The 57,335-nt window shown below is 63.2% G+C and carries 54 protein-coding genes, 1 pseudogene and 1 riboswitch (2 of these 56 cut by a window edge); of the genes and pseudogenes, 32 read left to right on the top strand and 23 right to left on the bottom strand.

Translation table 11 applies throughout. From position 1 onward, the window contains the following. Both NKH90_RS09810 and NKH90_RS09805 read right to left on the bottom strand, forming a co-directional pair. On the bottom strand, positions 1–444 hold the 5' portion of the coding sequence (locus tag NKH90_RS09810; protein WP_352542204.1) for a dimethylamine monooxygenase subunit DmmA family protein. 153 nt of this gene lie to the left of the window's left edge; 444 of the gene's 597 nt are visible here — the first part of the coding sequence; its start codon is at positions 442–444; its stop codon lies beyond the left edge, outside the window. Positions 445–458: 14 nt separating this feature from the next. Continuing rightward, a complete protein-coding gene (locus tag NKH90_RS09805; RefSeq protein ID WP_352819147.1) occupies positions 459–1,592 on the bottom strand; it encodes an aminomethyl transferase family protein in 1,134 nt (377 codons plus the stop codon). A gap of 287 nt (positions 1,593–1,879) precedes the next feature. Here NKH90_RS09805 and NKH90_RS09800 point away from each other — a divergent pair, with 287 nt between their 5' ends. The 16 genes from NKH90_RS09800 to NKH90_RS09725 all read left to right on the top strand — a co-directional run bounded on the left by NKH90_RS09800 (position 1,880) and on the right by NKH90_RS09725 (position 19,356). After that, on the top strand, positions 1,880–2,167 hold the full coding sequence (locus tag NKH90_RS09800) for a hypothetical protein (RefSeq protein ID WP_023673993.1): 288 nt from the start codon (positions 1,880–1,882) through the stop codon (positions 2,165–2,167). Positions 2,168–2,178: 11 nt separating this feature from the next. After that, positions 2,179–2,556: a hypothetical protein gene (locus NKH90_RS09795; protein WP_023673992.1), complete on the top strand. Its 378-nt coding sequence runs from the start codon at positions 2,179–2,181 to the stop codon at positions 2,554–2,556. A 15-nt stretch (positions 2,557–2,571) separates the two neighbouring features. Then, positions 2,572–2,733, top strand: a complete 162-nt coding sequence (locus tag NKH90_RS09790; protein ID WP_023673991.1) for a hypothetical protein — start codon at positions 2,572–2,574, stop codon at positions 2,731–2,733. Between the two features lie 15 nt (positions 2,734–2,748). After that, positions 2,749–4,149 (top strand): APC family permease, encoded by a 1,401-nt coding sequence (locus tag NKH90_RS09785; protein WP_352755444.1) that lies wholly within the window; start codon positions 2,749–2,751, stop codon positions 4,147–4,149. A gap of 46 nt (positions 4,150–4,195) precedes the next feature. Beyond that, on the top strand, positions 4,196–4,876 hold the full coding sequence (locus tag NKH90_RS09780; RefSeq protein ID WP_352502041.1) for a hypothetical protein: 681 nt from the start codon (positions 4,196–4,198) through the stop codon (positions 4,874–4,876). Beyond that, positions 4,873–5,205 (top strand): hypothetical protein, encoded by a 333-nt coding sequence (locus NKH90_RS09775; RefSeq protein ID WP_352502042.1) that lies wholly within the window; start codon positions 4,873–4,875, stop codon positions 5,203–5,205. The genes NKH90_RS09780 and NKH90_RS09775 overlap by 4 nt, the downstream gene beginning before the upstream one ends. 84 nt (positions 5,206–5,289) lie before the next feature. Then, positions 5,290–6,183, top strand: a complete 894-nt coding sequence (locus NKH90_RS09770) for a class II glutamine amidotransferase (protein ID WP_352612295.1) — start codon at positions 5,290–5,292, stop codon at positions 6,181–6,183. A gap of 4 nt (positions 6,184–6,187) precedes the next feature. Then, positions 6,188–6,922, top strand: a complete 735-nt coding sequence (locus tag NKH90_RS09765; protein ID WP_352453795.1) for a GltB/FmdC/FwdC-like GXGXG domain-containing protein — start codon at positions 6,188–6,190, stop codon at positions 6,920–6,922. Positions 6,923–6,928: 6 nt separating this feature from the next. Continuing rightward, positions 6,929–8,257, top strand: coding sequence for an FMN-binding glutamate synthase family protein (locus NKH90_RS09760; RefSeq protein ID WP_023673984.1), 1,329 nt, complete (start codon positions 6,929–6,931; stop codon positions 8,255–8,257). Positions 8,258–8,290: 33 nt separating this feature from the next. Next, a complete protein-coding gene (glnT, locus tag NKH90_RS09755) occupies positions 8,291–9,598 on the top strand; it encodes a type III glutamate--ammonia ligase (RefSeq protein WP_023673983.1) in 1,308 nt (435 codons plus the stop codon). A 36-nt stretch (positions 9,599–9,634) separates the two neighbouring features. Beyond that, positions 9,635–10,888 (top strand): sarcosine oxidase subunit beta family protein, encoded by a 1,254-nt coding sequence (locus NKH90_RS09750; protein ID WP_352542209.1) that lies wholly within the window; start codon positions 9,635–9,637, stop codon positions 10,886–10,888. A 17-nt stretch (positions 10,889–10,905) separates the two neighbouring features. Next, positions 10,906–11,181, top strand: coding sequence for a sarcosine oxidase subunit delta (locus NKH90_RS09745; RefSeq protein ID WP_352819145.1), 276 nt, complete (start codon positions 10,906–10,908; stop codon positions 11,179–11,181). Next, entirely contained in the window at positions 11,181–14,165 is a 2,985-nt protein-coding gene (locus tag NKH90_RS09740; protein WP_352773132.1) for a sarcosine oxidase subunit alpha, read from the top strand. Before NKH90_RS09745 ends, NKH90_RS09740 begins: the two co-directional genes overlap by 1 nt. Next, positions 14,158–14,787 (top strand): sarcosine oxidase subunit gamma, encoded by a 630-nt coding sequence (locus NKH90_RS09735; protein WP_352819143.1) that lies wholly within the window; start codon positions 14,158–14,160, stop codon positions 14,785–14,787. Before NKH90_RS09740 ends, NKH90_RS09735 begins: the two co-directional genes overlap by 8 nt. Positions 14,788–15,060: 273 nt before the next feature. Beyond that, positions 15,061–17,430 carry a trimethylamine N-oxide demethylase gene (locus tag NKH90_RS09730; protein ID WP_352819141.1) on the top strand — a complete coding sequence of 790 codons (2,370 nt, stop codon included), beginning with the start codon at positions 15,061–15,063 and terminating at the stop codon, positions 17,428–17,430. 216 nt (positions 17,431–17,646) lie between these two features. Then, complete coding sequence (locus NKH90_RS09725) at positions 17,647–19,356, top strand: trimethylamine N-oxide permease (protein WP_352542214.1); 1,710 nt, start codon at positions 17,647–17,649, stop codon at positions 19,354–19,356. A gap of 146 nt (positions 19,357–19,502) precedes the next feature. Here NKH90_RS09725 and msuE read toward each other — a convergent pair whose 3' ends face one another. The 6 genes from msuE to NKH90_RS09695 all read right to left on the bottom strand — a co-directional run bounded on the left by msuE (position 19,503) and on the right by NKH90_RS09695 (position 28,397). Beyond that, the gene (msuE, locus tag NKH90_RS09720) at positions 19,503–20,063 is read right to left on the bottom strand and encodes an FMN reductase (RefSeq protein ID WP_352455213.1); all 561 of its coding nucleotides are present in this window, start codon (positions 20,061–20,063) and stop codon (positions 19,503–19,505) included. A gap of 112 nt (positions 20,064–20,175) precedes the next feature. Continuing rightward, on the bottom strand, positions 20,176–21,531 hold the full coding sequence (locus tag NKH90_RS09715) for an LLM class flavin-dependent oxidoreductase (protein WP_352455214.1): 1,356 nt from the start codon (positions 21,529–21,531) through the stop codon (positions 20,176–20,178). A gap of 133 nt (positions 21,532–21,664) precedes the next feature. After that, entirely contained in the window at positions 21,665–23,158 is a 1,494-nt protein-coding gene (locus NKH90_RS09710; RefSeq protein ID WP_352819138.1) for an aldehyde dehydrogenase family protein, read from the bottom strand. Between the two features lie 70 nt (positions 23,159–23,228). Then, entirely contained in the window at positions 23,229–26,369 is a 3,141-nt protein-coding gene (locus tag NKH90_RS09705) for an efflux RND transporter permease subunit (RefSeq protein WP_352819136.1), read from the bottom strand. A 208-nt stretch (positions 26,370–26,577) separates the two neighbouring features. After that, positions 26,578–27,726, bottom strand: coding sequence for an efflux RND transporter periplasmic adaptor subunit (locus NKH90_RS09700; protein WP_352819134.1), 1,149 nt, complete (start codon positions 27,724–27,726; stop codon positions 26,578–26,580). A gap of 62 nt (positions 27,727–27,788) precedes the next feature. Then, positions 27,789–28,397: a TetR/AcrR family transcriptional regulator gene (locus NKH90_RS09695; RefSeq protein ID WP_352612708.1), complete on the bottom strand. Its 609-nt coding sequence runs from the start codon at positions 28,395–28,397 to the stop codon at positions 27,789–27,791. 404 nt (positions 28,398–28,801) lie between these two features. Between NKH90_RS09695 and NKH90_RS09690 the strand changes: the two genes are divergently transcribed. Then, on the top strand, positions 28,802–29,356 hold the full coding sequence (locus tag NKH90_RS09690; RefSeq protein WP_352819132.1) for a tetratricopeptide repeat protein: 555 nt from the start codon (positions 28,802–28,804) through the stop codon (positions 29,354–29,356). A 192-nt stretch (positions 29,357–29,548) separates the two neighbouring features. Here the strand turns inward: NKH90_RS09690 and NKH90_RS09685 are convergent, their stop codons facing one another. The 3 genes from NKH90_RS09685 to NKH90_RS09675 form a co-directional block, all read right to left on the bottom strand. After that, a complete protein-coding gene (locus tag NKH90_RS09685) occupies positions 29,549–31,189 on the bottom strand; it encodes an acyl-CoA synthetase (protein ID WP_352819130.1) in 1,641 nt (546 codons plus the stop codon). Positions 31,190–31,279: 90 nt separating this feature from the next. Continuing rightward, on the bottom strand, positions 31,280–31,594 hold the full coding sequence (locus tag NKH90_RS09680; RefSeq protein ID WP_352472289.1) for a type II toxin-antitoxin system RelE/ParE family toxin: 315 nt from the start codon (positions 31,592–31,594) through the stop codon (positions 31,280–31,282). Between the two features lie 17 nt (positions 31,595–31,611). Then, positions 31,612–31,857, bottom strand: a complete 246-nt coding sequence (locus tag NKH90_RS09675; RefSeq protein ID WP_352819128.1) for a type II toxin-antitoxin system ParD family antitoxin — start codon at positions 31,855–31,857, stop codon at positions 31,612–31,614. Between the two features lie 146 nt (positions 31,858–32,003). Here NKH90_RS09675 and NKH90_RS09670 point away from each other — a divergent pair, with 146 nt between their 5' ends. From NKH90_RS09670 to NKH90_RS09655, 4 genes are all read left to right on the top strand, one after another. Next, the gene (locus tag NKH90_RS09670; protein ID WP_352819126.1) at positions 32,004–32,969 is read left to right on the top strand and encodes a sugar-binding transcriptional regulator; all 966 of its coding nucleotides are present in this window, start codon (positions 32,004–32,006) and stop codon (positions 32,967–32,969) included. 81 nt (positions 32,970–33,050) lie between these two features. Next, positions 33,051–35,105, top strand: coding sequence for a bifunctional aldolase/short-chain dehydrogenase (locus NKH90_RS09665; protein WP_352819124.1), 2,055 nt, complete (start codon positions 33,051–33,053; stop codon positions 35,103–35,105). Between the two features lie 72 nt (positions 35,106–35,177). Continuing rightward, on the top strand, positions 35,178–35,435 hold the full coding sequence (locus NKH90_RS09660; protein ID WP_352472285.1) for a type II toxin-antitoxin system RelB/DinJ family antitoxin: 258 nt from the start codon (positions 35,178–35,180) through the stop codon (positions 35,433–35,435). Between the two features lies 1 nt (position 35,436). Next, positions 35,437–35,709 carry a type II toxin-antitoxin system YafQ family toxin gene (locus tag NKH90_RS09655; RefSeq protein WP_352502059.1) on the top strand — a complete coding sequence of 91 codons (273 nt, stop codon included), beginning with the start codon at positions 35,437–35,439 and terminating at the stop codon, positions 35,707–35,709. 18 nt (positions 35,710–35,727) lie between these two features. Here the strand turns inward: NKH90_RS09655 and NKH90_RS09650 are convergent, their stop codons facing one another. The 6 genes from NKH90_RS09650 to NKH90_RS09625 all read right to left on the bottom strand — a co-directional run bounded on the left by NKH90_RS09650 (position 35,728) and on the right by NKH90_RS09625 (position 40,539). Further along, positions 35,728–36,177 carry a GNAT family N-acetyltransferase gene (locus NKH90_RS09650; protein WP_352472283.1) on the bottom strand — a complete coding sequence of 150 codons (450 nt, stop codon included), beginning with the start codon at positions 36,175–36,177 and terminating at the stop codon, positions 35,728–35,730. Next, positions 36,174–36,449 (bottom strand): DUF4440 domain-containing protein, encoded by a 276-nt coding sequence (locus NKH90_RS09645; protein ID WP_352819122.1) that lies wholly within the window; start codon positions 36,447–36,449, stop codon positions 36,174–36,176. Before NKH90_RS09645 ends, NKH90_RS09650 begins: the two co-directional genes overlap by 4 nt. 10 nt (positions 36,450–36,459) lie before the next feature. Beyond that, entirely contained in the window at positions 36,460–36,606 is a 147-nt protein-coding gene (locus tag NKH90_RS09640) for a hypothetical protein (protein WP_352819120.1), read from the bottom strand. A 240-nt stretch (positions 36,607–36,846) separates the two neighbouring features. After that, on the bottom strand, positions 36,847–37,902 hold the full coding sequence (locus NKH90_RS09635) for a substrate-binding domain-containing protein (RefSeq protein WP_352472282.1): 1,056 nt from the start codon (positions 37,900–37,902) through the stop codon (positions 36,847–36,849). A gap of 46 nt (positions 37,903–37,948) precedes the next feature. Beyond that, positions 37,949–38,944 carry an ABC transporter permease gene (locus NKH90_RS09630; RefSeq protein ID WP_023676003.1) on the bottom strand — a complete coding sequence of 332 codons (996 nt, stop codon included), beginning with the start codon at positions 38,942–38,944 and terminating at the stop codon, positions 37,949–37,951. An 83-nt stretch (positions 38,945–39,027) separates the two neighbouring features. Continuing rightward, positions 39,028–40,539 carry a sugar ABC transporter ATP-binding protein gene (locus tag NKH90_RS09625; RefSeq protein WP_352819119.1) on the bottom strand — a complete coding sequence of 504 codons (1,512 nt, stop codon included), beginning with the start codon at positions 40,537–40,539 and terminating at the stop codon, positions 39,028–39,030. A 135-nt stretch (positions 40,540–40,674) separates the two neighbouring features. Here NKH90_RS09625 and mtnK point away from each other — a divergent pair, with 135 nt between their 5' ends. The 10 genes and pseudogenes from mtnK (at position 40,675) to dhaL (ending at position 51,357) form a co-directional block, all read left to right on the top strand. Next, positions 40,675–41,946, top strand: coding sequence for an S-methyl-5-thioribose kinase (mtnK, locus tag NKH90_RS09620; protein WP_352819118.1), 1,272 nt, complete (start codon positions 40,675–40,677; stop codon positions 41,944–41,946). Next, entirely contained in the window at positions 41,943–43,037 is a 1,095-nt protein-coding gene (mtnA, locus tag NKH90_RS09615) for an S-methyl-5-thioribose-1-phosphate isomerase (protein ID WP_352612266.1), read from the top strand. The genes mtnK and mtnA overlap by 4 nt, the downstream gene beginning before the upstream one ends. A gap of 181 nt (positions 43,038–43,218) precedes the next feature. Beyond that, a complete protein-coding gene (locus NKH90_RS09610; RefSeq protein WP_352819116.1) occupies positions 43,219–44,103 on the top strand; it encodes a helix-turn-helix domain-containing protein in 885 nt (294 codons plus the stop codon). A gap of 130 nt (positions 44,104–44,233) precedes the next feature. Next, on the top strand, positions 44,234–44,893 hold the full coding sequence (locus tag NKH90_RS09605; RefSeq protein ID WP_352819113.1) for a 2Fe-2S iron-sulfur cluster-binding protein: 660 nt from the start codon (positions 44,234–44,236) through the stop codon (positions 44,891–44,893). Positions 44,894–44,896: 3 nt separating this feature from the next. After that, a complete protein-coding gene (locus NKH90_RS09600) occupies positions 44,897–45,883 on the top strand; it encodes an FAD binding domain-containing protein (protein WP_352819111.1) in 987 nt (328 codons plus the stop codon). A gap of 71 nt (positions 45,884–45,954) precedes the next feature. Continuing rightward, positions 45,955–46,425 (top strand): nuclear transport factor 2 family protein, encoded by a 471-nt coding sequence (locus NKH90_RS09595; RefSeq protein ID WP_352819109.1) that lies wholly within the window; start codon positions 45,955–45,957, stop codon positions 46,423–46,425. Positions 46,426–46,522: 97 nt separating this feature from the next. After that, entirely contained in the window at positions 46,523–48,832 is a 2,310-nt protein-coding gene (locus NKH90_RS09590) for a xanthine dehydrogenase family protein molybdopterin-binding subunit (protein WP_352819107.1), read from the top strand. Positions 48,833–48,948: 116 nt separating this feature from the next. Further along, positions 48,949–49,080, top strand: a riboswitch (FMN riboswitch). A gap of 77 nt (positions 49,081–49,157) precedes the next feature. Continuing rightward, positions 49,158–49,632, top strand: a pseudogene (locus NKH90_RS09585) (6,7-dimethyl-8-ribityllumazine synthase). A gap of 69 nt (positions 49,633–49,701) precedes the next feature. Further along, positions 49,702–50,709, top strand: coding sequence for a dihydroxyacetone kinase subunit DhaK (locus NKH90_RS09580; protein WP_352768455.1), 1,008 nt, complete (start codon positions 49,702–49,704; stop codon positions 50,707–50,709). Between the two features lie 9 nt (positions 50,710–50,718). Then, complete coding sequence (gene dhaL / locus NKH90_RS09575; protein ID WP_352472272.1) at positions 50,719–51,357, top strand: dihydroxyacetone kinase subunit DhaL; 639 nt, start codon at positions 50,719–50,721, stop codon at positions 51,355–51,357. On the opposite strand, the gene derI is transcribed toward dhaL, so the two are convergent. The 3 genes from derI to NKH90_RS09560 are packed head-to-tail and all read right to left on the bottom strand — an operon-like array spanning position 51,354 to position 53,357. Beyond that, a complete protein-coding gene (gene derI, locus NKH90_RS09570; RefSeq protein ID WP_352819104.1) occupies positions 51,354–51,797 on the bottom strand; it encodes a D-erythrulose-4-phosphate isomerase in 444 nt (147 codons plus the stop codon). The genes dhaL and derI overlap by 4 nt on opposite strands. Positions 51,798–51,823: 26 nt before the next feature. Continuing rightward, positions 51,824–52,582, bottom strand: coding sequence for a triose-phosphate isomerase (locus tag NKH90_RS09565; RefSeq protein WP_352472271.1), 759 nt, complete (start codon positions 52,580–52,582; stop codon positions 51,824–51,826). A gap of 10 nt (positions 52,583–52,592) precedes the next feature. Next, positions 52,593–53,357, bottom strand: coding sequence for a DeoR/GlpR family DNA-binding transcription regulator (locus NKH90_RS09560; protein ID WP_023676017.1), 765 nt, complete (start codon positions 53,355–53,357; stop codon positions 52,593–52,595). 255 nt (positions 53,358–53,612) lie between these two features. Here NKH90_RS09560 and fba point away from each other — a divergent pair, with 255 nt between their 5' ends. Beyond that, positions 53,613–54,677: a class II fructose-bisphosphate aldolase gene (gene fba, locus NKH90_RS09555; protein WP_352472270.1), complete on the top strand. Its 1,065-nt coding sequence runs from the start codon at positions 53,613–53,615 to the stop codon at positions 54,675–54,677. Positions 54,678–54,727: 50 nt separating this feature from the next. Here the strand turns inward: fba and NKH90_RS09550 are convergent, their stop codons facing one another. The 3 genes in view from NKH90_RS09550 to NKH90_RS09540 are tightly spaced (at most 19 nt apart) and all read right to left on the bottom strand, a layout consistent with a single transcriptional unit that may run on beyond the window. Next, entirely contained in the window at positions 54,728–55,666 is a 939-nt protein-coding gene (locus NKH90_RS09550) for a sugar phosphate isomerase/epimerase family protein (RefSeq protein WP_352819167.1), read from the bottom strand. Beyond that, positions 55,666–57,183 carry a glycerol-3-phosphate dehydrogenase gene (locus NKH90_RS09545; protein ID WP_352542233.1) on the bottom strand — a complete coding sequence of 506 codons (1,518 nt, stop codon included), beginning with the start codon at positions 57,181–57,183 and terminating at the stop codon, positions 55,666–55,668. The genes NKH90_RS09550 and NKH90_RS09545 overlap by 1 nt, the downstream gene beginning before the upstream one ends. 19 nt (positions 57,184–57,202) lie before the next feature. Continuing rightward, positions 57,203–57,335: the end of a 2-hydroxyacid dehydrogenase gene (locus tag NKH90_RS09540; protein ID WP_352612246.1), read on the bottom strand. It continues 908 nt past the right edge of the window; the window shows 133 of its 1,041 coding nt (coding positions 909–1,041); the start codon falls outside the window, past its right edge; it ends in the stop codon at positions 57,203–57,205.

Genomic DNA, 57,335 nt, shown 5'->3' with positions numbered 1-57,335 from the left:
CTCGGTGATGCCCTTGCAATGGACGCACTGCATGCGGCGCGCCAGCGAGCCGCGATGCTCGGTCTGAACCGAGGTGTGGTCGATGCCGGCTTCGAGCGCCGCCTGCATGGCCTGGCCGATCAGCCCCTCGGTGCCGGCAAGGTAGAGCCTGAGGCCCATATGGGCGTTGGCCAGCGTCTGCTTCAGCCGCGGCAGGGCGCTGGCAAAGGAATGGCCGAGGTAGAACTGTGCCGGCTTCAGGGCTTCGAGCGCATCGGCATATTTACCATCGCGTCCGGGAATGAAGATGATGTGGGCGCCACCGAAGAAATCCGCCGGTGCCTTGGCGGCCAGATCGGCAATCGCCAGCGCTCCCTCTGCATCCGCTATGAAAAGATGATGCTTGCCAGGCTGCGGAGACAGGGTCCCATAGACCGGGCGGCTGATGATGCTTTTCGCTGCCATACCCGCAGTATGCCTCAGCCTTTCGCCGTGCGCTTGGTCTTCTTCGGATCATCGAAAGGAAGCGGCTCGGCGGTTGCGCTGATGGTGCCGCTCTTGTTGCGGATCTCGAGCCTGGTGCCCTGCACCGCGCAGTCGACGTCGAGTCGGGCAATGCCCATCGATTTTTTGACCAGCGGCGAATACATGGCGCAGGTCACCACGCCGACCTTTTTGCCGTCGCGATAGACCGGCGCGCCCTCGTCGGCCGGCTCCTTGCCTTCGAGCAGCACGCCGAAGATCTTGAAGCGCTCCTTGCCCTTGAGGCGGTAGTGCTCCTCGGCACCGCGAAAGCCCGTCTTGCCGGGGCTGACGGTGAAGTCGAGACCAAGCTCCCACAGTGTGTCGCCGGGGCCTTCGTTCTCGAACGGGTATTTCTGCGAATTGTCGTAGGGGTAAAACAGCAGGTAGCTCTCGACGCGCAGCATGTCGAGCGTGGTGAAGCGGCACGGGATGATGCCGGCACTCTTGCCGTCGTCGAGGATCCTGTCCCAGATCGTTCCGGCGTCCTGGCCACGGCAGAAGATCTCGTAGCCGCGCTCGCCGGTGTAGCCGGTGCGCGAGATCATCACCGGAAAGCCGAACAACTGGGTCTGCATGTGGTGGAAATAATTGAGGTCGCGAATGCCGGGCACATGCTTTGCCAGATAATCGACGGCGGTCGGGCCTTGCAGCGAAAGATCGTGCAGATTGTCGTCGAAGCGCAGCGACACGTCGCGACCGACGGAAGCGCGCTGCAACTCTTCATGCCCGGTGCCCGAGCCATGCACGACCATCCAGGAATTCGGGCCGGTGCGGTAGAGGATGCAGTCGTCGGTGAACTTGCCGGCCTCGTTGAGCATGCAGGCATAGGCCGACTTGCCGGGATAGATCTTTTCGACGTCGCGCGTCGTCGCCAGATCGATCAGGTGCGAGGCGTGCGGCCCGGTGATGTGGACCTTCTTCAAGCCGGACACGTCCATCAGGCCGGCCTTGGTGCGGATGGCGATATACTCTTCGTCGGCGTCCTTGTCGTAGGTCCAGGCGGTGCCCATGCCGCTCCAGTCCTCGAGCTTCGAGCCGAGCGCGCGATGGCGGTCCGCAAGCGTCGAAAATCTCCAGGATGCCGTCATCCGCTGGTCCTCCGTTAGAAAGAAACTTTTTTGCTTTCCCCTGCTCCCTGCACACAGGCGGGAGCGTTGGCTTGAATATTGATCGCAAACGCCGGGAGCCTGCAATACCCGTAAGCAAATAATTTCATTGTCAGGCAAATCCGGCGCGCCCAAACAAACGGTTAACGTCGCGTAAAATCGTCTTGACAATTCCAGAATTCGGCCGGATTTTATGAAAAAAATTTCACTCTCTTGAAAGAGGGCAATGACCGGCCGATCCGGACCGGCGTTGAAAAAGGGGAAAGCCGATGTCCGACCTGCAACAGCGCGTGGAAGCGCTGTACCGTTCCGACGTGCGTGGATCCATGCTCCTGATCGTCTGCCTGTGGGCGACGATCCTCTTTGTCCTGTTCATGACGTGGCCATACGTCCCCGACGCCGGCATCAAGCTCGTCGTCGCGGTCGCCGCCGCCGCCGTGCTGATCTTCAACACGGCCGCCATTCTGGCGATGGTCAACCACTACAAGGAAGACAAGGATTTCATCTACGGCCTCGACATCAAGAATGCCGACGCCTACCGCAACCGCAAGTCCTGAGGGGGAGACGCATGGCCCGCTATACACCGCCCGAACAGAGCAAGGCCGGACAGGTTTTCGATATCGCCGTCGTTGTGGTCGCGATTTTCGTCGCGCTGTGGCTGCCGCTGAAACTAGGGCTGGCAGGGGCGGCAAAATCCATCGACGCGCTCGACGCCAAGACGTGGGAAGCGCTCGGCCAGAACCCGACCATGGCCTCGATCTGGGAAAAGCTCGGCTACACGCCGGAAACCGCGCACGACATCATCCAGAACCGGTTCCACTACATCATCGACTGGCCGACGCTGATCATCATGGCGGCAGTGCTGATCGGCTATTTCATCTTTCTGTTCCGCGCATCGGACCGCGAATACCGCGACGTCATCGACGAAAAGTTCGGCGACAAATAGATAGGAAGCATCGTCATGTGGGTGGCACTCTCTTACGCATGCTGGGGCATCTCGATCGTGCTCGCGCTGTGGATGCTCTACGACTGGTTCAAGATCGACACGACCTATTCCGAAGAGATGCTGACCTCGTCCAGGGAAGGCGAACTTGAAGCCGTGTCCGAAAAACACCGGATCTGAGTGGGGGATTGAACGATGACGATCACGGCTGAACCAGCGGTGCAAGTGCAGGGCGACAGGGTTTCACTGCTCAGGGTGCTCGGCCCCGCCCATGTCTGGGCGCTCGGTGTCGGCATCGTTCTGGTCGGCGAATTCACCGGCTGGAATTTCGCGGCGGACAAGGGCGGCGCGCTGGCGGCGCTGATCGTCTGCTGGATCGTCGGGCTGCTCTACACCTCGGTCGCGATGATCGATTCCGAAGTGACCTCGACGGTTGCCGCCGCCGGCGGCCAATATGCGCAGGCCAAGCACATTGTCGGGCCGCTGATGGCCTTCAACGTCGCGCTGTTCCTGGTCTTTGCCTACACCATGCTCGAAGTGTCGGACGCGATCCTGCTCGGCGACACCATCGTCGCCAAAGCCGGCGTCGAGGGCCTCACCCATAATTCCTTCATCGCCGCGACAATCGTCGTGCTGGCATGGCTGAACTATCGCGGCGTGCTGATGACGCTTAACGTCAACTTCGTCATCACTGCCATCGCCTATGTCTCGATCGTCATCCTGTTCTTCTCGGTCAGCCCGTGGACGCAAGGCGCCGTGCTCAAGCTCAACGAGTTGGTGACCCCGGGCAACGCCCTGCCCTATGGCTGGATCGGCGTCATCGCCGCCTTCCAGTTCGGCATCTGGTACTATCTCGGCATCGAGGGCACCACGCAGGCCGCCGAGGAAGTGCGCTCGCCGGCGCGCTCGCTGCCCTATGGCACGATGGCCGGCATGATCACGCTTTTGATCGCCGCCGCCATGACCTGGTATGTCTGCGCCTCGCTGATGCCCTGGGAATATCTCGGCATCACCTATTATCCGCTGTGGGACGCGGGCAAACTGACCGGTAGTGCGCTGCTGGAAAACCTGTTGTTCATCGCGACGCTGCTTGCCGCGCTCGCCTCCGCCAATGGCTGCATCAACGACGCCGCGCGCGCCTGGTTTTCGCTCGGCCGCGACCGCTATCTGCCGACCTGGTTCTCGGCGGTGCATCCGAAATACCGCACGCCCTATCGCTCGATCCTGTTTCTGCTGCCGATCGCGCTCGCCTTCGCCTTCATCGCCGACCTCAACCAGGCGATCACCTTCTCGATCCTGTCGGGCGTGCTGCAATACACCTTCATGAGCATCAACATCATTATGTTCAGGAAAAAGTGGCCGCTCGGCTCGATCCGCCGCGGCTACACCCATCCGTTCCACCCGCTGCCGGCGATCGTCTTGTTCTGCCTTTGCGTGGTCACCTTCTTTGCGATCTTCCTCGGCTTCGGCTCGCAGCTGATCGCCATGGTCGCCTTCTACTTCCTGATCTCGCTGTGGTTCCACTTCTACCGCTACAAATTCGTGCGCCGTGGCGCCCAGTTCACCATGCCGTGGCCGAAGCCGCAGGGCTACTGACGGCGCGCCCGGTCTGGGCGGGCATTTGTGTGACGAGGTGCGTTAGGTGATCTCAGCATTGCTCGCCGGGGCGGTTGCCCTGGCTCTCTTCCTCCATATAGCCTGGCTCGCGCGGGCCAGCCGCGCCAAGGCCTCGACCGGGCTTGCCGCCGACGAAGCCGGCGTCCGCGCCGTCATCCCCGACGCGGCCAACGTCTCGGACGGCACCGCCGGCGTCGTCACCTTCGCCGGCTCGTGGAACGGTCGGCGGGTGCAGGTACGGACCATCGTCGACACGCTGGCGATCAGGAAGCTGCCGGCGCGCTGGCTGAGTGTTTCGATCACCGAAAAGGTCGCGATACCAGGCACTTTCGATATGATGATGCGGCCCGGATCGCCGACGACTTTTTCCAATTTCGATCATCTCGTCCATCCGCTGCCGAAGGCGGCGGGGTTTCCGGCCGAGGCGGTGCTGCGGAGCGACCGCAAGGGCGTGCGCTTCCCCGAAGCCATCATCGCCGGCCACCTCGATGTCTTTGCCGAGGAGCGCGCCAAGGAATTGCTGATCACGCCGAACGGCGTGCGCATCGTCTGGCTGCTGGCCGAGGCCGAGCGGGCGCGCTACGGCGTATTCCGGCAGGCCGAATTCGGCGCGGTCAGGCTCGATCCGGTGCTGATCGAGAGGCTGCTGTCGTCGGCTTCGGCGCTGCGCGATGCCATCAATCAAAGCGAACGGCAAGCGGCATGATCAGCCAGATCACCACCTCCCCCGCACCACCGAGCCCCTATCTGGTTCTGGGCGCTGCGATCGTTTTGCCGGCGAGCGGGCATGTCGTGCTCGGCGTGCCGGTGCGCGGCCTGCAATTCCTGTTCTTCATGGTGATCCTTGCCTGGATCACCGCCAAGATCGCGCCGCCCGACGCCAGCTTCGTCGGACGCCATGCCGGCGGCTTCCTGATCTATGCCCTGTCGATCCTGGATGCCTACAAGATCGCCCGCATCCGCTATGCCAAATGGGTTCACAATGGCGGCCAGCGCAGCGATAGTGCGGCCGGCGGCGCCTCAGCCGATATATAACGACAGGAAAATTTTTTTCATACCAATTGAATTCCCGGGACTCATTCGATACATCTCGGAGGGAACAAACTCGCGGAGGCTGACATGTGCGGAATCGTCGGACTGTTTTTGAAGGACAAGTCGCTCGAGCCCCAGCTTGGCGCGATGCTGTCGGAGATGCTGATCTCACTCAGCGATCGCGGTCCCGACAGCGCCGGCATCGCCATCTATGGCGCGTCCTCCAATGAAGCCAAGATCACCATCCAGTCGGCCAAGCCGGAGCGCGATTTCCGCGGCCTCGACGCCGAACTTGCCAAGGCAATCGGCGCGCCGGTGAGCATTGCTGCGAAGTCGACGCATGCCGTGGTCCGGACGATGCCTGCCAAGATCGACGAAGCGCGCGAGGCGATCCAGACGCTGCGCCCCGACATCCGCATCATGGGCGCCGGCGACGTCGTCGAAATCTACAAGGAAGTCGGGCTGCCGGAAGCGGTCGTCGACCGTTTCGGCGTCCGCGAGATGACCGGCACCCACGGCATCGGCCATACCCGCATGGCGACCGAATCGGCGGTGACGACGATGGGCGCGCATCCGTTCTCGACCGGCGCCGACCAGTGCCTGGTGCATAATGGCTCGCTGTCCAACCACAACAATGTCCGCCGCGAGCTGATCCGCGAAGGCATGACATTCGAGACCGAGAACGACACGGAGGTCGCTGCCGCCTATCTCTCCTCGCAGATGGCGCATGGCAAGAATCTGGGCGAGGCGCTGGAAGGCACGCTGAGCGATCTCGACGGCTTTTTCACCTTCGTCGTCGGCACCAAGAACGGCTTCGGCGTGGTGCGCGATCCGATCGCCTGCAAGCCCGCCGTAATGGCCGAAACCGACCAGTATGTCGCCTTCGGCTCGGAATATCGTGCGCTCACCAAACTGCCCGGCATAGACAATGCGAAGGTCTGGGAACCCGAGCCCGCAACCGTCTATTTCTGGGAGCATTGAACCAATGCCGGCAATTAACCTCTCCAAGGCGGCTCGCGAGCCGGGCCATGCGTCACGGGTCTTCGACCTGGCCGAAATGTCGCTGCGCGAGCTCAATCAGGCGCTGCACGATCTGGCGCCCGGTTCGAACGAGACCGCCTGGGAGGTGCTCCACCCGCGAGGCAGCCATTCGGTCGCCGTCGGCGTCGACCAGCCGGTCGCCATCGATGTGCGCGGCAGCGTCGGCTATTATTGCGGCGGCATGAACGACGGCGGCACCATCACCGTGCATGGCTCGGCCGGGCCCGGCGTCGGCGAGAACATGATGTCCGGCCAGATCGTCGTCAAAGGCGATGCCAGCCAGTATGCCGGCGCCACCGGCCGGGGCGGGTTGCTCGTCATCGAAGGCAACGCGTCGTCGCGCTGCGGCATCTCGATGAAAGGCATCGACATCGTCGTCCACGGCAATATCGGCCACATGTCGGCTTTCATGGCGCAGTCCGGCAACCTCGTGGTGCTGGGCGACGCCGGCGATGCGCTCGGCGATTCCATCTACGAGGCGCGGCTTTTCGTGCGCGGCAAGGTCGAAAGCCTCGGCGCCGACTGCATCGCCAAGGAGATGCGGCCCGAGCATCTCGAATTGCTGCAAGGCTTGCTCGACCGCGCCGGTGTGACCGGCGTCAAGGCGGCGGAGTTCAAGCGTTATGGCTCGGCTCGTACCCTCTACAATTTCAATATCGACAACGCCGACGCGTATTGAGGCTCAATGACCTATCGCAACCCGCCGACGACGCCGCGCAAATCCGCGACCTTCGACGACTACACGCTTTCCGAGATCCGCCGCGCCGCGGCGACCGGCATCTATGACATCCGCGGCGCCGGCGCTAAGCGCAAGCTGCCGCATTTCGACGACCTTCTGTTCCTCGGTGCCTCGATCTCGCGCTACCCGCTCGAAGGCTATCGCGAGCGCTGCGACACCAGCGTCGTGCTCGGCTCGCGCTATGCGAAAAAACCGATCGAACTGAAAATCCCGATCACTATTGCCGGCATGAGCTTCGGCTCGCTGTCCGGCCCGGCGAAGGAAGCGCTTGGCCGCGGCGCGACGCTGTCCGGCACCTCGACGACGACCGGCGACGGCGGCATGACCGAGGAAGAGCGCGGCCATTCGAAGACGCTGGTCTACCAGTATCTGCCGTCACGCTACGGCATGAACCCGCGCGACCTGCGCCGCGCCGACGCGATCGAAGTGGTCGTCGGCCAGGGCGCCAAGCCAGGCGGCGGCGGCATGCTGCTCGGCCAGAAGATCTCCGACCGCGTCGCCGAAATGCGCACGCTGCCGAAAGGCATCGACCAGCGCTCGGCCTCGCGCCACCCCGACTGGACCGGGCCGGACGACCTCGAGATCAAGATCCTCGAACTGCGCGAGATCACCGACTGGGAAAAGCCGATCTACGTCAAGGTCGGCGGCGCGCGGCCCTATTACGACACCGCGCTTGCGGTGAAATCGGGCGCCGATGTCGTCGTCGTCGACGGCATGCAGGGCGGCACTGCGGCGACCCAGGAAGTGTTCATTGAAAATGTCGGCCAGCCTACGCTTGCCTGCATCAGGCCGGCCGTGCAGGCGCTGCAGGATCTCGGCATGCACCGCAAGGTGCAGCTGATCGTCTCCGGCGGTATCCGCAACGGCGCCGACGTCGCCAAGGCGCTGGCGCTCGGCGTCGATGCGGTGTCGATCGGCACGGCAGCGCTTGTCGCGCTCGGCGACAACGACCCGCGCTGGGAGGCGGAATACAACGAGCTCGGCACCACCGCCGGCGCCTATGACGACTGGCATGAGGGTCGCGACCCGGCCGGCATCACCACGCAGGATCCCGAGCTAATGAAACGGGTCGATCCGATTGCGGCCGGCCGACGGCTGGCGAATTATCTTAAGGTGATGACACTTGAGGCTCAGACAATCGCCCGCGCCTGCGGCAAGAACAGCCTGCACAATCTCGAGCCCGAGGATCTTGTGGCCTTGACGATCGAAGCCGCCGCCATGGCCGGCGTGCCGCTGGCCGGCACCAACTGGATACCGGGCAAGAACGGCTTCTAAGACAAACCAAATGCCAGTAAGCGAGGAACTATAATGGGGAACGATCTCGCCGCCTTCGCCAAGGAAAAGGGCGTCAAATATTTCATGATATCCTACACCGACCTGTTCGGTGGACAACGCGCCAAGCTGGTGCCGGCGCAGGCGATCGCCGACATGCAGCGGGACGGTGCCGGCTTTGCCGGCTTTGCCACCTGGCTCGATCTGACGCCGGCGCATCCCGACATGCTGGCGGTGCCGGATCCGGCCTCGGTGATCCAGTTGCCTTGGAAGCCGGAGGTCGCCTGGGTCGCCGCCAACTGCATCATGGACGACAAATCGGTCGAGCAGGCGCCGCGCAACACGCTGAAGCGGTTGATCGCGGAGGCTGCTGGCGACGGCATGCACATCAAGACCGGCGTCGAGGCCGAATTCTTCCTGATCTCGCCGGATGGCAAGACGATTTCCGACGAATATGACACGGCATCGAAGCCCTGCTACGACCAGCAGGCGGTGATGCGCCGCTACGACGTGATCGCCGAGATCTGCGACCACATGCTGGCGCTCGGCTGGGGCGCCTACCAGAACGACCACGAGGACGCCAACGGCCAGTTCGAGATGAACTGGGCCTTCGACGATGCGCTGGCGACCGCCGACAAGCATTCCTTCTTCAAATTCATGGTGAAATCGGTCGCCGAAAAGCACGGCCTGCGCGCAACCTTCATGCCTAAACCCTTCCAGGGCCTGACCGGCAATGGCTGCCATGCGCATATCTCGGTGTGGGACAAAGACGGCAAGACCAATGTCTTTGCCGATAATGCGATGGAGCTCGGCCTGTCGGCCAAGGGCAGGAATTTCCTCGGCGGCATCATGAAACATGCGTCCGCGCTTGCCGCCATCACCAACCCGACGGTCAATTCCTACAAGCGCATCAACGCACCGCGCACCATCTCCGGCGCCACCTGGGCGCCGAACACGGTGACCTGGACCGGCAACAACCGCACCCACATGGTGCGCGTGCCCGGCCCCGGCCGCTTCGAGCTGCGCCTGCCGGACGGCGCGGCAAACCCCTATCTGCTGCAGGCGGTGATCATCGCCGCCGGGCTTGACGGCGTCCGCTCGAAGGCCGACCCCGGCCGGCGCTACGATATCGACATGTACCAGTTCGGCCATACGGTCGAGGGCGCGCCGAAGCTGCCGCTCAACCTGCTCGACGCGTTGCGCGAGTTTGACAACGACAAATCGCTCAAGGCGGCGCTGGGTGAGGAATTCTCGTCGGCCTATCTAAAGCTGAAGCAGCAGGAATGGAATTCCTATGCTTCCCACTTCACCCAGTGGGAGCGCGACCACACGCTCGACATCTGATCCGGAATTGTTGCACGCCCGGCGCGAAACAGGTTCATGAAATACTCGATCTTCTCCCTCGCCCGGGCGGCATTTTCCGGCCACAAGAACTGGCAGCGCACCTGGCGCGACGCCAGCCCGAAGAGCCACTACGACGTGGTGATCATCGGCGGCGGCGGCCATGGCCTGGCGACGGCATGGTTCCTCGCCAGCGAATACGGCATCAGGAATGTCGCGGTGCTGGAAAAGGGCTGGATCGGCTCCGGCAATGCCGGCCGCAACACCACCATCATCCGCTCCAATTACGGGCTGCCCGGCAATACCGGCTTCTACGAGCTGTCGATGAAGCTGTGGGAGCGGATGGAGCAGGACCTCAACTACAACACCATGGTCAGCCAGCGCGGTGTCATCAACCTCTACCATTCCGACGCGCAGCGCGATGCCTATGCGCGGCGCGGCAACACCATGCGCATCAACGGCATCGATGCCGAACTGCTCGATCTGACGGCGGTCAGGAAGATGATGCCGTTCCTGAACTTCGACAACGCACGTTTCCCGGTGCAGGGCGGGCTTTTGCAGCGGCGCGGCGGCACGGCGCGGCACGACGCCGTGGTCTGGGGCTATGCGCATGCGGCGAGCGCGCTCGGCGTCGACATCATCCAGAACTGCGAGGTGACCGGTTTTGTCCGCGATGGCAGCGGCAAGGTGACCGGCGTCGAGACGAGCCGCGGCAGGATCGGCGCGGCCAAGGTCGGCATGGCGGTCGCCGGCTCCTCGTCGCGCGTCGCGGCGATGGCCGGCATGCGGCTGCCGATCGAAAGCCATGTGCTGCAGGCCTTCGTCTCCGAGGCGATCAAGCCGCTGATCCCCAACGTCATGACGTTCGGCGCCGGGCATTTCTACGTCAGCCAGTCCGACAAGGGCGGCCTGGTCTTCGGCGGCGACATAGACGGCTACAATTCCTATGCCCAGCGCGGCAATCTGCCTGTCATGGAAGACGTGTGCGAGGGCGGAATGGCGCTGATGCCGATGATCGGCCGGATACGGCTGCTGCGTCAGTGGGGCGGCATCATGGACATGTCGATGGACGGCTCGCCGATCATCGACAAAACACCGGTCAACGGGCTCTATCTCAACGCCGGCTGGTGCTATGGCGGCTTCAAGGCGACGCCCGGCTCCGGCCTGGTCTTTGCCCATCTGCTGGCGCGCGACGAGCCGCACAAGGAGGCTGCCCGCTTTCGTCTCGACCGCTTCCGGCGAGGTGCGATGATCGACGAAAAGGGCCAAGGCGCCCAACCGAACCTGCATTAAAGGCTGGCTGAAGAAGCATGCGCATTGTCTGTCCCTTCTGCGGCGAACGCGAACTCGGGGAGTTCACCTATCTGGGCGACGCCAACCCGGTGCGTCCGGCGGCCGGCGCCACCGAAGACGAGGTCTTCGACTACGTCTATCTGCGCGACAATGTCGCCGGGCCGATGAGCGAATACTGGTACCATGGCGGCGGCTGCCGGGCCTGGCTGAAGGTCGCCCGCAACACGCTGACGCACGAGATTTCGGCGGTCGAACCGGCTGCAGGCGTTGGTGCTGCCGAGGTTGGCGCCTGATGGTTGGCCCCGCGCAGATACACCGGCTGGAGAGCGGCGGTCTCATCGATCGCGCCGCGCCGCTGGCCTTCCGCTTCGACGGCAAGAGCTTTGCCGGCTTCCAAGGCGACACGCTGGCCTCGGCGCTGATCGCCAATGGCGTCAAGCTGGTCGGCCGCTCGTTCAAATACCATCGGCCGCGCGGCATCCTGACCGCTGGTTCGGAGGAGCCCAACGCGCTGGTCGAACTGCGCAGCGGAGCGCGGCGCGAGCCGAACACCAAGGCGACCACGGCCGAACTCTATGACGGGCTCGAAGCCGCCAGCCAGAACCGCTGGCCGTCGCTGCGCCACGACCTGATGGCGGTCAATCAGCTGTTCGCGCCGATCTTCGTCGCCGGCTTTTACTACAAGACCTTCATGTGGCCGGCGAAATTCTGGGAAACGATCTACGAGCCAACGATTCGCCGCGCCGCCGGCCTCGGCCGCGCTGCAGGCGTCGCCGATCCCGACCATTACGACAAGGCGTGGGCGCATTGCGACGTGCTGATTGCCGGGTCCGGCCCGGCCGGGCTGGCTGCGGCACTGGCGGCCGGGCGCGGCGGCGCCCGCGTCATCCTGTGCGAGGAAGATTTTGCGCTTGGCGGCCGTCTGCTCGCCGACGGCGGCATGATCGACGGCGCGCCGGCGGCCGAATGGATTACGCGCACGCTGGCCGAACTCGCCGCACTGCACGATGTCCGCATCATGACCCGCACGACATTGTTCGGCGTCTATGATGGCGGCACCTATGGCGCCATCGAGCGGGTCAACGACCACCTGCCCTCGCCGCCCGAGCACCAGGTGCGCCAGCGGTTGTGGCGGATCGTGGCCAAGCGCTGCGTCGTCGCCGCCGGCGCCATCGAGCGACCGATCGTCTTTGCCGGTAACGACACGCCGGGCGTGATGATGGCTTCGGCTATGCGGACCTATGTCGCGCGCTACGCGGTTACCCCTGCCAGGAGGATCGCGCTGTTCACCAACAATGAGGATGGCTGGCGCACGGTCGAGACCGCGCTTGGCGCCGGTTTGCAGATCGCGGCGGTCGTCGATGCGCGCCCGGACGTCTCCGCCGCGCATCGAGCGCTTGCCGCCAAGGGCGGCTTTGCCGTGCTCAACGGCTCGGTCAGCGGGGTCGAAGGCGGCAAGGACGGGGTCCGGAAAATCGTGGTGGCGCTGACCGGCGGCGCACGGGCGGAAGTCGAAGCCGACGGGCTTGCCGTGTCCGGCGGCTGGAATCCGGCGGTCGGGCTGACCTCCTATCATCGCGGCCGGCCGAAATGGCAGGACGATATCGCAGCCTTCGTGCCGGATGGTGCGCCGCCCGGCATGATGGCCGTCGGCGCCGCCAACGGCGCCTTCGGGCTGGGCGACTGCCTGCGCCAGGGCTTTGCCGCGGGTGCTGCGGCAGCGCAGAGTGCTGGACGCGGCGGCAATGCCGGCACATCGCCGGTCGCCGACAGCGAGGCGTTTTCGCTGACGCCGCTTTGGTATGTGGCCGGCAAAGGGAAAGCCTTAGTCGATTACCAGCATGACGTGACCGCGTCCGACATCGAGCTGGCGCAGCGCGAAGGTTTCGAATCGGTCGAGCATCTCAAGCGCTATACGACGCTCGGCATGGCCACCGACCAGGGCAAGACCTCGAACGTCGCCGGTCTCGCCATCATGGCGGCAATCAGCGGCAAATCGATCCCCGAAACCGGCACGACGATCTACCGCCCACCTTATGTGCCGGTCGCCATCGGCGCCTTCGCCGGCCATCATCGCGACGAAGACTTCCATGCGACGAGGCTGACGCCGTCGCATCACTGGGCAGCCGAACAGGGCGCGGTGTTCGTCGACACCGGCCTGTGGAAGCGCGCGCAATGGTATCCGCGCGCCGGCGAAAAGGACTGGCTGGAATCGGTCACCCGCGAGGTCAAGGCGGTGCGCTCCGGCGTCGGCTTCTGCGATGTCTCGACGCTCGGCAAGATCGACGTGCACGGCCCGGATGCCGGCGCCTTTCTCGACCGCGTCTACATCAACACCTTCTCCAGTCTCGCCGTCGGCAAAGCCCGCTACGGGCTGATGCTGCGCGAGGACGGCATCGTCTATGACGACGGCACGACGTCGCGGCTGGCCGAGGACCACTATTTCCTGACCACCACCACCGCCAAGGCCGGGCTGGTGATGCAGCATCTCGAATTCTGCCGGCAGGTGCTGTTCCCCGAATTCGACGTGCAGCTGACATCCGTCTCCGATCAATGGGCGCAGTTCTCGATCGCCGGGCCGAAGACCCGGGACCTGCTTCGGGAAATCGTCGATCCGGCGGAGGATTTGTCGAACGAGGGCTTTCCCTTCATGGGGGCGCGGGAAGTCGCGCTTCGCGGTGGCATCAAGGCGCGGCTGTTCCGCATCTCGTTTTCGGGCGAAATGGCGTTCGAGATTTCGGTTCCCGCCCGCTATGGCGAGGCGCTGGTGCGCAATTTGATGCTGGCCGGCAAGCCGTTCGGCGTTACGCCCTACGGTACCGAGGCGCTCGGCGTCATGCGCATCGAAAAGGGCCATGTCGCCGGCCCGGAGCTGAACGGCACGACGACCGCCGCCGACCTCGGCCTCGGCAAGATGATGTCGACCAAAAAAGATTTCATCGGCCGCGTCATGGCCGGGCGCGAGGCGCTGATTGCCCCAGACCGGCAGGTCGTCGTCGGCATCAAGCCGGTCGACAAGACGCGCCGCCTGCGCTCCGGCGCGCATATCATTCCGAAAGGCGAGACGCCCGGTCCCGGCAACGACCAGGGCTATGTCACTTCGGTCTGCTTCTCGCCCATGCTCGACCAGTGGATCGGGCTGGCGCTTGTTGAGCGTGGCCGCGAGCGCATCGGCGAGATCGTCCATGCGCATGACCCGCTGCGCGGCGAAGACTACGACGTCGAGCTGTGCAGCCCGGCCTTCTACGATCCGGATGGAGGGCGCCAGCGTGGCTGAGTTTTCCTGGATTGCCCGCAGTCCGCTGGAGAAAGCGCTCGTTGTCGGCGCCTATGGCGCGCGCGGCACGGCGGCCGGCGTATCGCTCACCGAGATCCGCAATTTCGACCTGATCCAGGTGATGGCGCGGCGCGGCAAAGCGGCAGAACTGGCGAAGGCCGCCGAAACCCGCTTCGGCGCTGCCGCCCCGGAAACGCCCAAGGCGACCCGAACTCCCGACGCTACGCTGATCTGGTCGGGACCGGATCAGTTCCTGGTCCTGTCCAATGGCGGCAAGCACGCGAGTGAACCGCTGAGCCAGACGTTTGCGCAATCCGCCTCGTTGTCCGACCAGTCGCATGCTCGCGCGCTGATCAGCGTTTCCGGAGAAAAGGCGCGCGCGATGCTGGCCAAACTGTCGTCACTAGACCTGCACCCCGCGGCGTTCCCGGCCGGCACCGCTGCGGCGACCTCGGTCGATCACACCAGCATCAATCTCTGGCGCGGCAATGACCGGCCGGACGGACAGGCGGTGTTCAATCTTCTGGTGTTCGCCACCTTCGCGGAAAGCCTGTCGCATACGATGCTGGACGCTGCCGCCGAGTATGGCGTCGAGATCGGGCATTCCGAGGAATTGGGGTAGGATTGTGCGCCACCTTCCCTTCTCCCCTTGTGGGAGAAGGTGGCCGAGCGAAGCTCGGTCGGATGAGGGGTGCTCCAGCTTGGCTATGACGGCACTCCGTCCAACACCCCTCAACCGTCTCGGCGCTGCGCGCCGATCCACCTTCTCCCACAAGGGGAGAAGGAAGAGGCGCGCGCCTCGCCTTCACTTGCCAACTCCGGCTCTTCTATCCTATTCTTCCCGCTAAAATAATTTCACACACAGGCAAACTTGTTTCTCGAAACCAAGGTTGAGATGAGCCAGTCGCCCTACCCCGCCGTCGTCGCCGGACCGCCCCGGCCGAGCCTGATCCTGCGGCCAGGCCAGATTACGCTGCCGGCCGGGATGGAGCGCTACTCGGTTCAGGGCAATGGCGCGGTGCTGATCGAGGTCGAGGCCGGCGACATTGTCACCGTGCGCGATGTCGAGGGCGGGCAGGCCTGCGAGCTGCTGGCATGGGACAGCAGCGACGCGACCGATCCCGGCATTCTCGGCGAGAAATCGAACAGCAATGCCGCCGGCATCAAGGCGCTGCTGGCCGAAGGCGACGACAGCCTCGCATCCTTGCGCCGGGGGCTCGAGCGGCGCCAGGTGCAGCTCGACCAGGCGAAGGCGGTTCGCGTTTTCGGCGGCGCCACCCCTGCCGGTACCGAACAGGCTTTTACCGTCGCCCGCGATGGGTCGATGCTGATTGCCGCGCCCGGCGGGCCGATGCTGGTCGACGGCCACGATACGGCGACGCCGCTTAGCGTCATCGTCCGCCGCGCCACCATCCGCCCGGCAGCGAAATCCAGGCTTGCCGACCCGCTGGCCGATCCCGTGCTCGACCTGCGCGTCCATTCGGCGACGGCGGAGGCCTACTTCGTCAAGGCGGGCGACTATCTGCAGATCATCGATGTCGACGGGCGCCAATGCACCGACTTCCAGTGCTTTTCGGCGCGCAAGCTGGACAAGGGCCGCGATCATCCGCTCGACGTGACGACGACGCGCACGCTGATGGGTTCGAGCTATCCGATGCCCGGTCTGCACTCAAAATACTACGACCAGGACATGGAGCCGCTGGTCGAGGTTGTGCAGGACACTTGCGGCCGCCACGATGCATTCGCGCTCGCCTGCGCGGCCAAATATTACGACGACATCGGTTATCCCGGCCATCCCAACTGCTCGGAGAATTTCAACCGCGCGCTGGCCGACAAGGGTGTCACGCCTCGCGCCGGCTGGATGGCGATCAACTTCTTCTTCAACACGGCCATCGACGCGCATGGCGTCGTGGTATCGGACGAGCCGTGGTCGCGGCCGGGCGACTATGTGCTACTCAGGGCGCTCACGGACATCGTCTGCGTCTCGTCCGCCTGCCCCGACGATACGACGCCGGCCAATGGCTGGAACCTGACCGACATCCATGTGCGAACCTATTCCGGCCAGCACAAATTCTCGCGAGCGATCGCCAGACGCATGACGCCCGATTCGGAACCGAAAATGACCCGCGAGACCGCCTTTCATTCGAGCTTTGCCAAGCACACCCGCAACTTCGTCGAGTACAAGGGCTATTGGCTGGCCAATTCCTTCGCCAGGCAAGGCCCGATCGATGAATACTGGGCCTGCCGGCAGGACGCCGTGATCATGGACCTGTCGCCGCTGCGCAAGTTCGAGGTCACCGGGCCGGACTCCGAGGCGCTGCTGCAATACACGCTGACCCGCGACATCAAGAAGCTCGGCGTCGGCCAGGTCGTCTATTCCGCCATGTGCTACGAGCATGGCGGCATGATCGACGACGGCACGCTGCTCAGGCTCGGCAAGGATAATTTCCGCTGGGTCGGCGGCGACGATCTATCCGGCCAATGGCTGCGGGAAACGGCGCAAAAACTCGGCCTCACCGTGCTGGTGCGCTCCTCGACCGACCAGATGCACAATGTTGCCGTGCAGGGACCGAAAAGCCGCGACGTCCTGCGGCAGATCATCTGGACTTCGCCGCTGCAGCCGTCGATCGACGAACTCGAATGGTTCCGTTTCGCCGTCGCCCGCATCGGCGGCGGCAACGGCATTCCGGTCGTTGTCTCGCGCACCGGCTACACCGGCGAGCTCGGCTATGAGATCTGGTGCCATCCGCGCGACGCCGAAAAGGTGTTCGACGCGATCTGGCAGGCCGGCCAGCCGCACGGCCTGAAGCCGATGGGGCTGCAGGCGCTCGATATGGTGCGCATCGAGGCCGGGCTGATCTTTGCTGCTCACGAGTTTTCCGACCAGACCGACCCGTTCGAGGCCGGCATCGGCTTCACCGTACCCCTGAAGACCAAGAGCGACGATTTCATCGGCCGCGAGGCGCTGATCCGGCGCAAGGAAAACCCGCAGAAGAAGCTGGTCGGCCTCGACATCGACGCCAACGTCGCCGTCGGCCACGGCGATTGCGTGCATATCGGCCGCGCCCAGATCGGCGTCGTCACCTCGGGCATGCGCTCGCCGGTGCTGAACAAGACCATCGCGCTGGCCAGGCTCGACGTCGCGCATTCGGCGATCGGCACCGAGGTCGAAATCGGCAAGCTCGACGGCCACAGCAAGCGGCTACCGGCGCGCGTCGTCGCCTTCGCCCATTACGACCCGCAAAAGACCAGGCCGCGCTCCTGATCGACGCTGCCTGGTTCTTCCCTTGTCCCACAAGCGCAATGTGCACAGCGTCACAAAGCACTTGACGTGAAAGCCCGTTGGGTCAATCTTCACTGCTAAGAAAAAAATACTACTGAGCGGAAAACGCCTGGGGCCGTTCAACGTGAGCGTCGATGACGCCTCGCGAGATTGCGGCTGTTGCCGATGGGGAACATCAAAAATGGGGAATCCACGTAAATGAGCACGATAGTCACCACCTTGGTGCCGCCTGCCGAAGGGCAGCTGCACCGGAACATCGACTGGCGCGGCGCCTTCTGGGTGGCAAGCGGCGTTCCGGCCCTTGTCCTGTTTTCGATCGGCGGCATCGCCGGCACCACCGGAACACTGGCCTTCCTGATCTGGGCCGTATCCATGGTCATGGGCTTCCTGCAGTCCTTCACCTATGCGGAGATCGCCGGGCTGTTCCCGAACAAATCCGGCGGCGCCTCGGTCTACGGCGCCACCGCGTGGCTGCGCTATTCGAAATTCATCGCGCCGCTTTCGGTGTGGTGCAACTGGTTCGCCTGGTCGCCGGTGCTGTCGCTCGGCTGCTCGATCGCCGCCGCCTATATCCTCAACGCACTGGCGCCGGTGCCGCTGTTCACCGACACTTCGCCGGAAGTCGCCGCCTATATTGCGGCCCATGCCGGAACCAGCGCCGCCGACGCCATCACCGCGGTCACCGCGGCGGCGACGCCGGCGATCCGTAACTGGACGCTCTACGGTCACACGCTTGGCCCGGTTTCCTTCACCTTCAACGCCACCTTCTTCATCGGCGCGGTGCTGATGCTGATCATCTTCTCGATCCAGCATCGCGGCATCCTGGGCACGGCCAACGTGCAGAAATATATCGGCCTGCTGGTCATCATCCCGATGCTGATCGTCGGCGTGGTGCCGATCGTCACCGGCCAGATCAACTGGGCAAACTTCTCGCCGCTGGTGCCGCTCGCGGCAGCCTATGCGCCGGAGCCCGGCGCGTGGAACATCGCCGGCTGGACGCTGGTGCTCGGCGGCATGTTCATCGCGGCGTGGTCGACCTACGGCTTCGAGACCGCGGTCTGCTACACCTCCGAGTTCAAAAACCCGGGCACCGATACCTTCAAGGCGATCTTCTATTCCGGCCTGTTGTGCATGCTGCTGTTCATCCTGGTGCCGTTCACCTTCCAGGGCGTGCTCGGCTTGAACGGCATGCTGGCGACGCCGATCGTCGACGGCTCCGGCGTTGCCGATGCGCTGGCCGGTATGGTCGGCGGCGGACAGCTGATCCACAGCCTGCTGGTGATGCTGATGATCCTGGCGCTGGTGCTCTGCATCATGACGGCGATGGCCGGCTCCTCGCGCACGCTCTATCAAGGCTCGGTCGACGGCTGGCTGCCGCGCTATCTCAGCCATGTCAACGAGCACGGCGCCCCGACGCGGGCGATGTGGACCGACCTGATCTTCAACCTGATCGTGCTGGCCATCGCCTCGGCCGACGCAACAAGCTTCTTCTTCATCCTCGCCGTGTCGAATTGCGGCTACATCATCTTCAACTTCCTTAACCTCAATGCCGGCTGGATCCACCGCATCGACAATGGCCACATCGCGCGGCCATGGAGGGCGCCGAGCTGGCTGCTCGGCCTCGGCGCCATCTTTGCCTACGTCAACGCGGTCTTCATGGGCGCCGGCGCCAAGGTCTGGAACCCGATGGCATTGTGGGCCGGGCTGATCACGGCAGCCTTGATCATCCCGGTGTTCTGCTTCCGGCACTACATCCAGGACAAGGGCAAATTCCCCGACCACATGCTGGCCGATCTCGGCATGAGCTCGTCCGACCTTGCGGTGAAAAAGGCGGGGATGCTGCCCTATCTGACGCTGGTCGCCGGCGTCGTGGTGATGCTGCTCGCCAACTGGCTGTTCGTCATCTGACGGCTGCGTTGAGGGATCGGGCACGCAAGGCGCGCTCGATTCCTGCATTTTGTTCTTGCTTTGTGCCGGCAGCTATGCTACTAATTTTGGTATGGTGCTGATTCGCCCCGAGACCCGCCGCTGAGGCGGGTTTTTCTTTTTAGGGGCTATTCGGCAGCGGTGCCGGCGCGGGAGCGACCGCCAAGCGCTGCACCGATATCCTCGAGGACCTGTCCGACGCGCGCCTGGATCGTCTCGGACGCAAGCACGCCGTCGATGAAATCCCTGTCCGAAGCGTAGATCGCGGTCGGCAGCGTAAAGGCCTCGAAGAAGCCGAACAGCGGTCTCAGCTGGTGCTCGATGATCAGCGCATGCCGGTCGCCGCCGCCGGTCGCCAGCAGCACCACCGGCTTGCCCCTGAGCGCCGTTGGGTCGACAAGATCGAAGAAGTGTTTGAACAGGCCGGTATAGCTGCCCTTGTAGGTGGGCGAGCCGACGACGAGCACGTCCGCCGCGACGACGCGCTTGAGGATATCGCCCGCTTGCGCATCCAGTTCACGCGCCCATTTGGCGCCACCGAGGCTGGGGCCGAGGTCGACGACGTCATGCGTGCTGGCGGCCAGGCCATATCTGCCGGCTACCTCGTTCACGATACGATCGACGAAGCCGCGCGTCTTGGACGGCCGGGTGAAATTGCCTGAGAAACCGACAACGGCCGGATTGGTCATGATGCAAAGCCCTCGCGATGATTTCGGGCTGCCAGCCCGCTGCTGACCCTATGGACATTCGGGCCGAACGAAAAGAACGGATGCTTGCCACGGTCTAAAATCATTACCGGTTCTAGCCAGCTTTGCGGATCGCTGCCGTCTCAGGTTGGAAGAACCGGTTTGGCGGCCGCTTCAGGCCAAGATTTTCGCGCAGGGTCGATCCTTCGTATTCGCTCCTGAAAATGCCGCGCCGCTGCAATTCGGGCACGATTTTCTCGACGAAATCATCCAATCCGGCGGGAAGATAGGGGAACATGACGTTGAACCCGTCCGAGCCTTCGGTGACCAGCCATTCCTCCATCTCGTCGGCGATGGTTTTCGAAGTGCCGACGAAGGCAAGACCGGAATAGCCGCCCAGCCGCTGCGCAAGCTGCCTGACGGTCAGGTTTTCCTTGCGCGCCAGTTCGATGACGCGCTCGCGGCCGCTCTTGCTGGCGTTGCTTTCCGGGATTTCGGGCAAGACTGAATCCGGATCGAACCGCGACGCGTCGTGGCCGAGCGCGATCGACAGCGAGGCGACGCCGCTCTCGTAGTAGACGAGGCTGTCGAGCTTGGCCCGCTTCGTCTGCGCCTCCTCGACGGTCTCGCCGACAATGACGAAGGCGCCGGGCAGGATCTTGATGTCGTCGCGCGACCGGCCAAGTTTTTGCGCACGTTTCTTGACGTCGGCAAAGAAGCGCTGCCCCGAGGCGAGATCGGCATGGGCGGCGAAGATCACCTCGGCCGTTTCCGCCGCGAGCTGCCGTCCGGCCTCCGACGCGCCGGCCTGCACGATGACCGGCCAGCCCTGCACCGGCCGCGCGATATTGAGCGGTCCCCGCACCGAAAGATATTCGCCCTTATGGTCGAGCACATGCAGCTTCGCCGGATCGAAATAGAGCCCGCTTTCGGCGTCGCGGATGAAGGCATCGTCGGCAAAACTGTCCCACAGGCCGGTGACGACATCGTAAAACTCCCGCGCCCGGCGATAGCGCTCGTCGTGCTCGACATGCTCGTCGAGGCCGAAATTCAGCGCGGCGTCGGGATTGGATGTGGTGACGATATTCCAGCCGGCGCGCCCGCCGCTGATATGGTCGAGAGAGGCGAAACGACGGGCGATGTGGTACGGCGCGTCGAACGTCGTCGAGGCGGTTGCGATCAGCCCGATACGATCGGTGACGGCGGCAAGCGCCGACAACAGCGTGAACGGCTCGAAGGACGTGACCGTGTGGCTGCGCCGCAGCGCCTCGATCGGCATGTTGAGCACGGCCAGGTGGTCGGCCATGAAGAAGGCGTCGAACTTTGCCGCTTCCAGCCTTTGCGCGAAGTGCTTGAGATGCGCGAAATTGAAGTTGGCGTCGGGATAGGCGCCCGGGTAGCGCCAGGCGCCGGTATGAAGGCTGACGGGCCGCATGAAAGCGCCAAGCCGCAATTGTCGATTTTCTGCCATGGAAAAACGCACCGATGACGACGAGCGTAACGCTCCAATTGCTCGAGCATGGGATGGCTTTGCGGCCATGGGAAGGAATTCTGTTTTGCAAAACCGGCGTCGGGGAGCATTTTTTGTGCGGGCGGCGGACCGATCAATCGATCTTGATGAACACGCCCTTGGTGTTAAGATATTCGGCGAGGTGCTCGGCGCCGCCCTCGCGGCCGTAGCCGCTCATCTTGTAGCCGCCGAAGGGCACGGCCGGATCGATGGCGTGATAGGTATTGACCCAGACCGAGCCGGCGCGGATCTTGCGCGACAGCTGGTGGGCGGTGGCGAGATTTTGGGTGAAGACCCCTGCAGCCAGGCCGTAAGGCGTGTTGTTGGCCCGCTCGACTGCCTCGTCCAGCGTATCGAACGGCAAGGCTGAAATCACCGGCCCGAATATCTCCTCACGGGCGATCTTCATGTCGTCCGAGACGCCGGCAAAGACGGTCGGCGCGACGAAATTGCCGGCGGCAAGCGCGCCTTCCACAAGCCGGGTGCCTCCGGTGACGAGTTTCGCCCCTTCCGCGGTGCCGGCCTCGAGGTAACCGGTGACCCGTTGCAGCTGCTTTTCGGAGACGAGCGGACCGATCTCGGTCGCCGGGTCGATGCCGTCGCCTACCCTGAGACCCTTGGCGTATGCCGCGAGCCGCTCGACGAACTCGTCATGGACGGGCCGTTCGACGAAAAGGCGCGAGCCGGCGATGCAGATCTGGCCGGAATTGGCGAACACCGACATCGCCGCCAGCGGCACCGCCTTGTCGAGATCGGCATCGGCGCAGACGATGACCGGCGACTTGCCGCCGAGCTCCAGCGAGACGCGCTTGAGGTTGCCGGCCGAGGCCCGCACGATCGACTGGCCGGTCGCCGTCGACCCGGTGAAGACGATCTTGTCGACGCCCATATGCTCGGCGAGTGCGGCACCTGCCTCGGTGCCGGTGCCGGTGACAATGTTGACGACGCCTTCCGGAACGCCGGCCTCATTCATGATGTCGGCGATCAAAAGCGGCGTCAGCGGCGCCTCTTCCGATGGTTTCAACACGATGGTGCAGCCGGTCGCCAGCGCCGGGCCGATCTTCCAGATCGACGCCGCCGTTGGCGCGTTCCAGGGAATGATGGCGCCGACGACGCCGACCGGCTCCTTGCGGGTGAAAGAGACGATTTCGCCGGGCAGCGAGTTGTCGATCGTCTCCCCGTGCAGCGCCGTCGCCATGCCGGCATAGTAGCGCAGCATGCCGATGACGCGGTTGCGATTGGCGCGGGTGCGTATGATCGGCATGCCCATGTCGGTGGTGTCGGAGCGGCTGATCTCTTCCCAGTGCTTTTCGAAGAGGTCGGCGATCCTCAGCAGCAGCACCTGGCGCTCATAAGGCTTGAACCGGCTCCACGGGCCCTCGAACGCCTTGCGCGCAGCAGTCACCGCCAAGTCGATGTCCTGGCGGTCGGCGCGCGGCACCGTGGCGATGACCGCGCCGGTGGCGGGATTGCGGCTCTCCGTGGTCCGACCGGAGCGGGCATCGACCCAGCCGCCGCCGATGAACATCCGGCGATGGCGCCCGTCGATCGGCAGCCGCAGCGGTGCCTTTGTCTGAGCCATGGTCATGACTGTCCTCCTCCGGCGCCTACGCCTGGTGGGCGGATTAAACCGCCGGAGGTCACATTTGCCAACAGCTCTATTCGGCCGCCAGGGCCAGTTGCGGCCTTTCGCTTTCTTCTGCCACCTTGGCCGCCTCTTCCGTTGCCACCACCTTCTTGGGCTCCCTGCCGAAGAACAGCGCATAGGCTGCCGGCAGGACAAGGATGGTCAGCACCGTGGCGACGAGAATGCCGCCCATCATGGCGTAGGCGAGCGGCCCCCAGAAGACGCCGCGCGAGATCGGGATCAGCGCCAGCACCGCCGTCAGCGCCGTCAGCACGATCGGCCGGAACCGGCGCACCGCCGAGCCGATGATGGCCTCGGAACGCTCCACGCCGGCGGCGATGTCCTGGTCGATCTGATCGACCAGGATGATCGAGTTGCGCATGATGATGCCGAGCAGGGCGATGACACCGAGGATGGCGACGAAGCCGAACGGCGCGCCGCTGATCAACAGTGCCGCCGCCGCGCCGATGATGCCGAGCGGACCGGTCGCCAGCACCAGCATGGCCTTGCCGAAATGCTGCAGCTGGATCATCAGCAGCACGACGATGACGGCCAGCATGATCGGCGCTTTCGCCGCAATCGAGGCCTGGCTTTCGGCCGCATCCTCGGCGCCGCCCTGTATCTCGATCTTGTAGCCGGGTGCGAGGCTGGCGCGCAGGCCCTGCATCTCGCTGTACATTTTCATGGCGACATCGTTCGGCTGCACGCCGTCCGGCAGCGTGGCGCGTACGCTGATGGTCGGCAAGCGGTCGCGCCGCCATTCGACGCCTTGCTCCAGCACCGGGACCACCTTGGCGACCTGCGACAGCGGCACGGAGCCGCCGAAATCGGTCGGGATGTAGACGGAGTCGACCGCCGACAGCAGGTGACGGCTTGCCTCCGGCTCACGGGCGACGATCGAAACCGTCTCCTCGCCGTCGCGGAAATCATCGAGCGGCGCTCCCGACATGGCCGCCTGCAGCGTCTGGCGGATGCGCTGCGAGGTGACGCCGAGCGCACGGGCGCGATCCTGGTCGATCACCAGCTTCATCATCGGCACCGGCTCCAGCCAGTCGTCGTGGATGGCGCCGAGCAGCGGATTTGCCTGGAACTTCGCCTTCACCTCGTCGGCGATGCGGCGCACCTCCTGGCGATCCGGACCCATGACGCGCATCTGCACCGGCCAGCCGGTCGGCGGACCAAGGAACAGGCGGTCGACCTTGGCGCGGATCGATGGGAAATCATTGGCCAGGATGGTGCGCAGCTTGACAATCAGCCGCTCGCGGGCCGGTTCGTCATTGGCCATCACCAGAAGCTGGGCGAAATTCGGGTTGCGAAGCTGCTGGTCGAGCGGCAGGAAGAAGCGCGGCGCGCCTTCGCCGACATAGGTGGCGATGAAGCGCTTGTCCTTGTCGTCCATCATCCTGGCTTCGAGCGCCTTGGCCTGGGTCTCGACTTCCTTGATGCTGGTGCCTTCCGGCAGCCAGAGGTCGACAAGGATTTCCGGGCGCGACGATTGCGGGAAGAAATTCTGCGGGATGAACTGGAACGCCCACAGGCTGGTGGCAAACGTCATCAGCGTCATCACCAGGACGATGATGCGGTGGCGCACCGCCCATGCAACGGTCGAGCGAAGACGGCGGTAGAAGCGCGTGTCGAAGACATCGTGATGGTTGCCGGCGTGCTTGCGCTGCTTCAGGATCATGTGGCCGAGCCACGGCGTGAAATAGACCGCCGCGAACCAGGACACGACCAGCGCGATGCCGACGACGTAAAACAGGGTGCGCACATATTCGCCGGCCGTCGAGGCCGCGAAACCGACGGGGATGAAGCCGGCCGTGGTGATCAGCGTGCCGGTCAGCATCGGGAAGGCGGTCGAGGAATAGGCGAAGCTCGCCGCCTCGACCTTGACCAAGCCTTCCTCGAGCTTTCGCTCCATCATTTCGACGACGATCATCGCGTCGTCGACCAGGAGGCCAAGAGCGATGATCAGCGCGCCGAGCGAAATGCGCTGCAGGTCGATGCCGAGCTCGTACATGATGGCGAAGGTGGCGGCCAGGACCAGCGGAATGACGATCGCGATCACCAGGCCCGAGCGCCACCCGATCGACAGGAACGATACGAAAAGCACGATCAGCAGCGCTTCGCCGAGCGCTTCCATGAACTCGCTCACAGCCTCCTTCACGACATGCGGCTGGTCGGAAATCTGATCGACCGAAACGCCATAGGGCAGCGCCTCTTCGAAGCGCTTATAGGTCGCTTCGACGTCCTTGCCGACGTCGGTGACGTTGAAGCCCTTGGCCATTACGACGCCGAGCTGGACGCTGTCGTGACCGTTGAAACGGTATTTGCGCTGGTACGGATCCTCGAGGCCGGAGGTCACGGTGGCGATGTCGCCGAGGCGCGTCACCTGGTTGCCGGCGCGCAGGCGAAGCTCGCGGATGTCGGCCGCCCTGGTGACATCGCCCTCGACCGAAATGCGCACCGAACGCTGGCCGGTGTCGACCGAACCTGCCGGGTCGACATTGTTCTGGCCTTGGATCGCATTCTGCAGGTCGGTCAACGTCAGGCCGCGTTCGGCAAGCACCTTGGATGAAACGTCGATGTAGAGCTTTTCCGGCTGGTCGCCGATGATCACGGCCTTCTCGACACCGGGCGTTGTCAGCAGCATGTCACGCGCCTGGATGGCGAATTTCTTCAGCTCGGGATAGCTGTAGCCGTCGCCGCTGATCGAATGCAGGGTGATGAACGTGTCGCCGAATTCGTCATTGAAGTAAGGCCCGAGCAGCCCCTGCGGCAGCTCATTGGCGATATCGCCGACCTTCTTGCGCACCTGATAGAAAGCATCGGCGACCTGCGCTGGATTGGTGTCGCCCTTGACCTGCAAGGTGATGATGGCGCTGCCGGCGCGGGTGTAGGAGCGGACGAAATCGAGGTGCGGCGTTTCCTGCAGCTTGCGCTCGATCTTGTTGACCACCTGGTCCTCCATCTCCTTGATCGAGGAGCCTGGCCAGATCGCCTGGACGACCATGACGCGGAAGGTGAAATCGGGGTCTTCCTTCTGGCCCATGCGCATCAGGCCGAGTGCACCGGCGACGATGATCAGCCCGAACAGGAAGCGGGCAATGCTCGGATGGCCGATTGCCCAGCGCGAAAGATTGAAAGACCGCTTTTCATTGGTGTCGATGGTCATCGGCGTCAGTCCGTTTCAATTTGATCAACAGAGCACGCGCTTTCGCATGCCCAAGGAACTTCCGATGTGGGCTTCCGGGCGGCGTGGCTTTCCGAGTTGAGAGATCTACATCGCGGTGGGACGCGAGGATCGACGTGGGGGTTACATCGACCTGAGATCTCGAAAATCGGGGGCGCCTGCCGCCCGGAAACCGTGAATTGCCTGGCCGTCAGCGCAAGCGCCTTGCAGCGTCATCGGCCGACGCCGACTGTTGCGCTGCATCACCGGTCAGCTTGACTTTCAGATTCTCGGTCATGAACTGCGTGCCGGCGGCGACGACGACGTCGCCCGGCTTCAGCCCATCGGCGACGCTGACGCCGTCGGGGGTGAAGGCGGCGACCTTGACCGGATGCGCATGGACGGTCCCGCCGTTGCGGTCGACTGTCCAGACGATCGATTGGCTGTCCTTCTGCGCCAACGCGGCCAGCGGGATCGACACCAGCTGCTGCCGGTTGTCCACCGCGGCTTCGATGGAGGCGGTCATGCCTAGCAGCACGCGAGGATCGTTGGGCAGGCTGACGCGAACGGCAAAGGTGCGCGACTGCGGATCGGCGCTGCCGGCGACTTCGCGGACCTTGCCGTCGAGCGTCAGCGCCTCATCGGACCAGAAGCCAGCCTTGACGGTCTTGCCCGGCTTGAATTCGGCAATATCGGTTTCCGGAACAGCGATCAGGACTTCCTTCTCGCCGTCGATGGCAACGGTCACCACCGGCGTGCCGGAGCCGACAACCTGGCCGACATCGGCGGCAACTGATGTGACGATGCCGTTCTTGTCCGCCTTGAGATCGGTATAGCGGACCTGGTTCTGTGCCTGGGCAAGCTGCGAGCGGGCGGAGTCTCGCGTGGCGACCGCCTGATTATAGGCGAGCGTCGCCTGCTCGAGCTGCGACTTCGGGGCGAAATTCTTGGCGTAGAGCTGTTCGGCCCGCTTGCGCGTAAGCTCGACTGTCTCGACCTGACGGTCGGCAGCATCGAGGCTGGCCTGAGAGCTTCTCACCGAGAGCTCGTAGTCGGTGGGATCGATGCGGGCGAGAACGTCACCCGGCTTGACGCGGTCACCGATGTCGACAAGGCGCTCGGTGATCTTGCCGTTGATGCGAAAGCCGAGATTCATCTCGGTGCGGGCACGCACCGATCCGGAATAGGAAAGCTGACGGGTATCGCTCGCCTTGGCGATCTCGACCACCTTGACCGGGCGGATGATCTCGGTGACCTCGGCTTTCTCCTGCGAGCAGCCGGCGAGGCCGAGAGCGGCAACGACAATCAGTGCCAGGCCGGCGGCCGGTCGCCTGTAGGTGATGGACTTGGACAAAGACACTTTTCGCACTCCCGAATTGTGGAGATGAATTGCCGACATCACCGCCCGACGGGCGGCAATGGTCATTTCTTCAAGGCTCTGATGGCAAACTCGGTAAGCTCGTCCGGCGTCGCCCGGTTCTTCTTGGCGAGGCACTGGGCCATCATCTGTGGATGAGAGAGGCTGATAATGGCAGCACCGAAACACCGGGAAGCGACTACCGGATCCTGATCGACGAACTCGCCGGTGGCGATGCCCTCGCGGATCACGTCAGCGACCAGGTCGTGGATGCGGTCGATGTGCTTTTCGATGACATGCCAGTCGCGCTCGATGGCGACGATGACCATCTCGTGCACCTTCTCCTGGTCGATCATGGTATCCAGCGTCCACTGATAGTGCGTATGCACGTAGCGGCGGAGCTTTTCGCTGGCGGTGCCGGAACCATGGCAGGCTTCGTAGCTCAACCGGTAGCAGGTCTCGAGCATACGGCCGCAAACCGCCTGATGGATTTCCACCTTGGAGGCGAAGAAGCGGTAGATGTTGGCAGTCGACATGCCGAGTTCGCGCGCAATGTCGGCGACGTTGGTCTTGCCGTAGCCGTAGTGGCGGAACAATCGCTCCGCGCAATCCAGGATGCGCGTGACATTTTCCTGGCGGGCGGAATCGGCGGTGGTGTCTAGGGTTTCAAGCATCTCGTTGGCCAAATTTACGACTGACGAATTTAGAATTTCGTCACTCGTAAATTGAAAACCATCACCTGTCAAGCCGCGATTTTGGCTATTAGTGACAGATGGTGACATCGTCCGAGGGGAGTCCGCTTGTGAAGGCGTGGCCTGAGAGTGGTTCTCGAGCCATCTGCTAAGCCCCCCGGAGCGCCTACAGCCTCGCATGTTCTTTGGGCCCGCAAAGACGCTGTGGTACTTTGATTTCCGTATGGTGTTTTCCGAAATCGGTTCTGATTTCGACTTAATGGGCGCATACTGAATTCAAGCGCAACGTCGGTTCAGAAGCCCCCACTGGTAGATGTACCGGCCCAATTGATATTGATGAAGTCACGATACCCGGATCGCAGACGACCAAAGTGAGAGAGAACCGTATGTCTGACGAGGATATTCATTTGTTGCAGGCTAAGCAGGCACTCGGGAGAGGTGATATGGGGACAGCGATATCGATACTCTTAGATGCCATGAAGTATGACGTTAAGAAAGCAGCCGCCGCGTATTCACTGGGCATAGTTTATGATATGCGCGGCACCTGTCAGAACATAGACTTAGCTATGAAGTATTATTCGATATCAGAATACCTTGGCAGCGATCTCGCGACATACAGAATTGGTGGCATCCAACATAGAACCGGAAAAGCAGCTGAAGCATTGGAAACTTTTAAGAAAATTTCGGACAGGAGCCCGTCGGCGGCGTACTGGTGTTATAGACTGACAAAAGAGATGAACCCATCCAATCCGGAGGTGGACGTATTTCTATACAAAGCTGCGTCATTGGGGCATGTTCTTGCGAAAAGGGACATTTTATTGGAGGGATTGAAGGGAAAAAATGGGCTAAAACGCATTTTTGCGTCTGCCTTTAGCATCGTAGGATTGTTTCTTGAAGTTAAATCTGCAGTCGCAAAGAAAGATGAGATGTTGTACCAATAAGCTTTAGACATTTCCTATCAGTTCTCGTTGCGAATAACTTCATTTCGAGCGGCTGTACTTCTCTGGAGCAAGTTTACCGATTAATATTTGAGCAGCCCTTACAACTCTCCAAAGAGTCAATCCGCGCTCAAGGCGGCACATGATCGCGCGAACCGAACGGCAGCAGGGTTCGCAGGCGATGGTCTGAACTACCTAAGGCTGCTTTGCCATCTCCCGCAGCCGGAACTTCTGGATCTTGCCCGTCGAAGTCTTCGGGATTTCCGCGAAGATCACCGCTTTCGGCACCTTGAAGCGGGCGAGTAGCGCGCGGCAGTGCTCGATTACCTCCGCCTCGGTCGCCGCCTTGCCCGGCTTCAGCTCGACATAGGCGACCGGCACCTCGCCCCATTTGTCGTCGGATCGGGCGACAACGCCGCAGGAGCCGACTGCGGGATGCTTGTACAGCGCCTCCTCGACCTCGATCGAGGAGATGTTTTCGCCGCCGGAGATGATGATGTCCTTGGAACGGTCCTTGAGCTGGATGTACCCGTCCGGGTGCATGACGCCGAGGTCGCCCGAATGGAACCAGCCGCCGGCAAAGGCCTCGTCGCTCGCCTTGCGGTTCTTGAGATAGCCTTTCATGACGATGTTGCCGCGGAACATCACCTCGCCGATCGTCTCGCCGTTGGCCGGCGTCTCTTGCATCGTCTGCGGGTCCATCACCGTCAGGCCTTCGAGCGCGGCATAGCGTACGCCTTGCCTGGCCTTCTTCGCCGCCCTCGCCCCTTTCTCCAGCCGGTCCCACTCGCCGTGCCATTCGTTGACGACGGCCGGGCCATAGGTTTCGGTCAGGCCGTAGAGATGGGTGACGGCAAAGCCCGCATCGGCCATGCCCGACAGCACCGCCTCAGGCGGCGGCGCCGCGGCGGTGTTGAAGGTGACGGTCTGCGGGAACTGCCGCTTGTCCTCGTCCCTGGCGTTGATCAGCACCGACATGACGATGGGTGCACCGCAGAGATGGGTGACGCCGTGATCAGCGATGGCGTCGTAGATCGGCTTCGGCCGCACCCAGCGCAGGCAGACATGGGTGCCAGCCTGCACGGCAAGCGTCCAGGGAAAGCACCAGCCGTTGCAGTGGAACATCGGCAACGTCCACAGATAGACCGGGTGCTTGCCCATGCCGGCATGGATGGTGTTGGCATAGGCCATCAGTGCCGCGCCGCGATGGTGGCAGACGACGCCCTTCGGATTGCCTGTGGTGCCGGAGGTGTAGTTGAGCGATATGGCGTCCCATTCGTCGTCCGGCATCGACCAGGCGAAATCCTCGTCACCGTCGGCGACAAACGCCCCGTAGTCGAGCGTGCCGATCCGCTCGCCCTTGGCATAGGGCGCATCGGCGGCATAGTCGGGATCGTCGTAATCGATCAGCAGCGGCCTGACCTTGGCCAGCGTCAGCGCTTGCCGAACCACGCCGGCGAATTCGCGGTCGACGATCAGCACCTTGCTTTCGGCATGATCGAGTTGGAAGGCAATGACGGCGGCGTCGAGGCGGGTGTTGAGCGAATGGAGCACCGCCCTGGTCATCGGCACGCCGAAATGCGCCTCTAGCATCGGCGGTGTGTTGGACAGCATGACGGTGACGGTGTCGCCCTTGCCGATACCGCGCTTCGCCAGCGCCGAGGCAAGCCTCAGCGAGCGCTTCCAGAAAGCGCGATAGGTCGTGCGCTGGCGGCCATGGATGATGGCGGTCTGGTCGGGAAAGGTTTTTGCCGCCCGCTCAAAATAGGTGAGCGGCGTCAGCGGCTGGTGGTTGGCCGGATTCCTGTCGAGATCCTGTTCGTAGGGATTGCCCATCCCGTCCTCCGCAATGTCTGGTCGAGCCTTCTTACCACCAGATCCTGAGCGCGTACTGGATTCGTGCACCGCCATCAGACCCTTCGCCCATTACTTGGGACGCCCCTCCCCGCCCTCACCCTCCGGCCACAAAGCGTCGATGTCCCGATGCCCTTCCACGATATTCGCCACTTCGAAAAAGTCGCCATTATAGCGGAAGAAAATCACGTATCCCCTGAAAGCGAAACTTCGGACGTCCGGCCGGAGTTCGGGACGAGCACGACCAATCGTCGCCGGCAAGCTCGCCAGATCACGGCATTTCTGGCGCAGAGCATCCACAAAACGCCCGCCAATAAACAGGCTGCCGCTTTCACGAGTGAGGTATTCAAGGATATTGACCAAATCTGCTTGTGCCGACGGCAGCATGCGCAGCCGTGGCACTCCTAAAAGCCTTCCCTTGCGAGTTGCTTGGCCTTGGCTTCCAAGGCGGCGTCAATATCCTGCTCGGTGGCTTCGCCGCCTTCAGCAAACGACTTGTCCACCATGGCACAGAGCGCCTTCAGCTTTTCCTCGCGCTCTTCGACAAGGCGCAGGCCCTCGCGCACGACTTCGCTGGCAGAACCGTAGCGGCCGCGCTTGACGATGTTGGAAACAAAGGTTTCCCAACGCTCTCCCAGTGATACGTTCATTGTCGGACCTCCTGATCGGTTTATTGTACCGAGATAACAATAAATGCGCAATTACTGACATCCGGAATGCCAGGTGTCGGATCAGGTGCGCAGCCTAAGGTTTGACTTTTGTCGAGAGCCGTGAATAATGTCAGCGAGGAGATGGCATGGCGATCCGACCGGCAGAACAGCTTATCCACAAGGCCGCCTGGCTTTACTATGCACACGGCCTGCGCCAGGACCAGGTGGCCAGCCAGCTCAAGATTTCCCGTGCCTCGGTGGCGATGTATCTGCGCAAGGCGCGCGAGACCGGCATCGTCAACATCTCGACCTCGACCCAGCTTTTCACCGACGACGTGCTGGCGCGCAAGCTCGAAGACGCACTGCAACTCGACGCCGTCTGGATAGCACCGGAAAACGGCTATGTCGCCGACCCCTCGACCGACATCGCGGTGCTGGCGGCGAGCGTCTTTCTCGAGCTGGTCAGGAAGGGCGACCGCATCGGCGTCGCCTGGGGGCGGACCATCTACACCATCGCCGACATCATGTCCTATGCCGATCTGCAGGACGTCACCGTGGTGCAGCTCTGCGGCAATCTGGGCGCCCCCTATTCGTACCGGCCGGACCAATGCACGATGGAAATCGCGCGCCGGCTCAACGCCAAGGGGCTGAATTTCTACGCGCCGCTGGTTCTGACGACGGAAGAACTGGCACGCGGCCTGCGCGCCGAGCCGGTGATCCGCGAGCAATTGTCGGGCATCGGTGAGTGCGACCTGGCGCTGTATTCGGTCGGCTCGGTGGACACCGACAGCCATCTGGTCAAATGCGGCGCGCTGACCGAGAGCGAAATGGCTGCATTGCGCAAGGCGGGTGCGGCCGGCGTCATTGCCGGGCAGATCATCGACGCCCGAGGCCAGGCGCTCGACTGCAGCTACAACCGCCGGCTGATTTCGGCAGAGCTGTCATCGCTGCACAGCATCGAAAAGCGCCTTGTGGTGGTGCAGGAGGACAGCAAGTTCGAACCGCTCGTCGCGGCGATCGCCGGCGGGCTCTGCACCCATCTGGTCGTAGGCGCGCGCATGGCGCGACGGCTGCTCGACCATGCCGGAGCAGCAGCAAAAGAGGTCGCCTGATACCTAGAGCCGCCGACGCATTGTCATCAAGGCGTCGCGGTATTCCTGTTCACAACAAAAGAGAAATCGGACGAAGCTGACATGAAGAACCTGTGGAATGACGGCGAGGCGGAGAAGCTGGTCGCCGACTATGCAAAGAAGGGTGTGGCCCGCGACCTGGCGCTGCGCGTCTATACGACCAGGCTGCTGGGCGGCGAGCCGCGGCTCGTCCTCCATGGCGGCGGCAATACATCGTGCAAGACCAAGGCCACCGACCTTGTCGGCGACGAATGGGACGTGCTCTGCGTCAAGGGCAGCGGCTGGGACATGGGCGTCATCGAGCCGCAGGGCCTGCCGGCGGTCAAGCTCGGCGCGCTGTTGAAGGCGCGGTCGCTCAAGAAGCTCTCCGACGAGGACATGGTCGCGCTGCAGCGGGCGAACCTCATCGACCCGTCCTCGCCCAACCCTTCGGTCGAGACGCTGCTGCACGCCTTCCTGCCGCACAAATTCGTCGACCACACGCATTCGACGGCGATCCTGGCCATCGTCGACCAGGAGGACAGCGAGGCGCTGAGCCGGAAGGTGTTCGGCGAGAAAATGGGATTCGTGCCTTACATCATGCCGGGCTTCGATCTGGCCAAGGCGGCCGCCGATGTATTCGACGCCGATCCGACGGTCGAAGGTCTGATCCTAGACAAGCACGGCATCTTCACCTTCGGCGACGATGCCAGGCAGGCCTATGACCGGATGATCCATTATGTGAACGTCGCCGAGGATTTCATCGCCGGGAACGGCAAGCCGCGCACCGAAAAGGTGGCACTGCCGGCCAGGCTGGCGAAGCCCGCGGAGATTGCGCCGATGCTGCGCGGCGCAGTGGCGGTGGCACGCGGCGAAGGCCGCTTCGACCGCATGATCAGCGATTTCCGCACCTCGGATGCGATCGTCGATTTCATCAATTCGGCAAAAATTGCCGACTATGCCGGACGCGGCGTGTCGACACCCGACCTGTCGATCCGCATCAAGACCGGACCGATGGCACTGCCGGCGCCCGACGCGGACAAGGTCGGCGACTACAAATCCGTCATCCGCCAGCATGTCGAGAAATTCGCCAAGGACTATCGCGCCTATTTCGAAACCAATGATGCGCTCGACGACGTGAAGCGCACCATGCTCGACCCGATGCCGCGGCTGACGCTGGTGCCCGGCCTCGGCATGTTCGGCCACGGTCGCACGCTCAAGGATGCGAAGATCGCCTCCGACGTCGGCGAAATGTGGATCGAGGCGGTACGCGGCGCCGAAGCCGTCGGCGATTTCCGCCCGCTCTCCAAAGCCGACCTGTTCCCGCTCGAATACTGGTCGCTGGAACAGGCCAAGCTCGCCGCCAACAAGCCGAAGCCGCTGACCGGCCAGGTGATGCTGGTCACCGGCGGCGCCGGCGCGATCGGTGCTGCCACCGCAAAGCTGTTCGCCGACAACGGTGCCCATGCCGTCGTCGTCGATCTCGATGCGTCAAGGGCTGCCGAGGCGGCAAAAAAAGCCGGCAACGGTTCGATCGGCATTGGCGCCGACATCACCGAACCGGTGCAGATGCGCGCCGCCTTCGACAAAGCGGTCGAGGTCTACGGCGGCCTCGACATTCTTGTCTCCAATGCCGGTGCTGCCTGGGAGGGCCGGATCGGCGAGCTCGACGACGCCACCTTGCGCAAGAGTTTCGAACTCAATTTCTTCGCCCACCAGTCGGCGGCGCAGAATGCCGTGCGCATCATGCTGGAACAGGGCGCCGGCGGCGTGCTGTTGTTCAATACCTCCAAGCAGGCGGTCAATCCGGGGCCGAAATTCGGCGCCTATGGCATTCCCAAGGCGGCAACGCTGTTTTTGTCCAGGCAATATGCCCTCGACTACGGCGCGCATGGCATCCGCTCCAATGCCGTCAACGCCGACCGCATCCGTTCGGGGCTGTTGACCGACGCCATGATCGCCAGCCGCTCGGGCGCGCGCGGCGTGTCGGAGAAGGAGTACATGTCGGGCAACCTGCTCGGGCAGGAAGTGACGGCAGAAGACGTCGCCCAGGCCTTCCTGCATCAGGCGCTGGCCGAGCGGACCACCGCCGATGTGACGACGGTCGATGGCGGCAACATCGCGGCGGCGTTGAGGTAGGCGCGATCGGGGATCACACTTGCGTAATTGGTATTTTGTAGCTACATTGTGGCTCTCTTAAGGAGTCACAACATGGCAACGGATACCGTGGTCCGCGCTCGGATCGATACGGCGACAAAGGATCAGGCAACGGAGGCCTTGGCGGCAATGGGATTGTCCGTTTCCGACGCCATTCGCCTGCTGCTGGTCCGCGTCGCCGCCGACAAGGAATTTCCCTTCCCGGTGAAAGTGCCGAACGCAACGACTCGAAAGGCCATGACCGAATTGGAACGTGGCAAGGGCAAGCCTTTCGCCTCGGCCGATGAGTTGTTCAAGGATTTGGGAATGTGACGTGCTGACGCCCGTTCGCTCTGGGCAATTCCGTCGCGACGTGAAACGTGCGGAGAAGCGGGGCAAAGATCTTGGCAAGTTGCGCGAACTGCTAGGCCTCCTGCTCGCCGGAGATGAGCTACCGGCGAGCTATAAGGACCACTCGCTGAAAGGCGATTGGAAAGGCTTTCGTGACGCTCACATAGAACCGGACTGGCTCTTGATCTACCGAGTTGCCGGCGATGAACTCCAGCTAGCTCGCACCGGCTCCCATTCCGATCTGTTCAACGAATAGCCGAAGCTGTCGCGAAACTTAGGAATTCTGCGACTGGAAAGGGAACGAGAAGCGATACACGTTGCTCTCCCGCCGCTCGAAACCAAGTTTCTGATATAAGGCGTTGGCAGCCTTTCGCGACGGGCGGGAAGTTAAGTCCACTGTTCTTGCGCCAGCCTCTTGTGCCTGCCTCAGCGCTTCTCGTGTCAGGGCTTCCGCGAAGCCCTGACCTCGATGGCCAGCGTCAACAACGACATCTTCAATTATAGCCCTGATCCCCGTAGGGATTTCGAAGAGCACGAGCGTCAACATGCCAACGTAGGCACCCTCTTCCGAACGGGCTACGAGAAGAATAGTAGCAGGCGATTTTACGACCCTAGTGATGCTGTCGAATGTTGGGGTGGCTGCCGTCGTTGATAGTTGAGACACCAATTGGGAGATCGCTTCCGTCACGGTCGGAGTTGCCTCTGTCAAAACCTCAATCTTCACAAGCTACCTCTCCGAGGTTCGCAAATATCCGAAACTGACGACACATACGGAACAATCGTTCCTTGATGGAAGAGCATCTGCCATCGCCCATCAAAAAGCTTCCAGATCGAACTCCGAAGAGTCCTCCTCTCAGGCGTCCCCCCATCTGATCGGCGGATACTACGATATAGAACCAAGACAGTATCCGCCGCGATGGGCTTGACGGCGAAATCACGGATTTCAGGTAGAGTGGCTCTGCCCGAGTGCGTTTCTTGGAACAGAGAATCAATCACTACAGCTTTGTCATAAACCCGCCAGAACTGCCAAAATCCAAGAAATTTCCGCCAAAAATGGGGAGACGGCGTCCCGGGAAGAACGAACCTCTGGCCAGTGCAATTGCTGTTCGATCTGCTTAAAGACTTCAACATCAATCTCATTCGCTGACATCATCAGCCTTTCGCAAAACTCCCGATAGACCGATACTTTCGCGCATGATTTTTGCAACGTTGCAAAATCGGAACTGGCGACAATTAAATCCGGCAAACCCGCGGTGAAAACATCTTCGGCAAGACAAGAAGAGCCGCCTGCAACACCCTGCAGCAGGCGGCTCTTGGTTCCGAGTATGCGTCTAGTTCCACATGTCCGCCAAAGGCTTATAGCCTTGTCCGCTCTTTCCTTTTGCTTGAAACGCTACTTCGCGTTCGGGTTCGGCATCCAGGTCGGCATCGCGACATCGGCATGGGCGAATTGCGGCAGCTTGGCCGAGAGGTCCTCCATGTTCTTGATGTCCTTGTCGAGCAGATCCTTCTGGGTGATCAGCGTCGGCGGCACGATGACGTTGTGGCCGGGATCCTCGCCGGCCAAGAGCTGCGCCAGCGCACGCACCGAGACCTGGCCGACGACGGCCGGGTTGGTGGCGGCGGTTGCCGCCCAGGCGCTGTCCGGCTCGCGCATCGCGGCGATATCCGAGGTCGAGATGTCGGCCGAATAGATCTTGATGTCCTTGTTCAGCCCGGCCTCGTCGACCGCGATCTTCACGCCCTTGGCGAATTCGTCGTAGGGCGCGAACATCACCTTGATGTCGGGATGGGCCGATAGCACCGAACGGGCCTGGTTGGCGACCGAATTGGCGATCGGATTGTCGAGCGTGCCGAACATGGCGGCTTCGTTGATGCCCGAATATTTCTTCTTGAATTCGACCCAGGTCTCGTTGCGGCGGTCGAGCGGCGCGATGCCGGCGACATAGACATAGCCGGCCTTCCAGCTCTCGCCATTGTCCTTGACCGCCTGTTCGAGCGCCAGGCGCGCGAGGTCGCGGTCGGACTGTTCGATCTGCGGGATCTTGGGGTTTTCGACATTGACGTCGAAGGCGACGACCTTGATGCCGGCGTCGACCGCACGCTGGGCGGCGTCCTTCATCGATTCCGTCAGTCCGTGCTGGATGATGATGCCCTGGACGCCGAGCGCGATAGCCTGGTCGACCATGTCCGCCTGAAGCGCCGCGTCCTGGCGGCTATCGAGCACGCGCAGGTCGACACCGAGCGCCTTGGCCTGCGCCTCGACGCCGGAAAGATAGGCCTGGAAGAAGTCGCCGGTCGAGAGATAGCGGACCAGCGCTATCTTGACGGCACCCGGCTTGTCGAACGGCGCCGGCCTGTCCTGCGCTATTGCCGGCATCTGCATCAGCAATGTTGCGCCGGCAAGCCCGAGCGCTGCCTTCCCCAAAAGCCTTCTTGTGATGTTCACGTCGTTTCCTCCACTTGTTGAACCCAAAATATGACCCGGTCGAACCCTATCTCCTGCCCCTGCCGGAAAGGGCGAAGGTAAAGACAAGGGCGACCACGAGCACCACGCCCTTGACGAAATCCTGCGTGTAGTAAGGCGCGTTCATCATCGTCAGGCCTTGCAGCAGCACGCCGACAAACACCGCGCCGACAGCCGTGCCGAAGGCGTTCGGCTTGGCGGCGCCGAGAACCGCGTAACCGATGAGTGCCGCAGCCACCGCGTCGAGCAACAGATTATTACCCGAGGCGATGTCGCCGCGTCCAAGCCGGGCAGCGAGCAAAATGCCGCCGATCGAGGCAAAAACTCCCGAAATAACGTAGGCCCAGATTTTGTATGCCTTGACAGGCGCGCCGGCGAGTTCTGCGGCGCGTTCGTTGCTGCCGACCGCATACATCATGCGCCCGAAACGCGTGTATTCGAGAAAAAACCAGATCAGCACCGCCAGCACGAGCAGAACGACGACCGACACCGGAATGAGGTTCGGGATGAAGAAATCGAAGCGATGGCGGCCAAGCGCCAGGAACGCGGCGCCGAAGCTGCCGTTGGCGACCGAGCCGTCGGGCATGGTCATGCCGGTGGCGATCGAACGGCCTTCGGTCGGGATGCGCTGCAGGCCGACAAGCAGGAACATCATGCCGAGCGTCGCCAAAAGGTCCGGAACCCGCATATAGACGATCAGCCAGCCATTGATCAGGCCGACGACGGCGCCGATCACAAGACAGACGACGACCGCCACGACGGCGTTCTGCCCCAGCACCACCATGACATAGGCAGCCGCCATCATGGCGCTGGTGGCGACAGAGCCGATCGACAGGTCGAAGCCGCCGACGACCAGCGTGGCGGTGACACCGAGCGCCAGAACGCCGGTGATGGCGACCGACTGGAAGATGAAGACAGCACTTTGCGGCGAGACGAAACCATCGGCAGCGACGGCGAAATAGGCGATCAGCCCGAACAACAGAACGATGAAGCCGTAGCGAATAGCATTGTCGCGCAGGATCATTCAGCGCTCCCGCACGCCGGCACCGTCTTTATCCAACCCGAATTCATGCCCTCTCCATTCCAATTCTCATCGTCATCCCGCCGTCAGGCTGCGCTGTGAAGCGGCCCGCCCGCCACTTCGGCCAGCAGACGCTCGAGATCGACATCGGTATTGCGGTGCTCGCCGACGATCGTCTGCTCCGACATCACCAGGATGCGATCGGCCGTCTCCAGGGCTTCGTCGAGTTCGGTGACGAACAGCAGCGTCGCGCGGCCGTGGGCGCTGGCCCGCAGCTTGGCGGCGATGTCGCGCCTAGCCGAAATGTCGACGCCCTGAAAGGGCTCGTCGAGGATGAAAAGCCTTGCCGCCTGCGACATCCAGCGGGCGACCATCACCTTTTGCTGATTGCCGCCGGAAAGCGACGCCATCTCGTCCCTCTCCGAGCGGCAGACGATGCCGAGCTCCTGGATCTGCTGGCGGGCAATGGCGCGTTCGATACGGCGTTTGAGAACACCGAGACGCGACATGCGGCTGTGGAACGGCAGGCTGATATTCTCCTGGATGTTGAAGTCGCCGACGATGCCGTTTTCGCCTCGGTCCTTGGCGACGAGAAACACACCGGCGGCAATCGCTTCGCCGGTCGATGCCGGAGCATAAGGTTTCCCGTTCAGCACCATGGTCCCGGCCAGCGGCTGGCGCAGGCCGAACAGCGTCTCGGCGAGCACGGTCTTGCCGACACCGACAAGGCCGGTGATGGCAACGACCTCGCCATCGCCGAGGGTCAGCGAGATCGGCCTGGCGCCTTCAGCAATCCGCAGCGCGTCGGCAGTGAAAATTGCTTTGGCCGAATTCCTGGCGACGATCCGCTCGAGCTGGATCTTGCGGCCGAGCATGGCGTTGACCGCACCTTCGTAATCCAGCGGCTTCTTGTCGAAGATACCTGAGATAACCCCATCGCGCATCGAAATGATGCGATCGGCAAGCCGTCTGATATCCGACATACGGTGCGAGATGTAGAGGATGGCCACGCCTTGCTGGCGAAGCCGGTCGAGCAGCGCGAACAGCCGGTCGGCTTCGGCGCTGGACAGCGAGGAGGTCGGCTCGTCGAGGATCAGCACTTTCGGCCGGTGCGCCATGGCGCGGGCGATCGCCACCATCTGGCGGTCGGCCAGAGAGAGATCGCTGATCCGGGCCTTGAGGTCGATGGCCAGTCCCATGCGGTGGGCCACCGCCTTTGCCACGCGACGCACCCGGCCTGGATTGAACAGGGTCGGCACGCCGCTGCCGCTCAACCTGTCGAGGGTAAGGTTGGTGGCGACGTCGAGGTCGGCGACGACACCGTCATTGATGTTCTGGTGGACGGTAACGACGCCGGCGCGGATCGCCTCCGCCGGCGTTTTCGGGTCGAACACGTGACCGGCAAGCGACATCGTGCCGCCGCCATGGTCGTAGACACCACTGATGATCTTGACGAGGGTGGATTTGCCGGCGCCGTTGGCGCCCATCAGCACGGTCACTTCGCCGGCACGCAATTCGAGCGAGACGCCGCCAAGCACCTCGATATGGCCAAAGGATTTCCTCAGGCCGTCGACGCGGAACACGGCATCATTGCCCATTCGTTCCTCCCTGAACATGACGCTATGGGCTATATCGGCAATTGTCAACACGATTGACAATTGCCAGCAGGCTTCCTAGCTTGGCCCGACCGCGTTGGCTCCGCTATCATCGGAGCACATGAGCGGGAGGTGAGGATGACTGGGAAATCGCCGTTCGAAGCACTGTCGGTCGAGACACTGGCGGGCCGTCTCGGTGCCAACGAGGCCCTGTGTTCGCAGATCGGCAAGGATACGAGCCAGTGGAAGGTTCGTGAAGTCGGCGACGGCAATCTGAACCTGGTGTTCATCGTCGAGGGTGCTGAGGGTGCGGCCGTCGTCAAGCAGGCCCTGCCCTACGTCCGGCTGGTCGGCGACAGCTGGCCGCTGCCGCTAAAACGCTCCTTCTTCGAATACCATGCGCTGACGCGGCAACAGGCGCGTGCGCCGGGTTCGGTGCCCGATATCTATCACTTCGACGAAGGCCAGGCGCTGATCATCATGGAGTATCTGTCGCCGCACATTATCCTGCGGCGGGCGCTGATCGAAGGCCGGCAATTGCCCAACATCGCGACAGACATCGGCTTGTTCATGGCCCGCACGTTGTTTCGCGGCTCCGACCTGCATATGGCGACCAAGGACCGCAAGGCCGATCTGGCGCTGTTCGCCGACAATGTCGAACTCTGCGACATCACCGAGAACCTGGTTTTCTCGGATCCGTATTTCGATGCCAAGATGAACCGGCACACCAGCCCGCAGCTCGACGGCATTGTCGCCGAGCTGCGCGCCGACCGCAACCTCAAGGTCGAGGCGCAGCGCATGAAGCACATCTTCGCTGCCAATGCCGAGACGCTGCTGCATGGCGACCTGCATTCCGGCTCGATCATGGTCACCGACACCGAAACGAGGATGATCGACCCCGAATTCGCCTTCTACGGGCCGATCGCCTTCGACGTCGGCATGCTGCTCGCCAATTTCTGGATGGCGTTCTTCTCGCAGCGCGGCCATGAACAGGACGGAAGCCGCGACGCCATGCGTGACTATCTGATCGGCGTTACGGTCGAGACATGGTCGGTGTTTCGCGCCGAGTTCTCGCATCTGTGGCGAACCGAGCGTACCGGCATGCTCTACCAGAAGAGCCTGTTCGAAGATCAGGGCGACAGGCTTGGCGCCGAGCAGGCGCTAGACCACATGCTGCATTCGATCTGGACCGATCTGCTCGGCTTTGCCGGCGTCGAGGTTCACCGGCGAATTCTCGGCCTTGCCCACAATGCCGATTTCGAGACCATTGCCGATCCGGATCTGCGCGCCAGATGTGAGGCAAAGGCGCTGAAATTCGGCCGTCACCTCGCCGTCAACCGGCGCCAGATCCACAGCATCGACGAGGTCAACCGGTTGGCCGCGCTGATCGAACGGGAGAGCAGGATTTGAACGTCGGCGACCGCCACTACCGCACCATCTGGCCGAGTGACGACGGGCGTTCGGTGGAGATCATCGACCAGCGCTGGCTGCCGCATGATTTCCGTATCGAAAAGATCGATACCGTCGCCGGCATCGCCACGGCAATCCGCGACATGTGGGTTCGCGGGGCGCCGCTGATCGGCGTCACCGCGGCCTATGGCGTCGCCATGCAGATGGCCGACGATCCGTCGGATGCAGCACTCGACGCCGTCTGGGCAACCTTGCACGAAACGCGCCCGACGGCGATCAATTTGCGCTGGGCGCTGAACGAAATGCAGCGCTTCCTGCTGACGCTTCCCCTGGCAGAACGTGCCGCGGCTGCCTATCGGCGTGCCGGCGAGATCGCCGACGAGGATGTCGGCCTCAACCGCGCCATCGGCGCCCATGGGCTCGAAATCATCAAGGCGATCGCGGCGCGCAAGCAGCCGGGCGAACCAGTCAATATCCTGACCCACTGCAATGCCGGCTGGCTGGCCACCGTCGACTACGGCACCGCCACCGCGCCGATCTATCTTGCGACGGAAGCCGGTATTCCAGTCCATGTCTATGTCGACGAAACGCGACCCCGCAACCAGGGTGCCCAATTGACCGCCTGGGAGATGGCCGGCCACGGCGTGCCGCATACGCTCATTGTCGACAACGCCGGCGGCCATCTGATGCAGCGCGGCCAGATCGACATGGTCGTCGTCGGCACCGACAGGACCACCGCCGACGGCGATGTGTGCAACAAGATCGGCACCTATCTCAAGGCGCTCGCCGCCGCCGACAACGACGTGCCGTTCTATGTCGCGCTGCCGTCGCCGACGATCGACTGGACCGTGGGCGACGGGCTGGCCGACATCCCGATCGAACAGCGCTCGCCCGACGAGGTCTCACTGGTCTGGGGCAAGACCGCTTCCGGCGAGATCGCCCAGGTCCGCGTATCCCCGGAAGGCACGCCGGCGGCCAATCCGGCCTTCGACGTGACGCCGGCGCGGCTGGTCACCGGCTTGATCACCGAACGCGGTGTCGCTACGGCCTCGCGCGAAGGCCTGAGGGTGATGTTTCCCGAGCGCGGATGATCGGCTTTTCCGGGAGGGCGCTCCGGATTTGCCTGATCTCACGATTTCTTGAACACGGCACGGTTAAAAACGCCCGTTACCTGTCCCACATGGACGGCCGGATGCGTAGCGGCGGGGCGGCGCCCAACGCTCGAAGCCGGGGCTGCCCACGGCTCGGCGAGTGAACCAGCGGGATACCGCGATGTCATTCAGACCGTTGCTTGGTGACGGACGGGTTCGGAGCCAGGACGAGAAGTCGGAGCCCCTGCAAACCGCGTCATGGGTCAGCTCCTCGATCGTCTTCGACAACCGGCGGTGGGCGTGCCGGGAGGCGGAGCTCCGCTGGACAGCCCCTCATCATCTGATTGTGCTGACCGAAGAAGGCGGCACGTCCCATACATCCATCCGGCACGAGGCACGATCCCTTTACGACGGAATGGACCGTCCCGGAGCCCTCACCTTCGTCCCGGCAGGCGCGGAACGACAGGGCTTCTATCGCGATGTAAACCTCTCCTATTCAGCCCTGTGGATCGATCCCGATATCGGGCTTCCCGGATGCGAACGCCTGAAGAACCTGCCTATACTGGTAAACAAGAAAGACGCGGTCGTCGCCACGCTCTTGAGTTCGCTTCGTGACGAGATGGCACTCGGCCACAAGCCAGACACTGTCTATGTCGAGCATCTGGTCGCCCTCGTCAGTCTCCGCGTGGCCAACCTGAGCCGGGAGCAACCGCGGTTTGTACGTCACGGCTGTCTCAGCCGCCGGGCACTTGGTCGCGTTCGGGATTACATCGATGCGCATATGAATTCCGACATTTCGCTAAGCGAGCTGGCAGCCGCCGCGGGCATGGCCGTCGACAGTTTTGCGCGTCGCTTCAAGGCGACGACCGGCCTTGCACCCTACGCCTATGTGATCGAGGAACGGGTGCGGCGAGCGGAGGCGCTGCTGCGCGAAACGGGTTTGTCGATCGGTGTCATTGCCTTTCGGCTCGGCTTCTCAAGCCAGAGCCACTTCACCACGACCTTCCGACGTCTGAGGGGCATGACGCCTCGTGCCTATCGGGTGAATTCTTCTCCAGAATCCTGATAGTGCCGCCGGTTTCTTGAAAGAAAGCCGCCGCCCGCACTCCCACCTCCAGTGTCGTTGGGTGACAGAACCCGAGGGTTCGCTCGGGTCAAGTTGCCGTCTGCGCCTCATTGCGGCTGGGAGATCATGCATGGCCAAAACGGACAACAGGAGCGGGCCGACGCGTCGGATGGTATTGGAAGGCGGTGTTGCGACCGGGGTGCTCCTGGCTACCGGACTACCGGTTGACGCCGAGCCGGCCGAGACCGTCACGGCGGCTGCATCGTCCTCGCCGCTACCGACGATGACGATGTCGTTACGGATCAACGCGAAGGATCTTGCCGTCGAGCTCGACCCGCGGACGACGCTGCTCGACGCCCTGCGCAACCATCTCGGCCTCACCGGCTCGAAGAAGGGCTGCGACCACGGCCAGTGCGGCGCATGCACGGTGCTCGTCGATGGGCGCCGGATCAATTCCTGCCTGACGCTTGCCGCAATGCATGAAGGCGACGAGATCACCACTATCGAGGGCCTTGCCGAGGGTGACCGGCTGCATCCGGTCCAGGCCGCCTTCGTCGCCCGCGACGGTTTCCAGTGCGGCTACTGTACGCCAGGCCAGATCTGCTCGGCGGTTGGCATGCTGGGCGAGGCGCGGGCCGGCTGGCCAAGCCATGCGAGCGCCGACGTGGCAGCGGCTTCCGTCGCTCTCACCGATGCCGAGATCCGCGAGCGGATGAGCGGCAACATCTGCCGTTGCGCCGCCTATCCGAACATTGTCGCTGCAATCCGCGACGCGGCAGAGGAGGGATGAGCAATGCAGTCCTTCACTTATGAACGTGCGGCGAGTGCTGAGCAGGCGGCGGCCGCGGTTGCGGCCCGGCCGGACGCCAAGTTCATCAGCGGCGGCACCAACCTGCTCGACCTGATGAAGCTCGAGATCGAGCGCCCAGCGCATCTCGTCGACATCAGCCGGCTGCCGCTTGATCGGATCGAGGAGACGGCGGAAGGCGGACTTCGGATCGGTGCCCAGGTCCGCAATAGCGATCTTGCCGCCGACCCGCGGGTAAGGTCGCGCTATCCGATGCTCACGCAAGCGCTGCTGGCGGGAGCGTCCGGACAGATACGCAACAAGGCCTCGACCAGCGGCAATCTCCTGCAGCGCACGCGCTGCCCTTACTTCTATGACCGCAACATGCCCTGCAACAAGCGCCAGCCGGGTTCGGGCTGCGCGGCACTTCAGGGCTTCAATCGCATGCACGCCGTACTCGGCGCGAGCGAAGCCTGCATTGCGGTCCATCCCTCCGACATGGCGGTCGCCATGTCCGGGCTCGACGCCAGGATTGAGACCGTCTCGCCCGGCGGCGAGACCCGCACGATCCCGATCGGCGATTTCCATCGGTTGCCCGAGGCGACGCCCCAGGTGGAGACCGTGCTCGGCCACGGCGAAATAGTCGTTGCGGTTGCCATGCCGCCGCCGCCACCCGGTCGACAGGTTTACCGCAAGGTGCGCGACCGTGCTTCCTACGCCTTCGCGCTGGTGTCGGTGGCAGCAATCGTCGAGAAAAGCGGCGACCGTATCCGAAGCGCTCGGATCGCCATGGGCGGCGTGGCAGCGAAACCCTGGCGCGCGACGGAGGCGGAGCGGACGCTCGCAGGCGCGGCGGCATCCGACGGCGCCTTTAGCGACGCGGCCGAAGCCGCGCTCGCCGGAGCCGTCGGTCATGGCGCCAATGGTTTCAAGATCCCGCTGGCGAAACGGACGATACGGCACACGCTGGCTGCTGCCGCCGAGACTGCATGAGGCGATGCGATGACAGTGACGACGACCCCGAACCGCTGTTCCCAGATGCCGGCGCCGAGCAGGAGATCGATATGAAACTCACGCGACGCGCCGTTGCCGCCGCGGGTGGCGGCCTTCTCGTCTCTGCCGCCAGAGCCTGGGGCGCCACATCCGATCCGGGAGCTCGTCACGGGCTCGAGGCCGCGGTAGACGCCTTCTTTGCCGGCTGGGCCTCTGGCGACTGGACGGCATTCCTTGACTGTTGCGATGAGACGATGACCTTCCAATTCCCTGTCGGCGAGCAACGAGGCCGACACGGACCGCCAGAGGGCAAACGGGCACTCGCAGCCTGGACCGCCGCGCATCAAGCGCAGGGGAACAGGATCACGAAATCGACCGTCGATCTCAAGCTCTTCGCCGCCGACTGGGTCATCGTCTGCGATCGCGGGAGCGGGACAATCGGTGGCGCGCCCTACACTGGCCTGCATGCGATCTTCATGCGAGCCGGCCCAACAGGGAGGCTGGTCGAGTTTCGCGAGTATTTCGGCGAGATCGCCGCGTGAGCTCCGGCCGCCGCGCGACGAACATGAAGGTGCGAGGAAGCGCGTCGTCGCGGCCTCGATGCCTCCGAACTCCAGATGAAAAATCTTTAGGTGACTTATGAACGAGACCATACCCGGACTGCCCGGCTCCGCCACCCATTCAAGGGTGAAACCTCGTGCCGATGCTGGCATCATCGGGCGGTCGATCGACCGCATCGACGGTCCGCTCAAAGTGACGGGCGGCGCCACATACGCTTACGAGAATGAGCTGGATGGTACAGCCTATGGCTACATTCTCGGCGCCTCCGTCGCCAAGGGCCGCATCGCCGAGATCGACACGGCCGAAGCCGAACGGGCGCCGGCAGTGCTGCTCGTCATGACGCACCGGAATGCGCCGGCCCAGCCGGATTTCGGCCCAACGGTCACGCCAACGGTGCCGGAGGTCTTCGCGCGCCCCCGGCCCGCGCTCAACAGCGATCAGGTACGGTATTACGACGAGCCGGTCGCGCTGGTCGTTGCGGAGACGTTCGAGGCGGCGCGCGCTGCTGCGGGCCTCATCAGAGTACGCTACGACGAGGAGCCGGGCCTCTACGATCTACCGGGACATATCGCCGACGCCTACGCGCCAAAGCGGACCAATGCCGGCTTCGAGACCGACAGCGTGGTCGGCGACTTCGAGCGCGCCTTTGCGACGGCGCCGATCAAGATCGATTCCACTTACGGGACCCCCTTCGAACATCACAATCCGATGGAGCCGCATGCGACGCTTGCTGCCTGGTCAGGCAACGAGCTGACGATCCGAACATCGGCGCAGACCCTCGCGAACTTCCGGGCCGGGGTCGCCAGCACGCTTCGCATCCCGCTCGAGCGAGTGCGCATCGTCAGCCCCTTCATCGGCGGAGGCTTCGGCTCCAAGCTGATTGCCCATGCCGACACGATCCTGGCCGCACTTGCAGCGCAGGTGCTGCAGCGCCCCGTGAAGATCGCGCTGACGCGACAACAGATGTTCGCCAATGCCGGTCATCGCGCAGAGATGGTCCAACAGGTACGTCTCGGCGCGGACACTGACGGGCGGCTCACCGGGATCGCGCACGATGTCTGGTCGGCAACGTCCAGCTTCGAGGAGTACTGCGAACAAACGGCAGTTTTTGCGCGCTCGCTCTACGCGGCGCCGAACCGTCTCACCCGCCATCGCCTGGTTCCGCTGGACATCAACCGCGGCGAATGGATGCGCTCGCCCGGCGAAGCGCCCGGCATGCTGGCTTTCGAATGCGCCATGGATGAGCTCGCCGAGCGCGCCGGTCTGGACCCGATCGAACTCAGGATCCGCAACGAACCGGCACAGGATCCCGAGCGCGGCGTGCCGTTCTCCACCCGCAATCTCGTCGCCTGCATGGAGGAAGGCGCCCGCCGTTTCGGCTGGGAGCGGAGAAACCCGACACCGGGCCGAACTCGGGAGGGCCGCAAGCTTATCGGCCACGGCATGGCGGCGGCGATCCGTCCGAACTATATCGGCGCGGCGACGGCGCGGGTTGCGATCGACCGGGACGGTCGGGTGACGGCGCGGCTCGACATGACCGATATTGGGACCGGCACCTATACGATCCTGACTCAGATTGCCGCCGAGAGCCTCGGCCTGCCGATCTCGTCCGTCAAGGTGGAGCTCGGCGACAGCCGCTTCCCGCGTACCGCCGGCTCCGGCGGATCCTGGGGCGCAGCAAGCGCGGGTTCGGCCTTGCATGATGCGTGCAACATCCTCAAGAAACAGATCCTGGAGGCGGCGCAGTCGAACGAAGCCTCGCCGTTGCGCGGCGCGAACGCCACCGAGGCAAGCTTTGCCGACGGCGAGGTCAGGGTCGGCCAGCGATCGGCGAGCCTGGCCGATCTTATCCGAGGGATCTCTCCCGACGGGCTCGAAGCCGAAGGCTCCGTAGCCGCGGGCGCCACCACCCAGTCATACAAGACCTATTCGCAGCATTCCTATGGCGCGCATTTCGCAGAGGTCGCTGTCGATTGCGATACCGGTGAAATCCGCATGCGCCGGATGCTGGCTGTGATCGGCGCGGGCCGTATCCTCAACGCCAAGACCGCGCGCTCGCAAATCATCGGCGGCATGACGTGGGGGATCGGTGCAGCGCTGATGGAGCAGACGGTGCTCGACCCGCGCTACGGCCACTTCGTCAATCACGATCTTGCCGAGTATCATGTGCCGGTCAATGGCGATGTCCCCGATATGGAGGTCGCCTTCCTCGAGGAAGACGACGACAAGGCCAACCCGCTTGGCGCAAAGGGTCTCGGCGAGCTCGGCGTGTGCGGTGCGGGGGCTGCTGTCGCCAACGCCGTTTACAACGCGGCCGGCGTGCGAGTGCGTGAATTTCCCATCACCTTGGACAAGGTGCTGCCTGCCTTACCTGTGATCGCTATTTGACGCTCTCCTCCCTCGCCCTCAACGGTGACCAGGTCGAAACGGATCGCTATTTCTGCGCCATCGACGACGACGCCGGTGGTTGACAGCGCTTTCCGACCCTTCCATACAAACGCCGTCAATGTTCTCAGGGCGGGGTGAAAGTCCCCACCGGCGGTAAGGGTCTCGGCCCAAGCCCGCGAGCGCTTTCCGGTTAGCCGGAGAGGTCAGCAGATCCGGTGCGGTCACAGTCCGGATGGAAGAGAACGAAATGGAAGACGGTCCGCTTTCGCGGTTCGGACTCCGTATCGTGCGTCCTGATTCTGGTTCGAAACGGAAGGATGGACCCATGAATCAGCATTCCCACAACGACTATGAAGCGATCCGCGTTGCCGTCATTCGCGCGCGTTGGCATGCCGATATCGTCGACCAATGCGTTGAAGCATTCGAGGCGGAACTGGCGGTTCTCGGAGAGAAACGCTTTGCCGTCGATGTGCTTCGATGTGCCTGGCGCTTATGAGATTCCCCTGCATGCAAAGACACTTGCCGTGACCGGCCGCTATGCCGCTATCCTCGGCGCCGCGTTCGTCGTCAATGGCGGCATCTACCGGCACGAGTTTGTTGCAAGCGTGGTCATCGACGGTATGATGAATGTGCAATTGTCGACTGGCGTGCCGGTGCTTTCGGCGGTGCTGACGCCACACAACTACCATGACAGCGCGGACCATCACCGCTTCTTCTTCGAGCATTTCAAGGTCAAGGGCAAAGAGGCGGCCAGTGCCTGCGTGCGACTGCTGGCGGCACGCGAACACATCGCGGCGTGAAACCTCCACCGCCGGGTGGAAATCCCGGTAAGGCGCTGTAGTATCTCACGAAAACCAGGGAGGATGCCGGTGCAGACCAAGAAGATCATCAATGACGGTAACCGCTCCGTCGACGAGATGCTGGAGGGCATCCTGGCCGCGCATCCGCGCCATCTCAGAAGCGCGGACGGCAGTCCGCGCGCCATTATCGCCCGCGACGGACCGCGCCCAGGCAAGGTCGGTCTCGTCATCGGTGGCGGCTCGGGCCACGAGCCGACCTTCCTCGGCTTCGTCGGCAAGGGGCTGGCCGACGCCGCCGCGATCGGCAATGTCTTCGCCTCGCCGCCGCCGGACCCGATCCTCGAATGCGCCAAGGCGGCCAGCGGTGGCGCCGGCGTGCTGTTCATGTACGGCAACTATGCCGGCGACGTGATGAACTTCGACATGGCCGCCGAAATGGCGGCAATGGACGACATCGAGGTGCGCACCGTGCTGACCACCGACGATGTCGCCTCGGCGCCGCGCGACCAGAGGCAGAAGCGGCGCGGCGTCGCCGGCAATTTCTTCATCTTCAAGGCCGCCGGTGCCGCATGCGACCAGATGCTGTCATTCGATGAATGCGAGCGTATCGCCAGGAAGGCCAACGATCACACCTTCACCATGGGCGTGGCGCTGTCGCCCTGCTCGCTGCCGCAGACCCGCCGGCCCAATTTCGAGATCGGACCGGACGAGATGGAGATCGGCATGGGCATCCATGGCGAGCCAGGCATCGCGCGCGGAAAGTTGAAAACGGCCGACGAGATCACCGACGAAATGCTGGACAAGGTCCTCGACGAGATGGCGCCGGCGCGCGGCGATAAGGTCGCCGTTCTGGTCAATTCGCTCGGCTCAACGCCGTTGATGGAGCTCTACATCATGAACCGACGCGTCAAGCAGAGGCTGGATGACGTCGGTATTTCCGTCCACGCGACCTGGGTCGGCAATTACTGCACCTCGCTCGAAATGGCTGGCGCCTCGGTGACGCTGATGCATCTCGACGGCGAGTTGCAGGCGATGCTCGACCATCCTTGCGACTGCGCCATGTTCCGCGCCGGCTGAGAAAGCATCATGACCTCGATCGATTCAGTCGGCTTGAAAAGAATGTTCGATGAGATCGCGGCGGCGATCGACGCCGACAAGGACAGGCTCTGCCAACTCGACGGCGTCATCGGCGACGCCGACCATGGCATCGCCATGGCACTAGGCTTCACAGCTGCGCGCGATGCACTAGCGCAACTCGACCTCGCGGCGACCGAGCCGACGGCGCTGCTCAACACTGCGGCGAAATCCTTCCTCAACGCGGTCGGCGCCTCGTCAGGCCCGCTCTATGCGACCGCCTTCATGCGCGGTGCCGCCGCCGTCAAAGGCAAGGCAATTCTGGAGGACGCTGACACCATCGCCATGCTCCGGGCGATGGCGCAAGGCATCCAGGATCGCGGCAAGGCCGAGCTCGGCGAAAAGACCATGGTCGACGCCTGGCTGCCGGCTGCGCAAGCAGCGGGTGCCGCGCAGGAAGCCGGCAAGAGCCTGTCCGAGAGCCTGGAGGCTGCACTTGCAGCGGCCGAACGAGGTGCCGAGGCGACCAAGGACATGATCGCCGCCAAGGGCCGCTCATCGCGGCTCGGCGAGCGCTCGCTCGGGCATATGGACCCCGGCGCCGCATCGGCCGTGACGATTATCAGAGCGATGTGGAACAGTCTGGCTTAACCCCGCTTCGCCGCGTCGAGCCTGTCGATCGCCTGGACATTGCCGGCCGACGGTCCCTTCTCATCGAATTCCGATGCAAGCCATGCATCGACGATCGACTTGGCCAGTTCCGGGCCGATGACGCGGGCGCCCATGGTGATGATCTGGGCGTTGTTGGATTTTGCCGCGCGCTCGGCCGAATAGGTGTCGTGGGTGAGTGCGGCGCGAATGCCGGGCACCTTGTTGGCGGATATGGATACGCCGATGCCGGTGCCGCAAAACAGGATGCCGCGATCGTTTTCGCCGTCCAGGATGGTCTGCGCGAGCTTCTGTGACAGGTCGGCATAGTAGCCCGACTGGCTGAGGTCGCTAATCGTGAGGCCAGGCTTGGTAGCGAGGTGAGCGGCAATGACGTCGAGCAGCGGCTTGCCGGCGCTATCAGCTCCAATGGCAATTTTCATGTTCCGTTTCCTTCCTGTTTGGTGATTCAGATCGCCGCCGAGGCGCGCTTGAGGATGTCGATATAGCCGTCCGCCTGCCAGGCCGAGCGGCCGATGAACAAGCCGTCGATGTTGGGCTGGCCGACCAGTTCGGCGGCATTTTGCGGATTGACGCTGCCGCCATAAAGCACCGGCGGCACCACCGGCAGCAGGTCGCGTGCGATTTTCTTGATTAGCGCCTGCTGCCTGTCGGCATAGTCCGAACTGGCCGGCACGCCCTTGTCGCCGATCGCCCAGACGGGCTCATAGGCAAACAGGATCGTCGCCGCCTTCGCCGCGCCTTCGAGAAACTGCAGCGCGCCGTGCACCTGCAAGGCCAGCACCGCAGCGGCCTGCCCGCTGTCGCGTTGAGCCAGGGTCTCGCCGACGCAGATGAGTGGCACGAGACCGTGCTTCACCGCCGCCGCAGTCTTCAGACCGACGGCGTTGTCGGTCTCGCCGAAATGCTCGCGCCGTTCGCTGTGGCCGAGCTCGACCATGTCGAGGCCGCAGTCTTTCAGCATGACCGGCGAGATCTCGCCGGTCCAGGCGCCGGCGTCGGCCCAATGCATGTTCTGCGCGCCGACCTTGATGCGCGTCGGCGACAGCGCTTTCTTGACCTCGCGGATCGCCGTGAAGGGCGGGATGACGAAAGGCTGGATGCGCTCGTCGAAACCGGGGACGAACTCCGCCAGCGCCTCGGCGAAAGCCATCGCCTCGGCGAGCGTCTTGTTCATTTTCCAGCTGGTGCCGACCCAATAAACCATACGTGCCCTCCTATTCTGCGATCACTGTCAGCGAAACGCCGGCACCATCCAGCGCGGCGCGCATCTGCGGCTGCGGCTCGCGGCCGGTGAAGACCGTGTCAAAGGCCTTGAGATCTGTCAGGAAGTGCAAGGCAGTGCGGCCGAATTTCCCATGATCGACCAGCAGATATTTGCGCGCTGCTGCGGCCATCATCAGCCGTTTGGTCTGGACCACTTCCTGATCCTGGTGAAAGGCAGAGGCACCATGGATGGCCGATGACGACAGGAACGCGACATCGGCGCGCAATGATTTCAGCGTGTCCTCGGCGAGCAGGCCGAAGAAGCCGTGAAACTTCTTGTTGTATTGGCCGCCGAGCGCAATCAGGTTGATGCCGGCAACGCCCGCCAAATCCTGGATGACGGCCAGATTGTTCGAGATCACCGTCAGCGGACGCAGATCGGCAAGATGCCGAGCAACGCCGCCCGCGGTTGAGCCATCGTCGATGATCACCGTCTGACCCGGTTCGATCATCGTCACGGCAGCGGCGGCGATGCGCTTCTTCTCGTCGCCGGCCAGCCGCTGGCGGTAGCGGAAATCGCTCTCGAAAAGGCTGCTCGGCTGGATCGAGGCGCCGCCGCGCACCTTGCGCAGGAAGCCGCTTTCCTCGAGCTCGTCGAGGTCGCGGTGGACAGTCATCTTTGACACGCCGAAGCGTGAGGCAAGATCGTCGACACTGGCGGTGCCGATGTCCATCAGAAAATCCATGATGCCTTGCCGGCGGCCGTCGCTCTTCATTTCCGCGGCATCCTTGTGCAATCCGGTTCCGAGATATAACAGCAAACGTCGCACAAGCCACCAAATTTTTGTGATAATGTTATATCTCTTTGGGATATCATGACGCTTCTGGTCGCGTCCTGTAACAAGAATTGCTGCCGGCCGAGCGCCCAGCGGTTGCGGTGCCGCGGAAATCCGGCCAGAAGCATCAGGGGCTCGTCGACAACCGAACGGCCCGCAAACACTGGCTCGAAACCGGATACGGGAGACTACTGAGTGGCTCGCATCACACTGAGACAATTGCTCGATCATGCCGCCGAATACGGCTATGGCGTGCCTGCCTTCAACATGAACAATATGGAACAGGGCCTCGCCATCATGGAGGCAGCCGAGGAGACCAAATCGCCGGTTATCCTGCAGGCGAGCCGCGGCGCGCGAGCCTACGCCAATGATGTGGTGCTGGCCAAGCTGATCGACGCGCTGGTCGAAATCCATCCCGATATCCCGGTCTGCATGCATCTCGACCATGGCAACAACGAAGCGACCTGCGTCACCGCGATCCAGCACGGCTTCACTTCGGTGATGATGGACGGATCGCTGAAGGAAGACGGCAAGACGCCGGCCGACTACGCCTATAATTCCGGCATCACCCACCGCGTCGTCGACATGGCGCATTGGGGCGGCGTCTCGGTGGAAGGCGAGATCGGCGTTCTCGGATCGCTGGAGATGGGCGGCGGCGAGCAGGAGGACGGCCATGGCGTCGAGGGCGTCATCAGCCACGACCAGCTGCTGACCGATCCCGTGCAGGCCGAACAGTTCGTGCGCGACACCCGTGTCGATGCGCTGGCAGTCGCCATGGGCACCAGCCACGGCGCCTACAAGTTCAGCCGCAAGCCGGACGGCGCTGTACTGGCCATGAACGTCATCGAGGAAATCCACCGCCGTCTGCCGAGTATGCATCTCGTCATGCACGGCTCGTCCTCGGTGCCGGAGGAGTTGCAGGAGATCATCAACAAATATGGCGGCCAGATGAAGCCGACATGGGGCGTGCCGGTCGAAGAGATCCAGCGCGGCATCAAGCACGGGGTGCGCAAGATCAATATCGATACCGACAACCGCATGGCGCTGACCGGCGCAATCCGCAAGGTGCTGACCGAGAACCCGAGCGAATTCGATCCGCGCAAATATCTGACGCCGGCAATGGCCGCGATGCGGAAGCTGTGCAAGGAGCGCTTCGAGCAATTCGGCACCGCCGGCAACGCACCGAAGATCAAGCCGCTGCCGCTGTCGGAAATGGCCAAGCGCTACAAGTCCGGAAGCCTCGATCCGAAATTTGGCTGACGTATTCCGGCTCTGAGCAGGAGCTGCCTCAGCTCCTGCTGCTCATCCGATCATGCTCGCGGCAAGAGATCGGCCCTGCCGGTCTCGATAAAGGGTGCCCAGTAGTCGACCGACTCGCGGATCATGGCGATGACCTGGTGGTCGACGGGCTCGCGCTCGCGGAACGACAATTCGAGGCAGATCTCGTTGTCGACGCCGCCGCCACGGCGAACCGTCTCCAGCAGCTTTTCCGGCGTGATGCGGCCGTCCTTGTTGTGAGCGGCAATGAACGGCCAGTGACCACCCTTGTTCATCGACGACTGCTTGACGTGGATGATCGGCGATTGCCTGGGAAAGGCTTCGGCCCAGGCATAAGGGTCGGTGTCCGCCGGATTGCTCGAGGTCACGTCGCCATGGTCGATGTCGACCATTATCTTGAACGGGACGGCCATGCCGGCCGCTTCGATCTCGCGCTGCAGTGCCCGGCAGCTTTCGATCGTATGGCCGAATTCGCGGCCGACCGACATCGGCTCCCAGAACAGGTAGGTCAAGCCGGCTGCTTTGGCATGCTCGGCGACCTCGCGCCAGCATTCCAGCGCGATGTCGAAAAGCCGCGCGCGACGTTCAGGATTGTCGTAATCCCGGTGAGTGAAGATCGCGAATTGCGTGCCCATGCCTGCGGCGCCGAGCTCGGCCGAAACTTCTGAAAAGGTCTTGAACCAGTCGACGTAGTAGCGCCGCACGTCGGCATCGGGATGGCCGAAATGATTGAGCCGGCCGTAAGGGCCGGTCATCGCGGAGGTCACGCGCACCCCGGTGCGGTCGAGCGCGGAGCGGAACAGGCGGACGAATTTGGCGATCGTCGCCGCCGGCCAGCCGGGATTGACGAATTCATGGGTGAGTTGGACGTCCCTGATACCGATCTGATAGGCGATCGCGTCGATCAGGTCGTCCGGCTCCGCAAAGCGGTTGACCAGCGGATTGGTGTTGAGCGAAAGCGTAAAGGCCATCAGCCGGCCTTTGCCAGCCGGCTCGAGCACCAGTCCTCGAAGGCGGTTCTTTCCGCGGCGGACAGATGCAGGCCGTGCTTGGTGCGCCTTTCGAGAATATCGGCGGCGGTCTCGGCCCATTCATGCTCGAACAGGTAATTGGCTTCGCGCTCGAAAAAATCCTTGCCGAAGCGCCGGCCCAGTTCGGCGAGCGAGGTGGCCGCGCCGACCAGATCGCGCGTCCTTGTGCCGAAGAGCCTGCCGTAATGCTTGACCAGCGATGCCGGCATCCAGGGAAATTCATGGCCGAGGTCGCCGAGGAACTGCTCGAAATCGGCATTGGCGATATCGCCGCCCGGCAGGTGCCCTTTCGAGGTCCACGGCTTGCCCATTTTCGGAAAGAACGGGGCGATACGGTCGAGCGCGTGCTCGGCCAATTTGCGGAAGGTGGTGATCTTGCCGCCGAAGACCGAAAGCAGCGGCGCCTGCCCAGCCGGTGCGTCGAGTTCGAATATGTAATCGCGGGTCACCGCGCTCGGATTGTCGGCATTGTCGTCATAGAGCGGCCTGACGCCGGAAAACGAGTAGACGACGTCGCTTCGTGCGAGCTGGCGCTTGAAGTAGCGATTGACTGCCTTGATCAGGTAATCGATCTCGCTCGCATCGGCGGTCACGTCCTCCGGCCGCCCTTCATAGGGAATGTCAGTGGTGCCGATCAGCGCCAGATCGTCCTGATAGGGATTGATGAAGATCACCCGCTTGTCGCTGTTCTGAACGAGATAGGCCTGCCGCCCTTCCCAGAATTTCGGCACAACGATGTGGCTGCCCTTGACCAGGCGCACGTTGCGCCTGGAATTCTGGCCGCCGACGCGGTTGATGACGTCGTTGACCCAGGGTCCGGCGGCGTTGATCAGCGCCCGTGCCCGGACTGTGGTCCTGACGCCGGTTCGACCGTCGCGCATCTCCACCGACCACAGGCCGTTTTCGCGGCGGGCAGCGGTGCAGGCAGTGCGGGTGAATATCCTGGCCCCACGCTCCGCGGCGTCGAGCGCATTGATGACGACCAGGCGGGCGTCGTCGACCCAGCAGTCGGAATATTCGAAGCCGCGCTTGAAGCTGTCCTTGATCGGCGCGCCTTCTGGCGCGGTGCGCAGGTCGAGCGTGCGGGTGGCCGGCAGTCGCTTGCGGCCGCCAAGATGGTCGTAGAGGAACAGGCCGAGCCGCACCAGCCAGGCCGGCCGATCATCGGGGCTGTGTGGCAGCACGAAGCGCATCGGCCAGATGATGTGCGGCGCGGATTCGAGCAGCACCTCGCGCTCGATCAGCGCCTCCCGCACCAGGCGGAACTCGTAATATTCGAGATAGCGCAAACCGCCATGAACGAGCTTTCCCGATCGCGAACTGGTGCCCTCGGCAAGATCGTCCTTTTCGCAAAGAATGACCGACAGACCCCGGCCCGCCGCATCGCGCGCGATTCCGGCGCCATTGACACCGCCGCCGATGACGAAGAGGTCGACGATTTCGGTTTCACCGTTCATCTCGCTCTATGCCCTGTCGTCAGCATGGATTGACCGGAGGCAGCCCGGCGATGTAGCGGCGCACTTCCTCGGCCGCCTGCTCGGCCGCGTAGGTCACGGTGCGTACCGACGCGCCGGCGATATGCGGCGTCAGCGTCACGTTCGGCAGTTGC

Origin of the sequence: Mesorhizobium sp. M0898, from assembly GCF_040319695.1 — a bacterium.
In the GTDB taxonomy this organism is placed as follows: Bacteria; Pseudomonadota; Alphaproteobacteria; order Rhizobiales; family Rhizobiaceae; genus Mesorhizobium.
The sequence above is the reverse complement of the archived record's forward strand: the minus strand, read 5'-3'. Positions and strand labels throughout refer to the sequence as shown.

Bases quoted from the DNA above. Each gene is read 5' to 3' on its own strand.
- NKH90_RS09750 (WP_352542209.1), top strand. From the start codon at position 9,635: ATGAAATACTCGATCTTCTCCCTCGCCCGGGCGGCATTTTCCGGCCAC.
- NKH90_RS09725 (WP_352542214.1), top strand. From the start codon at position 17,647: ATGAGCACGATAGTCACCACCTTGGTGCCGCCTGCCGAAGGGCAGCTG.
- NKH90_RS09590 (WP_352819107.1), top strand. From the start codon at position 46,523: ATGAACGAGACCATACCCGGACTGCCCGGCTCCGCCACCCATTCAAGG.
- NKH90_RS09730 (WP_352819141.1), top strand. From the start codon at position 15,061: ATGAGCCAGTCGCCCTACCCCGCCGTCGTCGCCGGACCGCCCCGGCCG.
- NKH90_RS09695 (WP_352612708.1), bottom strand. From the start codon at position 28,397: ATGCTTGAAACCCTAGACACCACCGCCGATTCCGCCCGCCAGGAAAAT.
- NKH90_RS09675 (WP_352819128.1), bottom strand. From the start codon at position 31,857: ATGAACGTATCACTGGGAGAGCGTTGGGAAACCTTTGTTTCCAACATC.
- NKH90_RS09690 (WP_352819132.1), top strand. From the start codon at position 28,802: ATGTCTGACGAGGATATTCATTTGTTGCAGGCTAAGCAGGCACTCGGG.
- NKH90_RS09545 (WP_352542233.1), bottom strand. From the start codon at position 57,183: ATGAACGGTGAAACCGAAATCGTCGACCTCTTCGTCATCGGCGGCGGT.
- NKH90_RS09775 (WP_352502042.1), top strand. From the start codon at position 4,873: ATGATCAGCCAGATCACCACCTCCCCCGCACCACCGAGCCCCTATCTG.
- NKH90_RS09705 (WP_352819136.1), bottom strand. From the start codon at position 26,369: ATGACCATCGACACCAATGAAAAGCGGTCTTTCAATCTTTCGCGCTGG.
- NKH90_RS09715 (WP_352455214.1), bottom strand. From the start codon at position 21,531: ATGGCAGAAAATCGACAATTGCGGCTTGGCGCTTTCATGCGGCCCGTC.
- NKH90_RS09765 (WP_352453795.1), top strand. From the start codon at position 6,188: ATGCCGGCAATTAACCTCTCCAAGGCGGCTCGCGAGCCGGGCCATGCG.
- NKH90_RS09800 (WP_023673993.1), top strand. From the start codon at position 1,880: ATGTCCGACCTGCAACAGCGCGTGGAAGCGCTGTACCGTTCCGACGTG.
- NKH90_RS09665 (WP_352819124.1), top strand. From the start codon at position 33,051: ATGAAGAACCTGTGGAATGACGGCGAGGCGGAGAAGCTGGTCGCCGAC.
- NKH90_RS09565 (WP_352472271.1), bottom strand. From the start codon at position 52,582: ATGGTTTATTGGGTCGGCACCAGCTGGAAAATGAACAAGACGCTCGCC.
- dhaL (WP_352472272.1), top strand. From the start codon at position 50,719: ATGACCTCGATCGATTCAGTCGGCTTGAAAAGAATGTTCGATGAGATC.
- mtnK (WP_352819118.1), top strand. From the start codon at position 40,675: ATGACTGGGAAATCGCCGTTCGAAGCACTGTCGGTCGAGACACTGGCG.
- NKH90_RS09595 (WP_352819109.1), top strand. From the start codon at position 45,955: ATGAAACTCACGCGACGCGCCGTTGCCGCCGCGGGTGGCGGCCTTCTC.
- NKH90_RS09610 (WP_352819116.1), top strand. From the start codon at position 43,219: ATGTCATTCAGACCGTTGCTTGGTGACGGACGGGTTCGGAGCCAGGAC.
- NKH90_RS09670 (WP_352819126.1), top strand. From the start codon at position 32,004: ATGGCGATCCGACCGGCAGAACAGCTTATCCACAAGGCCGCCTGGCTT.
- NKH90_RS09560 (WP_023676017.1), bottom strand. From the start codon at position 53,357: ATGAAGAGCGACGGCCGCCGGCAAGGCATCATGGATTTTCTGATGGAC.
- NKH90_RS09785 (WP_352755444.1), top strand. From the start codon at position 2,749: ATGACGATCACGGCTGAACCAGCGGTGCAAGTGCAGGGCGACAGGGTT.
- NKH90_RS09745 (WP_352819145.1), top strand. From the start codon at position 10,906: ATGCGCATTGTCTGTCCCTTCTGCGGCGAACGCGAACTCGGGGAGTTC.
- derI (WP_352819104.1), bottom strand. From the start codon at position 51,797: ATGAAAATTGCCATTGGAGCTGATAGCGCCGGCAAGCCGCTGCTCGAC.
- NKH90_RS09790 (WP_023673991.1), top strand. From the start codon at position 2,572: ATGTGGGTGGCACTCTCTTACGCATGCTGGGGCATCTCGATCGTGCTC.
- NKH90_RS09805 (WP_352819147.1), bottom strand. From the start codon at position 1,592: ATGACGGCATCCTGGAGATTTTCGACGCTTGCGGACCGCCATCGCGCG.
- NKH90_RS09685 (WP_352819130.1), bottom strand. From the start codon at position 31,189: ATGGGCAATCCCTACGAACAGGATCTCGACAGGAATCCGGCCAACCAC.
- NKH90_RS09660 (WP_352472285.1), top strand. From the start codon at position 35,178: ATGGCAACGGATACCGTGGTCCGCGCTCGGATCGATACGGCGACAAAG.
- NKH90_RS09710 (WP_352819138.1), bottom strand. From the start codon at position 23,158: ATGACCATGGCTCAGACAAAGGCACCGCTGCGGCTGCCGATCGACGGG.
- NKH90_RS09630 (WP_023676003.1), bottom strand. From the start codon at position 38,944: ATGATCCTGCGCGACAATGCTATTCGCTACGGCTTCATCGTTCTGTTG.
- NKH90_RS09740 (WP_352773132.1), top strand. From the start codon at position 11,181: ATGGTTGGCCCCGCGCAGATACACCGGCTGGAGAGCGGCGGTCTCATC.
- NKH90_RS09770 (WP_352612295.1), top strand. From the start codon at position 5,290: ATGTGCGGAATCGTCGGACTGTTTTTGAAGGACAAGTCGCTCGAGCCC.
- NKH90_RS09605 (WP_352819113.1), top strand. From the start codon at position 44,234: ATGGCCAAAACGGACAACAGGAGCGGGCCGACGCGTCGGATGGTATTG.
- NKH90_RS09600 (WP_352819111.1), top strand. From the start codon at position 44,897: ATGCAGTCCTTCACTTATGAACGTGCGGCGAGTGCTGAGCAGGCGGCG.
- msuE (WP_352455213.1), bottom strand. From the start codon at position 20,063: ATGACCAATCCGGCCGTTGTCGGTTTCTCAGGCAATTTCACCCGGCCG.
- NKH90_RS09625 (WP_352819119.1), bottom strand. From the start codon at position 40,539: ATGGGCAATGATGCCGTGTTCCGCGTCGACGGCCTGAGGAAATCCTTT.
- NKH90_RS09795 (WP_023673992.1), top strand. From the start codon at position 2,179: ATGGCCCGCTATACACCGCCCGAACAGAGCAAGGCCGGACAGGTTTTC.
- NKH90_RS09680 (WP_352472289.1), bottom strand. From the start codon at position 31,594: ATGCTGCCGTCGGCACAAGCAGATTTGGTCAATATCCTTGAATACCTC.
- NKH90_RS09640 (WP_352819120.1), bottom strand. From the start codon at position 36,606: ATGATGTCAGCGAATGAGATTGATGTTGAAGTCTTTAAGCAGATCGAA.
- NKH90_RS09760 (WP_023673984.1), top strand. From the start codon at position 6,929: ATGACCTATCGCAACCCGCCGACGACGCCGCGCAAATCCGCGACCTTC.
- NKH90_RS09550 (WP_352819167.1), bottom strand. From the start codon at position 55,666: ATGGCCTTTACGCTTTCGCTCAACACCAATCCGCTGGTCAACCGCTTT.
- glnT (WP_023673983.1), top strand. From the start codon at position 8,291: ATGGGGAACGATCTCGCCGCCTTCGCCAAGGAAAAGGGCGTCAAATAT.